The sequence below is a fragment of the Chromobacterium sp. S0633 genome (assembly GCF_024158805.1).
In the GTDB taxonomy this organism is placed as follows: domain Bacteria; phylum Pseudomonadota; class Gammaproteobacteria; order Burkholderiales; family Chromobacteriaceae; genus Chromobacterium.
Genome location: NZ_JAMZGH010000022.1, coordinates 1 through 55,081, shown reverse-complemented (window position 1 = coordinate 55,081; position 55,081 = coordinate 1). Strand labels below are relative to the sequence as shown.

Below are 55,081 nucleotides of genomic sequence, written 5' to 3'. Positions count from 1 at the left end.
ATTGCAGGCCGTCCGCTATCTCTTCCTGCGTGGCGCTGCGCACGCGCGCCACCACGCCCTTATAGCCGCTGGCGCGGGCCACGCGGGCCTCTTCATTGCTGGCGATGCCCACGCAGGGAATGCCCTGGGCGATGATGGACGGCATCACGTTGGCGATGCCGTGGCCGTAGGCGTCCGCCTTCAAAATGGCGCACACCTTGGTGTCGGCGCCCACCAGGCGCTTGAGCTCGGCCAGATTGTGATCCAGCGCCGCCTTGTCGATTTCCAGCCAGGCGTTGCCGCGCGCCGCTTCCGCGGTGGAGCCGCTGTTGGCCGCGGTCAACGGCGGCGCCGCCATGGTCAGCGCGGGCGCCAGGGCCAGGCCCAGCGACAAGGCCAGCAGTGTTTTCTTGAATTGCATAAATCGTCCCCCGAGTGTGAATGCCGCTTGCCGACAAGGCCGTTCCGGCATCCGGGAGATGATAGGAGGCAGATATATTCATGTCGATATGAATATTCACTGCTAGTCCTGGTTTTGCATAAGCGCTTGACTGCGCGCAAACCCGGCAACGGCGAGCGGCCCTTGCGCGGCGCGGCGCGGCTATCCATCATGAAGGGGCGGCGCGCAGCTTCCGCGCGCCATCTCGAGGTTATTCCGATGCGGCAATCCCTATTCCTTCGCCGGCTGGCCGGCTGCTGGCTGGCCGTCCTCATCGCCTTGGCCGGCGGCATGTCCCCGTCCGTTCAGGCGGCCGGAATGATCTACGTCGGCCACGCGCCGGAAACCCCCGCCGACGAGCGCTACGACTATCACTGGGCGATTCTGCGCGCGGCGCTGGACGCCACCCGCCCGCGTTGGGGAGATTACAGCCTGCGCTTCGCGCCGCGGATGAACGAAGCCCGCCAGCTGCAGGAACTGGGCCACCCGCGCGGCCGGCTCAATGTGGTGATCCGCGAAACCAACCGCGACTACGAACGCCGCTATCTGCCGGTGCGGATTCCGATAGACCGCGGCCTGCTCGGCTATCGCGTGCTGCTGATCCGCGACGCGCGGCAAGCGGATTTCGACGCGGTGACGGGTCTGGCCGACTTGCGCCGTTTCAGCGTCATCCAGGGGGATGGCTGGGGCGACAACGCCATCCTCAAGCAAGCCGGCCTGACCGTGGTGACCGACCCCAATTACGAAGGCCTGTTCCGCATGCTGGAACGCGGTCTGGGCGACGCGTTCTCGCGCGGCGTGGCGGAAGTGGAGGAGGAGATCCGCGTTTACCAGCCGCAATACAAGCATATCGCGCTGGAGCGGTCTTTATTGCTGTACTACCCGCTGCCCACCTATTTCTGGTTCGGCCGCGACGCGGAAGGGCAGAAGCTGGCGCAACGCGTGGAACAGGGCATGCGGCTGATGCTGCGCAACGGCGAATACCAGCGGCTGTTCCAGAAATACCACGCCGGGCTGATCCAGCGGCTGGACCTGAAGCACCGGCGGCTGATCCGCATCGACAACCCCTTCCTGCCGCCCAGCACGCCCTTCGCCGACCGCGGCCTGTGGTTCGATCCGACCACGGCTAAATAAACGCGCTCACTCCGCTTGCAAGGCCTGACGCACGCACAGCCGCTGGGCTATTTCGCGGTCGGCGCATTTGAGTTCGGCCTCGGCGCGGGCGCGGCAGCGCGCGGGGTTGGCCGAACGCGCGCAATCCGGCGGCGGCAGCCGCTCGTTGATGCAGACGCGGCGCGCCTTGCCTTCCAGCCCGTCGCAAGAGCTGTGCGCCGCCCGCAAGGCTTCGCAACGCTTGGCGTCGCGCTCGCGCAGGCAGCTCAAGGCCGGCGTGTAAAATTCCAGGCAGGCGTGCCGCCCGTTGACCGGCAAATCATTGCAGGCCATCGTGCCCTGACGGTGCAGCTCGCAGCGCTGCGGCGCGGTGGCGCGGCTGCAATCCCATTGCGCCGCCGCCGCGTCCGCCAGCCAGCACAAGACCAGCCCCCATCCCCAGGCGCGCCGCAACGCGCCGTATCCCCTATTGTTTTTCAAGGCATGCCCCTTGCGCATGACCGCTTATCTCCACGCCCGCCTAAGCACAGCTGTTGACGATCCGCTCAATGTCGAAATGCTGATGCGCCGCGTGTACTGTTCGCTTTCTCAGTCGCAACGCCTTATCGCTCGCGAGAGCGTGAACCGCTTTTATTGGGCGAAAACGACGCTGCGCACTAACGGCGCGGCGGACGGCCAGCCAGGCTCATGCCGGCGAAATCGTTTTGCTCCGCAAACCGTTCCGGCAATGAGAATTGGAATTGGAATGAAAAGGCTGGCGTACTCTATTCAAAGCTTATCAATAGAAATCCCGCTTCGCCAGCCGGGCTTGACGCGTCGGAGACTCACTCCGAGCCACGTTTGCGGCGGTCGCGCCAGAAATGAGGCTTGACGCGATCCGGCGGCGGCGGCGCGGCGCCGTCCGGGTTCATCCGCCAGTACGGCGGCGGCGCGCGATGCATCAGCTCCGGCGGCAAATCGCCGTCCTGCACCGCTTCACGCAGACGCAAATTGCGCAGGCGGCGCAATTCCTTGCAGTCCGGATCCGGCCGCGCCTGGCAACGGCGGCTAGGCGCCGGCTCCAGGTCCGGCGGCATGGGGCCGCGCTCCTTCCCTCGCGCCAAGGCCGGCGCGCTGGCGAGCGCTTGCAGCAAGGCAAAGATGAGAAGAATCGGCAACCGCGTCATGAAAGCTGTTTTATCCTGTCGAAGGGGCTGGTAAAGGCCTCCGGATCCCAAGATCCGAGCCGGCGAGGGCGGACAGCATACACCATGCGCCGCCGATGCCAAAGGCATCTCCCCGCGGCCAAACCGCCGGAACGCCTCATTAGGCAGCCTAGACTCGCGGCATGAGGCAGACATGAGCGACAATCGCTGATTTGTTAAGGTGTGTGATCGCGGGAACCGGCTTAACATATCTTCATCAGGCGCGCTGCCGCAGCCCGGGGCCAGCCGCTAAGCTGACACACCGCTCCGAGGAAAAATCGCATGGAACACAATAAGATACTGGTCGTCGACGACGACGCCAAGCTGCGCGAGCTGCTCACCCGCTATCTGAGCCAGCAAGGCTACGCGGTGGAGGCCCTGCCGGACTCCAAGGACCTGGACCGCAAGCTGGCGCGCAATCGTCCGGACCTGATGGTGCTGGACGTGATGATGCCGGGCGAGGACGGGCTGGCCGTAGTACGCCGGCTGCGCGCCCAGGGCGAAACCATTCCGGTGATCATGCTCACCGCGCGCGGCGAGGACATCGACCGCATCCTCGGCCTGGAAATGGGCGCCGACGACTACCTGCCCAAACCGTTCAATCCGCGCGAGCTCACCGCCCGCATCCAGTCGGTGCTGCGCCGTCATCACGCCACGCCGGCGCTGGGCGCGCGCCACGACGCCGACGAGGAAGTGAGCTTCGGCGAATTCGTGCTCAATCTGGGCCAGCGGGAACTGCGCAAGGCCGGCCAGCCGGTGACGCTGACCAGCGCGGAATTCGCGGTGCTGTCGGTGCTGGTCAGCCATCCGCGCCGGCCGCTGACCCGCGAGCAATTGATGGAAATGGCGCTGGGCAAGGGCAACGGCGAATCGCTGGACCGCAGCATAGACGTGCATATCTCCCGGTTGCGCAAGGCGCTGGAAAGCGGGGACAGCCAGCTGCGCTTCATCCAGACGGTATGGGGCTACGGCTATGTGTTCGTGCCGGACGGCACGCCGCGGGAGTAAGCGGTGCGCAAGCTGACCGGCTCGCTGTTTTTCCGGCTGGCGGTGCTGGTGGTGCTGGTGGTGCTGACCACCCAGTTCGTCACCCTGTGGATGGCCGCCGGCGAACGCCACAAACTGCTGGACAAGCAGCTGTATTCGCAGACGGTGGACACCCTGGCCTTCCTGGAAGGCACGATGGAGGCGATGACCAACACCGAGCGCGCCGAATTCCTGGCCGGCTACAACCGGCCCGGCCTGCCGCGCCTGCTGCCGATCAACGCCGATCAAGGCGTCAATTTCACCGACTACGTGCCGCGCCTGGGCGAGACCCTGGCGCAGCGGCTGTCGCACGGCCTCAACGAGCCGATAGAAGTGCGCCACGCCCAGATCGACGATCGCAGCGAGCTCTGGGTCAATGTGCACGTGCTGGACCAGGCCTACTGGCTGGTGCTGCCCTTCGGCCGCTACAGCGACCGCCCGATCAACACCATCATGCAGGCGGCGCTGCTGGCCTCCATCGTCGCCAGCCTGCTGGCCTTCGTCGTCGCCTGGCGGGTGACGCGGCCGATCAGCCGCGTGGTGCTGGCCAGCCGGGAACTGGCCGCCGGCACCATGCCGGCCGCGGTGCCGGAGGACGGCCCGCGCGAGGTGAAGGTGCTGGCGCATAATTTCAACCTGATGGCGCAAGCGCTGGACAGCGCCGCGCGCGAGCGCCGGCTGATGCTGGCCGGCCTGTCCCACGATCTGCGCACGCCGCTGACCCGGCTCAAGCTCTCGCTGGAACTGCAGCAGGACAGCCCGGATCAGCACGATATGCTGGCCGACATCGACGAGCTGTCGCAGATCGTCCGCCAGTTCATCGACTTCGCCCGCGCCGAGGAAACCACCCGGCTGGAGCCGGTGGCGCTGGCCGACCTCGCCGCCAGCGTGGTGTCGCGCTTCGCCCGCGAGGGCATGGACGTGCGCCTGAAGCGGCTGGCGGAGCCGGAGCTGCAAGGCGACGGGCTGGCGCTGGAGCGCTTATTGTCCAATCTGCTGGAAAACGCGCGCCGCTACGGCGCGCCGCCGGTGGAGGTCTGCGTCGAACAAGACAACGGCTTCGCTGTGCTCAGCGTGCTGGACCACGGCAAGGGCATTCCGGCCGAGCTGCGCGAAACCGCGCTGGCGCCGTTCGAACGGCTGGCCGAACACCGCGGCACCGACGGCGGCAGCGGCCTCGGCCTCGCCATCGTCAGCCGCGTGGTCAAGCAACACCGCGGACGGCTGGAGTTCTGCGATCAGGCGGACGGCTTCAAGCTGGCCGTCCATCTGCCGCTGAACGCCGCTTGAGGGCGTGGTCCGAGCGTCGCCCGTCTACCGGGCGGCGCTCAGCGGAAGCGCAGCATCATCCACAGCCCGCCCATGCTCAAGGCCATGCCGCCCAGCTTGCCCAGCGACGGCTGTTCGCGAAACAGCAGATAGCCCAGCGGCAGCAACACCAGCGCGGTCAGCACATTGGAACTGAGCGCCGCGTAGCCGACATGCCAGCCGGCGCGATAGGCCAGCAAAAAGCCCAGTTCGATGCCGACGATGCCCGCCGCCACGCCCAGGCTGCTCCAGTTCAGCGCGGCCAGCCCACGCTGGCCGCCGCCGGGCAGCCACCACATCCCCAGCACGCACACCAGCATGGCCACGCCGTAACTGACCGCCAATGAAAAGAAAGGATTCGCCGCCTCCGGCACCTGCTTGATCGACAGGTGATAGACGACGGAGCCGGCGACCGCCAGCAATAAAGCCGCGATGAACATGTTTGAACGCCTCATGAGAAATATCCGTCCCTAGGCTAAACTTTCCCGCCGCTTATAGGTAGACTGAAAAATCAGGGCATTGTTATAAGAAAAAATCATGACTGGAGATTTGGACACCGGCTTGCTGCGCGCGCTGATCACGGTGGCGCGCCACGGCAGCATCAACCGCGCGGCGGCGGACTTGGGGCGCACGCAGCCGGCCTTGAGCTTGCAGCTGCGCAAACTGGAACAGCACTGCGGCCAGACCCTGTTGCGACGCTCTCCGCGCGGCGTCAGCCTCACCGCGGCGGGGCTGCAATTGCTGCCCTACGCCGAACGCATCGTCAGCCTGACCGAACAGATGCAGCCGACGGTCGCGCCCGCCGCCGCGCGGCGTTGCCGGGTGGGCCTGATCGAGGATGTGATCAGCCGTCATCTGCCGCAGGTGCTGGCCGACTTCGCCGCCACCCAGCCGCAGTGGCAGCTCGAAGTGCGGGTGGCCCTGGAACGGGAACTCAGCCCGGCTTTTCGCCAGGGAGAACTGGATCTGCTGATCGCCAACCCGCGTCAGTGCGGGCTGGAGCGGACGCCGAGCTGGGTGCTGGAATACCCATTGCAATGGTTGGCGCGCGACGGCGTGAAACCGGAAGCGGAGGTCCTGCCCTTGGTGATGTTCTCCGCGCCCTGCAGCTGGCGCGACGCGATGCTGCGCGCCTTGCACCAGCTTGACCAGCCTTATCGCATCGTCTTCGAAAGCACCAGTCAGCTGGCGGTGCAAGCGGCCTTGGAAGCGGGCCTGGGCGTGGGCGCCCTGTTTCCCGACGCCGTCTCCGCGCAGCTGCGGCCCTTGCCGGAACACAGCCTGCCGCCGCTGCCGGCGGTGCCGCTGGCGCTCTACCGCCAGCGCGACGACGACGGGCTGGAATTGCTGTCCCGGCTGTTCTTCCGCGCGCTGGGCCAGTTCGCGGTCTAGGCCGGCTGCAAACCCGCCATCACCGCGCCTTCCCAGCCTATCAACTCCACCTTGCGTTCCGCGCCCCAGCGGTATTCGCCCAAAGCGCCCTCGGCGCGTATCACCCGGTGGCAGGGAATCAGCCAGGCCACCGGATTGGCGCCCACCGCGCTACCCACCGCCCGCGCGGCGCGCGGCCGCCCCACCGCGGCGGCGATCTGGCCGTAACTGGCGAAGCCGCCGTAGGGAATGGACAGCAGCGCGCGCCAGACCTGGATCTGGAAATTGCTGCCCTGCACCCGCAGCGCCAGCGGCGCCTGGCCTTCGGCGCGCAACGGCTCGAACATGGCCGCGGCCACCTCGGCGCCGCCGCCGGGAACATGACTCAACGCGGCCTTGGGCCAGCGCCGGCTCAGCCAGGCCACGGCCTCTTTCTCGTCCGCGACGAATTGCGCCGCGCACACGCCGCGCGCGGTCCGCGCCACCAGCACCGGGCCGAAACGGCTGGCTTCCACGCTCCATTCGATCGCCAATCCGGCGCCGCCGTTGCGGTATTCGCCCGGGGTCATCGCTTCCAGCGTCACGAACAGATCGTGCAAGCGCCCGCCGCCGGACAAACCCAGTTCATGCGATAGCGGCAACAAGGCCTGTCCGCCCAGCCTGGCCTTGGCGGCCTCGCAGGTCAGATGCTGCAAAAAGCGCTTGGGGCTGACGCCGGCCCAGCGGGTGAACAAGCGCTGCAAGCGCGATTCCGACAGGTGCAGCGCGCCGGCCAGCTCGGCCAGCTCCGGCTGGCGCTCGGCGTTGGCCACCAGATAGCGGATGGCGTCGCGAATGCGGCCGTAGTCGCGGTCTTCCTCGAGAATTTCGCCGTGCATGGTCTGCTCTCCATTCGATCACAGCCCCAGCATAAGCAGATCGGGCCGCCGCGGCGACCCGATTCTTGCCCACTTGCGCGCCGCGCCCCTCATATCGCGTGCAGCAAGGAATATTGAATTTCCGACAGGGCCTGCGGCACGCGGATGAAGGAAAGCGGCATGCCCAGCAGCCTGGCCATGTGGGAGGTGGAGAACAGGCCGCACAATTCATGATGGCCGCTGCCGGGGTTGAACTCCGCCACCAGCGCGTGCTGGCGTCCCATCTGCTTCATCGTCGCCACCATATGGCCCACGCTGGCGTGTTCGATATCGCCCAGGTTCAAGGCTTCCAGCTGCTTGCGCGGCGTCATCACATCGCCCACGCCGATGTCCGCATAGTGCTTGCCGTGTTCCTTCATGCACTGGATGGGCCGCTCGCCCAGCAGATCGGTGGCGGTGATCAGGCCGGCGAACTGTCCGTCGCCATCGTGGACGAACAGCAGCCGGATGCCGTGGCTGATCATTCGGTCGTGCGCTTCGCGCAAGCTGGCGTTCTGATGAATGCCCACCGGATTGATCAGCCGCAAATCGGTCATCACGTCCAGAGCCGGGCTGTTCAGGGTGATAGGCGGGTGCGGGCGCTGATCCAGGCGCACCAGGTCGGTGGTGGACGGCAGGCTCATCGTGGGCAACACGCTGTAGTTGGCTAACATGGTAGCTCCTTGTCTTCTTAGACAGCGGAGTCGATGCGGCGGCGCTTTGCACCCGTCATATTCGATCTGTCCGCTCGGAAGTTCTCCGACGGCGTGGACCGGCCTGGGGCATGACTGGATTTTGCACGTCCTTCCCGGGCCGGCGGCCTCGGGAGAACCGCGTCGGCGACGCGGCTCTTGTTTGAAGAGTAGAAGAAGGCGCGGCGCAGATCAGCCGGCGAATGATTAATTTTTTCGCAAACGCGGCCGCGGGTCCGTCATTCGTCCCGTTCGGCCCTCAGCTTGCGGCGAAACAGGGCGCTCATGCGCTGGCTGGCGCCGCGATGGGCGCCGCTGAAGGCCAGCGCCGACTCGCGCATCGCCTGACGGCGGCGCTCATCGCCCAGCAGTTCCACGACGGCGCCGATCAAGTCCGCCGCATTGGCCACCTGGCGCGCCGCGCCGGCGGCCAGCGCCAGCGCCGCCGCCTGCTTGAAATTGAAGATGGAGGGACCGAACAGCACCGGCACGCCCACGCTGGCCGGTTCGATCAGATTATGACAGCCCAAGGGCAGCAGGCTGCCGCCGACGAAGGCCAGGTCGCCGCAGGCGAAATAGGCGAAGGCTTCGCCCATGCTGTCGCCCAGCCAAACCTGGGTGGCGGCGTCCACCGGCGCGCCGTCGCTGCGGCGCTGCACTTTCATGCCGCGGCTCTCGGCCAGCGCGGCCGCTTCGCCGAACCGTTCCGGATGACGCGGCACCAACACCAGCAGCGCGTCGCCCAGCGCTTGGGCCGCGGCCCGCCAGGCATCCAGAATCAAAGCCTCTTCGCCGTCGCGGGTGCTGGCGCAGACCAGGACCCGGCGTCGGCCTATCCTGGACTTGAATGCTTCCGCCAGCGCCAGCTGCGCCGGAGGCGGCTGAATGTCGTACTTGGTGTTGCCGCAGATTTCGACGGCTTTCGCGCCCAATTGACGCAAACGTTCGCCATCTTCCGGCGTTTGCGCGGCAACGGCCCTCAAAGCCGCCACCGCCGGCGAAATCAGACCGCTGATTTTCAGATAGCCGTTCAGCGATTTTTCAGACAAGCGCGCATTGGCCAGGAACAAGGGCACCTGCTGCTCGGCCGCGGCGTGAATCAGATTGGGCCACAGCTCGGTTTCCATCAACACGCCCAGGCGCGGCCGGTAGGCGGCGAGAAAAGCTTGCGCGGCTTGCGGATAATCGTAAGGCAGATAACGCACTTCTGCGTCGGGATACAGCTGCAAGGCGGTGGCCCGCCCGGTGGGCGTCATCTGCGTCATCAGCAGCGGCGCGTCCGGCCAGGCTTCGCGCAGCGCCGCCACCAAGGGCTGAGCGGCGCGGGTTTCACCCACCGACACCGCGTGGATCCAGATCGCGCCCTCTGCGCGCGGCTGCAATTGACTGCCGAAACGCTCGTCCCAGTGTTCCAGATAAGCCGGCGCCTTGCGCGCCCGCTTCTTCAGATAGTGCCGCACCAGCGGCGTAGCCAGCAGCCAGGCCCAGGAATACAGTCTGCGTTGCCAGTTCATGTCCAGTCCTTGCGCGCGAACAAGGCTTGCAGCGCCTCGTCCACCGACGGGCACAGCCCTATGCCGCCCAAATTGGTGGCCCACGGCGTTTCCACCACGCCGGTGGCGGCCGGATCGGTATCGGTGTAAATCGCCGCCAAGGGCACGTTCAAGGCATTGGCCAGATGAGTCAGCCCAGTGTCCACGCCCACCACCGCGTTGGCGTGGCCCAGCAGGCCGGCGGCCTCGATCAGGCCCATCTTGGGCGCCACCACCGCGGCCGGCATCCGCGCGGCCAGCCTTTCGGCGCGCTCGCGTTCGCGTTCATTGCCCCAGGGCAGCACCATCACCAGATCATGCTGCATGGACAGGCGTTTGCCCAGTTCCACCCAATGGCCTTCCGGCCACTCCTTGGACGCCTTGCTGGTGGCGTGCAGCAATACCGCGTAGCGGCCGGACAGCACCCAGGCGGGCCGTTCGCCGGCCGGCACCCCGAAACGGGGCTCGCCCTGCGGCTGATAACCGAACACCCGCGCGAACAAGAGCCGGTTGCGTTCTATCGCCGACAAGCTCCAGTCCACCTTGTGGCGCTTATCGTAAAAACAGCTGGCCAGAGACTCGCGCGCGCTGCCCCAGTCGTAACCGGTCAGCGGCGCCTTGGCCCAGCGGGCCGGCAAGGCGCTTTTCAACAGGCCCTGGCTGTCCACCACCAATTCCCAGCGCGTGTCGCGCAGTTCTTTGCGCAAAGCCCGGATCTCGCGCCAGGTGGAGGGCAGCCACCAGCGTTTGCGCCAGCGCCGCCCATTCAAGGAGATCACCCTGTCCACCGCCGGATGCAAACGGGCAATGTCGGCGAAAGCCTCTTCGGCCAGCCAACTGATGCGGAAATTCGGGTAATGCGCTTTCAACTCGGAAATGGCGGGCCAGGTGTGGATAAGGTCGCCCATCGACGAGGTGCGCACAATCAGCACATTCATCATGGCGCGCATTGTACCCGAGCATGGCTGTGGTTAACCAAGTAAAATCCCTGCAGTTCAATTGTGGATAAAGCGCTGTGGACAACTGAGCGCGAATTTATCCACAATTTGCAATGCCGCAGCGCACCTAAACTATCCAAAGCCCATCAACAGGACAAGTAACTGAACCCTTTGAAGTTTTTGTCGCTTATCCACAGCAATGGCCGACTATATCAGTTTCATCAATATAAAATTGCGTTAAAGAGTTATCGGTGGCTGTAGCAGCTAGGCAGGCAAATTCACGCCATGCACAAGCAGGTGGGAACAAAGGGGATCGGAGCTGTGGACAAGCAGGGACTTCACGGTTCTCTCAGATTTATCCACAAGCCTTCCGTCTGCAAAACGCAGGGTGAACAACAAGATTCCAGCTTGTCCAACATGATGAAAACAATGGAAAAAACATGGTTATCCACAGAAACGGGACGCCTTCTACCAGTTTCTTCAAATTACATATGGGAAAACATATAACAAGATGCGTGCGCGAATTAGCGTGGTGCTAATCACCAAGAATGCGGAAACCTCGCTGGAAAAATGCCTGGACAGCGTGGGCTTCGCCGATGAAATCGTGCTTGTGGATTCAGGCAGCACCGACAGGACATTGGCGATAGCTTCCGCCTATAAGGCAAAAGTTATCCACCAAGACTGGCTGGGATTCGGTCCTCAGAAACAATTGGCGGTAAGGGCGGCCAGCCACGACTGGGTGCTGTGCCTGGATGCCGACGAGTGGTTGTCGGAAAATTTAGTCAATGAAATCAAAGAACTGCTGGATAATCCACAGGCCACGGCCTTCCAGTTCCCGCGTTGCAACCGTTTCATGGGTCGTTTTCTGAAACACGGAGAAGGCTATCCGGACTGGTCTTTGCGCTTGTTCCATCGCGCTCACGCGCGTTGGTCCGACGATCTGGTTCACGAGTATGTGATCGCCGACGGCCCTGTGCATAAGCTGCGTCACGAGCTGATGCACGAATCCGGCGAAGACATCGCGCTGTATCTGAGCAAGCAGAACCGCTATACCAGCTTGCAGGCGGAACAACTGTTGCAAAGGGGAAAACGTGTGGGTATCGCCAAACTTATCCTCAGCCCGCTGCTGCGCTTCGTGAAGTTCTATTTTTTTCGCCGCGGTTTTCTCGACGGCGTCCCCGGTTTGGTCCACATCAGCATCGGTTGCTTCAACAGCTACATCAAATACGCCAAATTGATCGAACTGCGACGGCTGAAGAACAAATAACCGGCTTGCCGGCTATCCCTCCTTATGCCGACAATGTCATTTCCTTGAGCAACTAGGCGAAGACAGATGGTGGAGATCAGGACAATGCGGGCAGCGGACGCCGCCGCCGCGGCGCGGCTATGCCTGGATCTGGGCTATGAAGCGACGGAAGCGGACATCAGCGAGCGTTTCGCCAGGTTGACGACACTGCCGGACAACCAGGTTTGGGTGGCCGAAAGAGACGGCGTCGTGCTTGCTTGGGCGCATTGCCGCGGCGTGCACCTGCTGCAAGCGCCGTCGGCGATAGAGATTGTCGGCATCGTGGTCAGCCCGGCTTGTCAGGGCCAGGGTTTGGGACGGCGTTTGCTCAGCGCTTGCGAAGCCTGGGCGCGGCAACTCGGTTATCGGCACATCCGGCTGCGCTCCAGCGTTCATCGCGTCGAAGCCCATGCCTTCTATCGTCATCTTGGTTATCGGCAACTGAAGACCAGCCACAGCTTTGCGCGGGATTTGAGCGAGGAAGCCGTCCTGCCTTGATGTTTATCCACAGGAGCAATCGCCGATGACGGCTTTTCCCGCGCCCTTGAAACCAGGCGACCGCATCGCCGTCACCGCTTTTTCCTCCGGCGTGCCTCCGGTCTTGCACGGACAACTGGATCGCGCGCTGCAATGTCTGCGCGATCAGGGCTGGCAAGTGGTGGAGGGGGCTTGCCTGCGCGGCGAATCCCAGGACGCCAGCGCGCCGGCCGCCCAACGTCTGGCGGAGCTCAACCATTTTCTTTTCGATCCGGAGATTCGCGCCATCCTGCCGCCCTGGGGCGGCGAAAGGGCGATGGAATTGCTGGCCGGCATCGATTTCGCCGCCTTGGCGCGTTTGCCGCCCAAATGGCTGGCCGGGTTTTCCGATATTTCCACCGTGCTGACGCCGCTGACCCTGTTGGCGGGGTGGGCGACCTTGCACGGGCCGAACCTCTTCGATCTGGGCAATCCGCAGCGGATGGAAGAGAATTCGGCGCTGCTGCACGCCTTGCGCCACGGTTTGCCGCCTCAGCAAGGCCATTACAAGGCGTTTTGGCGCTGGGACGCTCCGGGAGAGTCTTATCCGTCCACGCTGCGCGTGTTGGGCGCGCAAAGGGCCCGCATGGCCGGCCGGCTGATAGGCGGCTGCTTGGATACGCTGAGCCGGCTGCAGGGCAGCCCTTATTTCGATTTGCGCGCGTTCAAACGGGAACCCACGCTGCTTTACCTGGAAAACTGCGAGCTGAGGCCTTGCGAGTTGCTGCGCGCGCTGCTGGGCCTGCGCCTGTCCGGCGCGCTGGACGGCTTGAGCGGGCTGGTGTTGGGCCGCAGCAGCGGGCCGGACGCCGCGGACGCGAACGCCTTGAGCTACAGCCAGGCCGTGGAAACGGCTTTGGACGGACTGCCGTATCCGGTGGCGGTGGACGCCGATATCGGCCATGTGCCGCCGCAATGGACATTGATGAACGGCGCCTGGGCCGAACTGGAAGTGGACGCGGGCCAGGCTACGCTGCGTTTTGCGAAAGGATGCGCATGAGTTGGCAATATCGTTTGGCCGGGGCGGGGGATGTGGACGCGTTGCGGACGCTGATCACGGAGCACGGACCCAATCCGTGGAACTGGCTGCCGGCGGACGGGGTGGAGCGGAGTTTGCGCCAGGTGGCTGCCGGCGAAGCCTGGGCGGCCTTGTTCGAGCGAGACGGCCTGCTGGGGGCCGCCATCCTGTATCGGCTGCACGATGCTTTTCCCCAACACCGGCCGGCCGAGGTGGCGGCGGACGCCGCCGGCTACATCATGGAGGCGGTGGTGCGGCGCGATCAGGCCGGACAGGGCCTGGGCAGCTTGTTGTTGCGGCAGGCTTGCGAGGATCTGGCCGCGCGCGGCGCGCGCTGGGTGACGGCGGACCGCCACGAGGAAAACGCCGCGTCCGGCGGCATGATGCGCAAGGCGGGTTTCGTTGAACTGGCCAGCTTCGACGATTGGGAACGCCGCGCCGGCGGCAGCCGTCGCAGCACGGTGTGCGGGCGCTTGCTGGGCTGAACGCTTGGTCTGCGGCGCTGCGGCGGGACTTTAAGCAGGAGGCGTTGAAAACCGCTTAAGAATGCTCGCCTACCCCCTGTGCATTCCGCTGTCTCAGCGCTTTTCGTCTTGTCTCGCTCCGGCTCGCGAGATTGTAAACAGGTTCTAAATGCCGTCGTCGGCCGGCAGCGCCGCCGGCGGCGTCGGCAGTCGGGTGAGCAGAATCTTGTCTACCCGGGTCTTGTCCATGTCCACCACTTCGAAGCCGAAGCCGTTCCAGTCGAAACGGTCGGTGACGCTGGGCACCCGGCCCAGCTGGAACATCACCATGCCGCCCAGGGTGTGGATATTGCCGCCGGCTTCGCCCGGCAGCGCCTCGTCTATGTCGAAAAACTCCTTGAAGCGGTCCAGCGACAGCATGCCGTCTATCAGCCAGCTGCCGTCCTCGCGCTGGGCGATGTCGTCGTTTTCGGCGCTGATGGCGGGCATGTCGCCGACGATGGCTTCCAGCACGTCGTTCATCGTCACCAGGCCTTCCAGCTCGCCGTACTCGTCCACCACCAGCGCCATGTGATGGCGGGTCTGCTTGAACTGCTCCAGCAGCTGCATCAAGGTGATCTTGGCGGGCACGTAGAGCGGCTGGGACAGTTCGGCGGCGACGTCGGCTTGTTGGCCGGCCAGCATGCGGTCCAGCACGCGTTTGGCGTGCAGCACGCCGACGATCTGCTCGATGCTGCCGCGGCAGACCGGGAAATGGTTGAAATGGTGGTTTTGCAGCAGGCGGTGGTTCAGTTCGGGCGCGTCGTCCAGATCCAGCGCCACGATGTCCTTGCGCGGCGTCATCGCCGCGGCCACCTTGCGGTTGTCCAGCCGGAAGATATTGGTCACCAGCTCCTGTTCGGCGCGGTCGAACACCCCCTCGTCCGCGCCTTGTTCCATCAGCACCCGGATTTCCTCCTCGGTGATGGACGGATCGCTGCTCTTCTTGGCGCCCAAGAGCCGCAACAGGCCGTCGGTGCAGCGGCTCAGGGCCTGGACCAGCGGCGCGCTGAGCCGCGACAGCAGCAGCATAGGCCGCGCCAGCGCGGTGGCCACCGCCTCAGGGTTGAGCAGCGCCAGCCGCTTGGGCACCAGCTCGCCGAAGATCAGCGACAGCAAGGTGATGATGAACACCATCAGCGCCACCGACAGCGGCTTGCTGTAGGGCTCCAGCAAGGGATAGTCCTGCATCGCCCGGCGCAGTTGTTCTGACAGCGCGGCCTCGCCGTAAACGCCGGACAGGATGCTGATCGAGGTGATGCCTATCTGCACCGTGGACAGGAAGCGGCTGGGGTCGTTGGCCAGTTTCAGCGCGGCTTGCGCGCCGCGTTGGCCGTCGTCCGCGCGTTGCAGCAGGCGGACTTTGCGGGAAGAGACGATGGCGATTTCCGCCATGGCGAACAGGCCATTGAGCAGAATCAGGAACAGCAGAACGAGAATTTCCACGGCGAGGACTGGGGCTGAGGAGAGGGAGCCCTAGCTTAGGCCATGACGGCGCGCTGGAAAAGAGTCTAAGAGCCAGTTCAAAGTCTGGCGAGCAAGAGCGAGACAAGAAGGGCGGGCAGGGGAGGCCTGCCCGCCATCCTGCTCAGAACAGGCTGTTCTGCGGCGCCGGCGCGCCCCACTGGACGGCGCCGCGGCCGCGCGACAGCAGCCAGGCGTTGACTTGTGAAAAATGGCGGCAGCCGTGGAAGCCGCGGCTGGCGGACAGCGGCGAGGGATGGGCGGCGTCCAGCACCAGGTGGCGGCTGGCGTCGATGCGTTCGGCCTTGGTCTTGGCCCAATTGCCCCACAGCAGAAACACGCAGCCGGCGCTTTGCGCGTTGACGGCGTCGATCAGCGCGTCGCTGACCATTTGCCAGCCCAGCTTGGCGTGGCTGCCGGCCTTGTCCCGCTCCACGGTGAACACGCTGTTGAGCAGCAGCACGCCTTGTTGCGCCCAGTGGGTCAGGTCGCCGCTATTGGGCACGCCGCAGCCCAGATCCGCGGCCAGCTCCTTGTACAGATTGCGCAGGCTGGGCGGCACCCGCACGCCGGGCGGCACGGAAAACGACAAGCCCATCGCCTCGCCGTCGCCGTGGTAGGGGTCTTGCCCCAGGATCACCACGCGCACATCGGCCGGCGCGGTGAAGGTCAGCGCGTTGAAAGTCAGCGGCGCGGGGGGAAAGAGGATTTTGCCCTGCGCTTGCTGAGTTTGCAGTTCCCGGTCTATGCCGGCCAATTGCTGTTGAATGACCGGCGTTGACAGCACTTTCTCCCAGTCGGGATGAACGCGGGCCAGGGCGGGAGACAGGTAAGACAATGCTTGCATGGAAAATTACGGCTCTTGCTATCGTGTGGGGGATTGGAATCCGGCAGACCGGTTTCGTTCCATGAAAAAGCCGTTCCCACGGGAACGGCTGGCGACGACGGCGCGCGGCGGCTAAGTCAGTAGCGCGCCATTTGCGGGTCCACTTCCGCGGCCCAGGCTTCCACGCCGCCGGCCAGGCTCAGCACCTGTTCGAAGCCGGCGTCCAGCAGGAAACGCGCCACGTGCGCGCTGCGCACGCCGTGGTGGCAGATCACCACGATGGGCGCGTCCGGCAGCTCGCTCATGCGCAGCGGAATCAGATTCATCGGGATGTGCCGCGAGCCGGGAATCATGCACAGCTGCACTTCCCACGCTTCGCGCACGTCCAGCAGCACCGGCGGCTCCGCGGTGGTGTCGACCAGCGCCGCCGCCAGATCGCGGGCGCGGATTTCCTGAACCATCAAAACGCGAAGCGTTCCGGCTCTACCGCTTCCGCCTTGGCCAGGCGGGCGATACAGGTTTCGAACAGGCCGGTTTCGCTGAAGCTGGCTTCGGTTTCGCGCTTGATCAGCTTGCAGGTCATCACCGGCAGATCGCCCGCCACCATGATCAGACGGCCGCCCACGGCCAGCTGGTCTTTCAGTTCCTGCGGCACCACCGGCAGCGAGCCGCCGACCACGATCACGTCGAAGGGCGCTTGTTGCGGCAGGCCCAGCACGCCGTCGCCTTCCACCAGGGTCACGTTGGCGATGCCGGCCTGTTTCAGGTTGGCGGCCGCGGCTTCGCGCTGGGCGGGGTCGATTTCCACGCTGTAGACATGTTGGCCCTGCTTGGCCAGCAGCGCGGTCAGATAGCCGCTGCCGGTGCCGATTTCCAGGATCTTGTCCTTGGCTTGGATGGCGGCGTCCTGAACCAGGCGCGCTTCCATTTTGGGCTGCAGCATGAAGCTGCCGTTGGGCAGCGGCAGTTCGGTGTCGACAAAGGCCAGGCTGCGTTTGTCGGCGGCGACGAACTGCTCGCGTTTCACGTGAAACAGCAGGTCCAGCACGTTCGTGTCAAGTACGTCCCACGGACGAATCTGCTGCTCGACCATGTTGAAACGGGCATTCTCAAAATCCATCAGCTCACTCCGGAGGGGCTTGCCGCCGAGTGAAAAAAGCGGCGGCGTGTCATGACGATAACTTGCGATTATCCCACATTTGCCGTACCTTCACAGCATCGCTAGGGGTCCTGCGCGACGGTCGGCAAGATGATCCATATCCTTGAAAGGATAGGATAATCGTTAAAGATTGTTGCGCGGGTGAGAAACACCCTTGGAACCTGACCCGGATAATACCGGCGTAGGGAAGCGTCAGCTGCCTTCGGCCCGGCATTGTCTTGTCGGACCGGCCCGCAGCCCGCCAAAGCGGCGGTCCGCTCCTTGCGCCATTCATCGACAAGGAGAATCGCCCGATGAACGCGCCCGCAACACCCAATCAAGCCATGGTGGTGGACACCGCCGCCATCCAGCCCTTGCCCAATTCCCGCAAGATCCACGTCGCCGGCAGCCGGCCGGACATCCGCGTGCCCATGCGCGAGATCAGCCAAAGCGACACGCCCACCCAGTTCGGCGGCGAGGCCAACCCGCCCATCACCGTTTACGACACCAGCGGCCCGTATACCGATCCGGACGCCCGCATCGACATCCAGAGCGGCCTGCCGCCGCTGCGCGCCGGCTGGATCGCCGAGCGCGGCGACTGTGAGCAGCTGGCCGGCCTGTCCAGCGAATACGGCCGCGCCCGCGAGGCCGACCCCAAGCTGGCCGAGCTGCGTTTCAACCTGACGCGCCAGCCGCGGCGGGCGCTGCCGGGCCGCAATGTCAGCCAGATGCATTACGCGCGCCGCGGCGTCGTCACGCCGGAAATGGAGTTCGTCGCCATCCGCGAGAACCTGCGTCGCCGCGAATACCTGGACGCGCTGCGCGAAGCCGGCGGCAAGAACAGCCGGCTGGCGGAACTGATGACGCGCCAGCATCCCGGCCAGACTTACGGCGCGGCGCTGCCGGAGGAGATCACGCCGGAATTCGTGCGCGCCGAGATCGCCGCCGGCCGCGCCATCCTGCCGGCCAACATCAATCACCCCGAATCCGAGCCCATGATCATAGGCCGCAATTTCCTGGTAAAAATCAACGGCAATATCGGCAATAGCGCGGTAACGTCTTCGATCAGCGAAGAAGTCGACAAGATGACTTGGGGCATACGCTGGGGCGCGGACACCATCATGGACTTGTCCACCGGCAAGAACATCCATGAAACCCGCGAATGGATCATCCGCAATTCGCCGGTGCCCATCGGCACCGTGCCCATTTACCAGGCGCTGGAAAAAGTGGGCGGCAAGGCCGAGGACCTGAACTGGGAAATCTTCCGAGATACGCTGATTGAACAGGCCGAGCAGGGCGTCGATTACTTCACCATCCACGCCGGCGTATTGCTGCGCTATGTGCCGATGACCGCCGGCCGCATGACCGGCATCGTGTCGCGCGGCGGCTCCATCATGGCCAAATGGTGTCTGGCCCATCACCGCGAAAACTTCCTCTACACCCATTTCGAGGACATCTGCGAAATCATGAAGGCCTACGACGTGGCCTTCAGCCTGGGCGACGGCCTGCGGCCGGGCAGCGTCTGGGACGCCAACGACGAGGCGCAGCTGTCGGAATTGAAGACTCTGGGCGAGCTGACCGCCATCGCCTGGAAACACGATGTGCAGGTGATGATAGAGGGCCCCGGCCACGTGCCCATGCAGCTGATCAAGGAGAATATGGACAAGGAACTGGAGTGGTGTCACGAGGCGCCGTTCTACACCCTGGGGCCGCTGACCACCGACATCGCGCCCGGCTACGACCACATCACCTCGGCGATAGGCGCGGCGCAGATAGGCTGGTACGGCACCGCCATGCTGTGCTATGTCACCCAGAAGGAACACCTGGGCCTGCCGGACAAGAACGACGTCAAGGAAGGCATCATCACCTACAAGCTGGCCGCGCACGCGGCCGACCTGGCCAAGGGCCACCCCGGCGCGCAGATCCGCGACAACGCGCTGTCCAAGGCGCGTTTCGAGTTCCGCTGGGAAGACCAGTTCAACCTGGGCCTGGATCCGGACAAGGCGCGCGCCTTCCACGACGAGACCTTGCCCAAGGACAGCGCCAAGGTCGCGCATTTCTGCAGCATGTGCGGTCCGCATTTCTGCAGCATGAAGATCACCCAGGACGTGCGCGAATACGCGGCCAAGCAGGGCATCAGCGATCAGGACGCGCTGGCGCGGGGGATGGAGGTCAAGTCGGTGGAGTTTCTGAAGGGCGGCTCCAAGCTTTACGACAAGGTGTGAGCCCGGAGTCAGGAGAAAACGGCGGCCGCGGCCGCCGTTTTTCATGGCGCAAGGGCCGGCGGCGGCGGCGGCGATTCGGGTCTATCATCAGACATCCCCCCATAGGAGAAGCGTCATGGACACCAGCGAACATTCCCTGTCCGGGCTGTTCCGCCAGTTGGGCCTGGCGGACGAGCCCGCCGCCATCCGCGCCTTCATCGCCAGCCATCCCTTGCCGCGGAACGCGGTGCTGGCCGACGCGCCGTTCTGGACGCCGGCGCAGGCGGATTTTCTGCGTCAGGCCTTGGCCGAGGACGCGGACTGGAGCGAGGAGGTGGATGAGCTGGCGGTGTTGTTGCAGCTGGGCTAGGGTTTCAACGCGCGCAGCAGCCCCCGCACCGTATTGGCGGCATTGTCGGCGGCGATCTGCATGAAGGTGTCCATTTCATTGGCGTGTTCGCTGCCGCCGGCCAGATCGGACAGGCTGCGGAAGGCGATGAAGGGCACGCGGTTGGCGTGCGCCACCTGGGCCACCGCCGCGGTTTCCATATCCACCACCTGGGCCTGATAAGTCTTGGCCAGGTAATCGCGGTAGCCGGCGTTGTCCATGAAGATGGGGCCGGACAGGCCGTTGCCGCCGGCGACGATGCGCGGCGGCGCGGACAGGCAGCGCTGGGCGGCGTCGCAGCCGCGCAGGGTGTCCGCCGGCAAGTTCTTGGCCAGCCGCAGCAGTTCCGGGTCCACCTCGAACCAGAAGCGGGTTTCGCTGCCGCCGTCGGCGGTGGCCAGCTTGACGTCGCGCGGGTGGATCATGCCGTAGTGGGCGCGCGCGGCCGGGTCCGCGTACGGCGGCGGCGCGTAGCGGCCGGGCGCGGTTTCTCGCGCGTAGATGGCTTCGGCGTAATTGCCCCAGCGCCGCGGCACCGCCACGTCGCCGATGCGCAAGCGGTCGTCCACGCCGCCGGCGATGCCGCTGAACACGATGCGGCTCACATTGAAGCGGTCCAGCGCCAGCTGGGCGTTCATCGCCGCATTGCTCATGCTGACCCCGCTCATGAACAGCAGCACCGGCCGGCCTTCCAGTTGCGCGGTGGTGAAACGCACGCCGTTGACGCGGTATTCGCGTTTATCGACGGCCTGGTTCAGCAGCAGGGTTTCCTCCGGACCGAAAGCCGAAACCACGGCGGTGCGCGGCGCCGCGTCCAGAACGGGGGCGGCGTGGACGGCGGCGCTCAGCGCCAGCAGCGCGCCAACTAACTGAACCTTGAATGATTTCATGACGAAAATCCGGATGGAAATGGAATCGCGCCATGATAAACGGTTTTCGCGTCGAAACCGCGCATCAAGTCAGCAAGAATCGGAATGCCAAACGGGTTGATCGGCCTGAAACTGAAGCTGTCGCCGCGCCGAATACCGGCGCGGGTCTCATTCACTTTCAGGAGGAAACTCAATGGGCGCATTGATCAATAAAACCGCCATCGTCACCGGCGCCAGTTCCGGCATCGGCATGGCGGCGGCCAGGCTGTTCGCGAGCGAAGGCGCGCGCGTGGTGCTGGTGGCGCGGCGCGCGGCCAAGCTGGATCGGCTGGTGTCGGAAATCGTGGCAGGCGGCGGTCAGGCGGCGGCTCTGGCCGGCGATCTGACCTCGGAGGATTGCGCGCGGGAGGCGGTGGAGCTGGCGCTGGATAGATTCGGCGGCCTGGACGTCGCCTTCAACAACGCCGGCAGCCTGGGCGCGTTGGGCAGCCTGGACCAGGTGTCGCTGGACGGCTGGCGCGAGACGCTGGACAGCAATCTGAGCAGCGCCTTTCTGTGCGCCAAGCACCAACTGCCGGCCTTGTTGCGCAGCGGCGGCGGATCGATGATCTTCACCTCGTCCTTTGTCGGCCACGCCATCGGCTTTCCCGGCATGGCCGCTTACGCGGCCAGCAAGGCGGGGCTGGTGGGGCTGGCGCGCACGCTGGCGGCGGAATACGGCGCACGGGGCCTGCGCGTCAACGCCTTGTTGCCGGGCGGCACAGACACCGAGATGGGCCGCGCCGCGGCGGCGACGCCGGAGCAGCGCGAGGCGGTGGCCGGCCTGCACGCGCTCAAGCGCATGGCCGCGCCGGAGGAGATCGCGCGGGCGGCCTTGTTCCTGGCGTCGGACGCGTCCAGCTTCGTCACCGGGACCACCTTGTTCGTCGACGGCGGCGTGTCCATCGGCAAGCTGTGATCAGAAGCGGGCCACCATCTTGCGCTTCACCGTGTAATCCGGCCGCAGGCTGGCTTCGCTGTCCATGAAGTAACGGTTGCTGTCCAGCAGGAAGTGCGGGTCGTTCAGTTCTTCCGGATCGGCCCAGTCGCACAGCAGGTGATAGAGCGCCTGCGCGCTGTGGCAGCGTTCCAGCGCCTGACGGAACGGCCGTTCCGCGAACATGCGCGCGCAGCTGGCCAAAATATGCAGATGGGCCTCGCGGCTTTGCCGCGGCAGGAGCAGCACCAGCGCGGTATGCACCGCTTGTTGGTCCGGGGCGTCGAAGGCGATGGGGGTTTGCAGCCGCAGCAGCAGCGCGCGGGCTTCCGTCAGGCCCTCGATGCGGGCATGCGGCAGCGCGAGGCCGTGGCCGAGCGCGGTGCTGCCGGCCTGTTCGCGCTCATGCAGCGCGGCGGCCAGCGTTGGGCGGTGCAGGGCGTGGCGCTGGGCCAGCTGGGAGGCGGCGTGTTCCAGCAGCGCAGCCTTGTCGGCCAGGGTTTGATTGAGCAGGATGTCTTGCGGGCCGCAGAGGTCGGGCAGGGTCAGCATGGCGGATTTCTCCTTTGGCTAGGGGTGCGACCTCATCCTAGTCAGCAGGGGCTAAAGATCCGCTAAAGAAAACGCGCGGCGGCATAAAAATGCCGCCAACGCGGCCGGGCTTATTTTTGCTCGGATTGCGGCTGCTCGGCCTTTTTCTCCTGGGCCTGCAGCGCGCCCTTCACGGCGGAAGCCTGTTCTTTCAGCTTGTTCACCTGCTCTTTCAGTTCCGGGCTCAGCGCGGCGGCCGCGGCGCCTGCCTGTTTGGCGACGCCGATGGCGGCGCTGGCCTGTTCCTTGAGCTGGCCCAGCGGCGCGCTGCTGTCCTGCAGCGTGTTGTGCACCGTGCCGATGGCGCTGGAGGCGGATTCTTGCAATTGGTTGGTTTGCTTCTCGCTGCAAGCGGCCAGAGCCAGGGCGGAAGCGGCGGCGATCAAAAGCGTGGCGCGCATGTAAACGTCCTCGTTGGGGAAAATGCTGTATTGAGCGCCGGCGAAGGCCGAAGTTCCGGGGTGGCTCCTGGCTGCAAGGCCAAGTGGTTCTTATGACTCCGTCTTGCTTGGGCCACAATGCGCGCATTGGGCGCGTTTGCGCCGCCACTGGAGATCGGCATGAGCGATACGCTTTTCATCCGCCCGTTGCGGGCCGAAGACTACGAGGCCTGGTTGCCGCTATGGCGCGGCTATCAGCGTTTTTACCAAGTGACGATGGACGAGGCCACGGTCATGGGAACCTGGCGGCGCTATCTGCTGCCGGATCACGCGATGCGCGGCTGGCTGGCCTGGGACGGCGAGCGGGCGGTGGGGCTGGTGCACATCGTATTGCACCCCAGCAGCTGGACCTTGGGCGATTACTGCTATTTGCAGGATTTGTTCGTGGCCGAGGATTGCCGCGGCCTGGGCGCCGGGCGGCAACTGATCGAATGGGTGTACCGGTGGGCACGCGAGCGCGAGTGTTCGCGGGTGTATTGGCTGACCCATGAGACCAACGCCACCGCGCGGCGGCTTTACGATCAATTGGCGGAGAACCTGGGTTATATCCAGTACCGCAAGCAATTGACGCCTCTTTAAGGAGCGCCTCCGTTCAGGCGTTCAGGCGTTCAGGCGTTCAGGCGTTCAGAGCGGCCGCCAGCGTCCCCGGCGCGCGTTCCACATGCAGCCGCGGCGCGCCGTGCCAGTCGGCCAGCTTTTGCAGCGCGGTCTTGAGATCGGCGCTCAGCCGCGCGCTGTGGCGAACGCCGGGCTCCAGGTAGAGCGCCTTGACCTCGAACACGCCTTGGGCGCGATGGGCCTTGGCGTCCAGCCGGCCCACCAGCTTGCCGCGGTTGAGTATGGGCAGCACGAAATAGCCGTACTGGCGTTTGGGCGCCGGGGTATAGCATTCGATGCGGTAGTCGAAGTCGAACAGTTCCGACGCGCGCTTGCGGTCCCAGACCAGCGGGTCGAACGGGGACAGGATGGCGGTGGCGGTGGCCTTGAGCTCGCCGGAGACGGCTTGGGGCAGGCGTTCCGCCAGATCGGCGTCGACGAAGACGTCGTGCTGCCAGCCGTCGATGCGGGCCGGGATCAGTTCGCCGGCATCGGCCATCTGGTGCAGCATGGCGTCGTAGCGGCCGCGCTTGAGCCGGTAGTAATCGGCCACCCAGCCGGCCTTGACCACGCCCAGCGCGCGGCAGCTGTTGCGCAGCATCCGCCATTGCGCCTGTTCTTCGGTGGGCAGGTCGCGCGCGTCGTCCCAGCCGGGCTTCACCCGTTCCGCCAGATCGTAGACGCGCTGGAAATTGCGTCTTTCCCTGACCATCAGCCGGCCCAGCGTGAACAACACTTCCAGATGTCGTTTCTCCGGCTTCCAGTCCCACCAGCCGTTGCCCTTGCCGTCCTTGCGTTCGAAGTCCGCCGAACGCGCCGGGCCGTTGACGCGGATGCCGTCTATCAGCGCGTCGATGTCGGCGCGGTGCTGCTCCAGCCAGCGCAGCGAGAATTTCCAGCCCATCGCCTCGGGTTTGAGCATGCGATGGCGCAGCAGGCCGTAGTCCTCGGCGGGAACGAAACAGGCTTCGTGCGCCCAGTATTCGAACAGCCGGCCTTCGGCCAGCAATTGGTCCAGCCAGGCCGGATCGTAGGATCCCAGCCGGCTGTGCAGCACCAGATAGGGGCTGCGCGCCACCACGTGTATGGTGTCGATCTGCAATAAGGCCATGCGGCGGATGGCGGCCAGCACGTCGGCCTTGCCGGCTTTGCGGCGCGGCGGGCTCAGCAGGCCTTGGGCGGCCAGTTGCAGATGGCGGGCTTGCTGCGGCGACAGGTGCAAAATGGACATGGCATGGTCATCGGTAGGACAAGTAGATGACTATAGCAAAAACCGTTTTGCTCAGGGGGACGCTAAGTCCGGCCTAGGGTTTGGAGGGGGGGCGACCGGAGAAGAACTGCTTCACCAATTGTTGATAACTGCCGTCCTGGCGCATTTTCTCCAGCGCCTGGTTGAAGCGCTGCAACAGCGGCAGCTGCGGCGAGGTTTTGTTGATGGCCAGATAAGTGGCTTTGCTGGCCAGGATGGCCGGCGCCACCGCGAGATTGGCGTAGGCGCCGTTTTGCATTCTGGCGTCCATCGCTTCCTGTATCGCCAGCACCGCGTCCAGATTGCCGCGCTGCAGGAGTTGCAGGTTCTGGCGGTCGGAGTCGCCGTCGTAGGCGCTGAAACGCTTGTCGGCGCGGGCGCGGTCGAATTCGTCGCCGTAGCTCCAGCCCGCCATCACGCCGACGCGCTTATTGTCCAGATCCGCCAGGCTGCGAAAATCGATGGGGCGTTGGCGGAGGTAGACCACCACAATGCGTTCCTGATACAGCGGCAGGCTGAAGTCGTAACGCTGTTCGCGGTTGACGGTTTTGTAGATGCCGGCCGCCGCCATGGCGCTGCGGTCCAGTTCGAAGATCGCGCGGCGCCACGTCAGGGCCCGAAACGCATGGGGAATGCCGGCTTTATCGCAGACGGCGCTGACCAGGCGCGGGTAGAGGCCGCCGACCCGTTCGTTCTCCTCGTACATGAAGGGCGGCGCGTTGGCGTCCACCGCCACGGTCAGGATGTCCGCGTCTTGCCCGCGGCAGGGCGCGGTCAGGCAGGCGCCGAGCAGCAGCAGGGTCAGGCCGAGGCGGCGGATGCTAGCGATCATCGAGAGGAATCCGGAACGTGCTGATCAGCTAAGCATAGCCGCTGCCGCGGCCGACGACGGGCAAACGAAAACGGAACCCTAAGGTTCCGTTTGCTGTGACGCTCAGCCGGCGTTCAAGGGTAGACGATGCGCAGCAAATTGGTGGTGCCCGGCGTGCCGAAGGGCACCCCGGCGATGATCACCATGGGCTTGCCTTGTTCCGCCAGGCCCAGCTTGGTGGCGGCGAAGGTGGTTTTCACCACCATGTCTTCCAGGTTTTCCGCGTCCGGGCCGTTATAGGCCACCACGCCCCAGACCAGGGTCAGCCGGCGCGCGGTGTTCAGCCGCGGCGAGATGCCGAGTATGGGGGTGTGCGGGCGCTCGCGCGCCAGCCGCAGGCAGGTGGAGCCGCTGGTGGTGAAGGCGGCGGACACGGTGACCGGCAGCAGCGAACCCACTTTGCGCACACAGGCGGCGATGGCGTCGGCGCGGTCCGGCGCGTCGGCGGCGCTGTAATCCAGCGCCATCACCCGGCGGTAGTCCGGCGCGCTTTCCACGCGGCGGATCACCCGGTCCATGATGCGCACCGCTTCCAGCGGGAACTGGCCGGCGGCGGTTTCCGCCGACAGCATCACCGCGTCGGCGCCTTCGTAAACCGCGGTGGCCACGTCGTTGGCCTCGGCGCGGGTGGGCGTGGGCGCGGTGATCATCGATTCCAGCATCTGGGTGGCGACGATGACCGGGCGGCCCAGATGACGGCACTGATGGACGATGCGGCGTTGCACCACCGGCACGTCTTCCGGCGGCAGCTCCACGCCCAGATCGCCGCGCGCCACCATCACCGCGTCGGCCAGTTCGGTGATGGCGTCCAGCTCGTCCACCGCCGACGGTTTTTCGATCTTGACCATGATGCCCAGCTTCTGTCCCACCAGTTCGCGCAGCTCGCGCACGTCGTTGGCGGTTTGCACGAAGGACAGCGCCAGCCAGTCCGCGCCTTCCTTCAGCGCGAATTCGGCGTCCAGCCGGTCTTTGTCGGTGATGGCGGAGAGCGGCAATATGGTTTGCGGCAGATTGAAGCCTTTGCGGCTGGACAATTCGCCGCCCACCTCCACCCGAGTGGCGATGCGGCGTTCTTCCACTTGTTCCACGTGAAACGCCAGCTTGCCGTCGTTGACCAGGATGCGATGGCCGGGCTTGAGCGCGGCGAAGGCTTCCGGATGCGGCAGGCTGGCGCGTTGCGCGTCGCCGTCCACCTCGTCCAGCACGAAGTCGAAGGCGTCGCCGGTGTTCACCATCGTCGGCACGGCGAACTGGCCGATGCGCAGCTTGGGTCCTTGCAGGTCCACCAGCACGCCCAGCGGGCGGCCGAGCGCGGCTTCGGCGGCGCGGATGGACGCCAGGCGCGCGCGATGATCGTCATGGCTGCCGTGGCTCATATTGAGGCGGAACACGTTCACGCCGGAGCGCGCCAGTTCCAGGATGATTTCGGGCGTGCTGGAAGCCGGGCCCAGCGTGGCTAGGATTTTGGTATTGCGAAGCATGACAGTCCTTTATGCCCGGTCCGGCCGCGAGGCGTTGCGCGGCCTGGCGTGGGCGGTGTTGTTTTGCCAATCACATCCGTGCGTCTTTCCATCTAGGCTGCGCCGCGTTTGATGGAACTGTCTGTCATGCTGCCACAGTCGGACTGTAGCGGCTTGACTACGTAAGGCCGGCGGCGTTTAAGGCCGGAAAACGCGCGGCCTGTGTGCGAATCCCGCCACTGGATCAGGGTGAATGTTCGTTTTTTGCGCGTTTTACCCTTTTCAGCGGCAAGCGAGAGAAGCCGCCGAAAAGCTGGCCCTAGGGGGATCTTGGGACCAGAACAGGGTTATTTTATCTCCAGATAAAGACAAAAACTTTGTTGCAACACAGAGTCAGTGGAGAATCATGGCGGCCAATGCGCTGCAACATAGGGCTTTTACTCGATAACTTGCTGAAACGGCACCCTTTGTAGTGGAGCGCTACAGGGAGCAAACCCTTGCTGTTATTGCTTTGCAGCATGAATTGGAGCGGCGCGGAAAGTCGCGATATTAAGATTTTTTTACGAAGAACGATTGACAAGCTTTGGCCGGGGCCTAGAATGGCTCGAAAATAAAACGAACGTCATAAGTACAAAAAGAAACATTATCAATAACTTGAGCGATGGAGCACGGTCCGCAACCGGCATCCGCCGCCGCATGCAACGAACGAACAGACACCAGGCCGCCCACCGGCTGAACAGGAGAAACCCTATGCAGGATCAATTCGTGTTGGCCTTGGATCAAGGCACCACCAGTTCTCGCGCCATTTTGTTTAATCGCAGCGGCGACATCGTGTCGCTGGCGCAAAAGGAATTCCGTCAGATCTACCCGCAGCCGGGCTGGGTGGAGCACGATCCGCAGGAAATCTGGGGCGGCCAGGTGGGCGTGGCGGCCGAGGCCGTGGCCAAGGCCGGCATCGACGGCCGCAGCATCGCCGCCATCGGCATCACCAATCAGCGTGAAACCACGATTGTATGGGACCGCGAAACCGGCCACCCGGTGTACAACGCCATCGTATGGCAGGACCGCCGCACCGCGGAATTCTGCGATGAGCTGAAGGGGCGCGGCCTGGGCGAGTTGATCCGCTCCAAGACCGGCCTGCTGGTGGACGCCTATTTCTCCGGCAGCAAGATCAAGTGGATTCTGGACAATGTGCCGGGCGCGCGCGAACGCGCCCGCGACGGCAAGCTGGCCTTCGGCACCGTGGACAGCTGGCTGATCTGGAATTTCACCCACGGCAAGGTGCACGTCACCGATGTGTCCAACGCCTCGCGCACCATGCTGTACAACATCCATACCCTGGAATGGGACGCCGAGCTGCTGGACATCATGGGCATTCCGGCCAGCATGCTGCCGGAGGTGAAAAGCTCCAGCGAAGTCTACGGCCACACCCACGCCGCCCATCTTGGCGTGGCCATCCCCATCGCCGGCGTGGCCGGCGACCAGCAGGCGGCCTTGTTCGGCCAGCAATGCACCCGCCCCGGCATGGTGAAGAACACCTACGGCACCGGCTGCTTCATGATGCTGAACACCGGCGACGCGCCGATCGAATCCAAGAACAATCTGCTGACCACCATCGCCTGGAAGGTGGACGGCAAGGTGCAGTACGCGCTGGAAGGCTCCATCTTCATCGGCGGCGCGGTGGTCAAGTGGCTGCGCGACGGCCTGGGCATCATCCGCCATTCCGCCGACGTGGGCCCGCTGGCCCAGGAAGTGGCCGACAGCGACGGCGTCTACCTGGTGCCGGCCTTCGCCGGCCTGGGCGCGCCGCATTGGAATCCGAACGCGCGCGGCACCATCGTCGGCGCCACCCTGGGCACCAAGGCCGCCCACATCGCCCGCGCGGCGCTGGACAGCATCGCCTATCAGACCATGGACGTGCTCAAGGCGATGGAGGCCGACGCCGGCTTCGACATCGCCGAATTGCGCGTGGACGGCGGCGCCACCGTCAACGAACTGCTGATGCAGTTCCAGTCCGACATCCTGAGCGTGGACGTGGTGCGCCCCAAGATCACCGAAACCACCGCGCTGGGCGCCGCCTATCTGGCCGGCCTCGCCGTCGGCTACTGGAAGAACGTCGACGACGTCCAGGGCCAATGGCAGCTGGACCACCGCTTCAAGCCGCGGCTGGAAGCCGCGCACGTGGCCGGCAAGGTCAAGGGCTGGCGGCGCGCGGTGAACGCCGCCAAGGTCTGGGCCGACGACGAACAGGCTTGATGAACGCGGCCTGTCTCGGACGCGACGACTGATAGGTTCCGCCGCCCGGGCGCGGCGGACGCACTCCTTATCCGGAAGAAACAATCATGAATCCTTTAATGGGCGAATTCATCGGCACCGCCTTGCTGGTGTTGCTGGGCAACGGCGTGGTGGCCAATGTGCTGTTGAAAAACACCAAGGGCCACAATAGCGGCCTCATCGTCATCGCCTTCGGCTGGGCGATGGCGGTCTTCGTCGGCGTGTTCAGCGTGGCGGCGATCAGCGGCGCCCACCTGAACCCGGCGGTGTCCGTGGCGTTGGCGGTGGCCGGCAAGTTTGCCTGGGCCAAGGTGCCCGGCTACGTGCTGGCGCAGATGCTGGGCGGCATGAGCGGCGCCGGCCTGATGTGGCTGATCTACCGCAAGCATTTTGACAGCACCGATTGCGCCGACACCAAGCTGGCCACCTTCTGCACCGGCCCGGCCATCCGCAGCCTGCCGGGCAATCTGGTGTCCGAAATCGTCGCCACCTTCGTGCTGGTGTTCGCCATCCTCAGCATGGTGGCGCCCAAGATGTCGCTGGGCGCCATCGACGCGCTGCCGGTGGCGCTGCTGGTGTTGGGCATCGGGGTGTCGCTGGGCGGCACCACCGGCTATGCGATGAGCCCGGCCCGCGATCTGGCGCCGCGCATCATGCACGCCATCCTGCCGATTCCCGGCAAGCGCGACAGCGACTGGGGCTATGCCTGGGTGCCGGTGGTCGGCTCCCTGATCGGCGGCGCGCTGGCGGCCTTGGCCTATACCCTGTGATGCCTGGCCGGTTCCTTGGAACCGGCCGCAGTTTTCGCGCGGCGGCGTTTTAGCCGCCGCGCTTGTAATCCGGAGCCGGCGCAGATCGGACCGTAGTTGCCACACTAAAAAATGAGGTGTTCCCATGATCAGCATGTTCCGTCCGGCGGCGCATCAGCCGCTATTGCCCTCCTCTGAGCAAGACAGCTTGTACCGGAGACTGCGCTGGCAGATCTTCCTCGGCATCTTCATCGGCTACGCCGGTTATTACCTGGTGCGCAAGAATTTCTCGCTAGCCATGCCCTACCTGGTGGAGCAAGGCTATTCGCGCGGCGACCTGGGCTTCGCCATGTCCGGCGTCGCCATCGCCTACGGCATTTCCAAATTCCTGATGGGCGCGGTGTCCGACCGCTCCAACCCCCGCGTCTTCCTCAGCGTCGGCCTGATTTTGTCCGCCGCCATCTTCCTACTGATGGGCTTCGCCCCCTGGGCCACGTCCAGCGTGGGCATCATGTTCGTGCTGCTCTTCCTCAACGGCTGGTTCCAGGGCATGGGTTGGCCGGCCAGCGGCCGCACCATGGTGCACTGGTGGTCGCAGAAGGAGCGCGGCGGCATCGTGTCGATCTGGAACTGCGCGCATAACGTGGGCGGCGGCCTGATCGGCCCGCTGTTCATCTTGGGCATGGGCTGGTTCAACGACTGGCGCGCCGCCTTCTACGTGCCGGCCGCCGCCGCCATCGGCGTGGCCATCTTCGCCTATCTGACCATGCGCGACACCCCGCAGTCTTGCGGCCTGCCGCCGGTGGAAGCCTATAAGAACGACTACCCGGAAGACTACGACGCCAGCCACGAGCAAGAGCTGAGCGCGCGCGACATCTTCAAGAAATACATCCTGCCCAACAAATTGTTGTGGTACATCGCCTTCGCCAACGTGTTCATCTACCTGCTGCGCTACGGCGTGCTGGACTGGGCGCCCACCTATCTGAAAGAGGTCAAGCACTTCTCGGTGGACAAATCGTCGTGGGCCTACTTCTTGTACGAATGGGCCGGCATTCCCGGCACCCTGCTGTGCGGCTGGATGTCCGACAAGCTGTTCAAAGGCAACCGCGGCGCCACCGGCATGCTGTTCATGGCCCTGGTGACCGTGGCCACCGTGGTGTACTGGCTGAACCCGGCCGGCAATCCCACCGTGGACATGCTGGCGCTGATCGCCATCGGCTTCCTGATTTACGGCCCGGTGATGCTGGTGGGCCTGCACGCGCTGGAGTTGGCGCCGAAGAAAGCCGCCGGCACCGCCGCCGGCTTCACCGGTCTGTTCGGCTATCTGGGCGGCTCGGTGGCCGCCAACGCGGTGGTCGGCTACACCGTCGACCACTTTGGCTGGGACGGCGGCTTCATGCTGATGGTGGGCTCTTGCGTCGCCGCCATCGTGCTGTTGGCTTTGACCACCTGGCATGGGCGCGATCAGGACGCCGCCTTGAACCGGGTGTAGATCCCGCAGGGCCCGGCGCTGCCGGGCGCTTTACGAGGCGGCGACTCAGGTTGCCGCCTGTTTTTTTGCGTATTTCCGCGTTTAGCCGGTTAAAAAGACAAAACCGCGTGCTAACAACGTATAAACGAAAGCAAAATGTTGTATTTTTGTTCGTTTATAATTATTCTGGGTAGGATGGCATTGCTGGGGCGCTGACGCGCGCCGGCGAGGGAATAACGGCGCTAAGAAGCTGTTCAAAGTCTCGCGAGCAAGAGCGAGACAAGGCCTTGCGGCTGAGAAAGCGGAATGCACACGTGGTACAAGCTGTACTCGCCGTGTGACGCTCCACGACGCGCAGCAGACTTTGAACAGCCTCTAAGCAGGCCCCTGGAAAGAAAGAGGTAGGGAAGATGGCAGTGGAGATTTACGACCTGATGGTGATCGGCGGCGGCATCAATGGCGCCGGCATCGCGCGCGACGCGGCCGGACGCGGCTTGTCGGTGATGCTGTGCGAAAAGGACGATCTGGCCGCGCACACCTCCTCCGCCAGCACCAAGTTGATTCACGGCGGCCTGCGCTATCTCGAATACTATGAATTCGGCCTGGTGCGCAAAGCGCTGCAAGAGCGCGAAGTGCTGCTCAAGGCCGCGCCGCACATCATCTGGCCGCTGCGCTTCGTGATGCCGCACGACAAGAACCAGCGTCCGGAATGGATGATACGCTGCGGCCTGTTCCTCTACGATCACCTGGCGCGCCGCGAAGTGCTGCCCGGCTCCGAAACCGTCAGTTTCGCCAGCCACCCGGCCGGCCAGCCGATCAAGCCGGCGTTCAAGCGCGGCTTCGTCTACTCCGACGGCTGGGTGCAGGACGCGCGCCTGGTGGTGCTCAACGCCAAGGACGCCGCCGAGCGCGGCGCGCGCGTGCAGACCCGCACCGCCTGCGTCGGCGCCCGCCGCGACGGCGAACACTGGCTGTGCGAACTGCAGGCCGAAGACGGCAGCCGCAGCCAGGCGCGCGCTCGCGCGCTGGTCAACGCCGCCGGCCCGTGGGTGGAAAGCCTGATCAAGGACACGCTGGCCTTGCCGTCCGGCAAGTCCATCCGTCTGGTCAAGGGCAGCCACATCGTGGTCAAGAAGCTGTTCGACCACCCTTACGCCTACATCTTCCAGAACCCGGACAAGCGCATCATTTTCGCGATTCCCTACGAGCAGGATTTCACCCTGATCGGCACCACCGACGTGGAATACCGCGGCGATCCGGCCAAGGTGGCGATAGACGATCAGGAAGTGGCGTATCTGTGCCAGATGAGCAACCGCTACTTCCAGACCCAGATCAGCCCGGCCGACGTGCTGTCCACTTATTCCGGTGTGCGCCCGCTGTTGGACGACGAAGCCAGCAACGCCGCCAGCGTCACCCGCGATTACTCGCTGGAAATGGATCTGGACGGCGCGCCGCTGCTGTCGGTGTTCGGCGGCAAGATCACCACCTTCCGCAAACTGGCGGAAGAGGCGGTGGACAAGCTGGCGCCGTTGCTGGGCAACAACAAGACCACCTGGACCGCCGACGCGCCGCTGCCGGGCGGCGATATGCCGGGCGCGGATTTCGAGCGCTTCCTGCAAAGCCTGCGCCAGCAATATCCGTGGCTGCCGGAAGCGTTGGCACGACGCTGGGCGCGCGCCTACGGAACCCGCGTGGCTAGATTGATAGGCGAGGCCGCCGGCCTGGAGCAATTGGGCGCGGAACTGCTGCCCGGCTTGTACGAAGCCGAGTTGCGTTATCTGGTGAACGAGGAATGGGCGACGCGCAGCGAGGACATTCTGTGGCGCCGTTCCAAGCTCAAGCTGCACCTGCCGGCGCACGCCGCCCAGGTGATCGACGCCTGGTTATTGGGCCAGGCCGCCGCGCGCGAGCAGCGGCTGACTGCCTGATTCAAGGCGGTTTCAAGCCAGAACAGCCCGGCCTTGCGCCGGGCTTTTTCTTTGCCGGTTCTTTGGCGGGCGGCGCGATGCGGGCTTTAGCGGATTTATCCACAGGAAAGCCTGAAACCCGGATTCATCCACAGCGCAGGCAAGCGGCCGGTTTGATCGCTCGCCGCCCGCCCTCGGCGGGGCCGGGACGGCATGCGCGGGCCTTGGCGCGCCAAAGCTGCTACTCTTTGCTTTCCTAGCCTGAAGCCAGGCATGCAGTGGGAGCCTGATCAATTTGAGCGAGGCAAGGCGTTAGCGCTGAAGAATACGGTAGTGGGCGTTCTGAAGCGGCGTTCGCCGCGCAAAGCTTCGCGCAGCGCAGGCATTGAACAGGTTCTACGACCAATGGGAGGCTTTATGTCCGTAAAACGTCCATTTCGTCATGATGAGCATTCCGTCGCCCAGACGGAGTCCTTGCAGGAGCCCTCTTTCGCGGTGTGTCTGCCGGCGCGTTTGCGTTTGTATTGCCAGTTGGTGCCAGCCACGGCAAGCAATCAAGAGGCTTACCGGATGGGCCGCGCGTTTGCCGGCCATTACATGGCCTACGTGGCGGAGCACCCCTGCCATGCGGAAGATTCGCTGTTGGCGCGCATGGCGGAGCACGCCGATTTCACCGCGGAAGGGCTGGAAGGCGAATATTGGGCCGGCTTTTTTTCGCTGATAGAAGAGGCGGTGCTCAACGCGGTTGAACTCCTGGACGCGGATGGCAAGACGGGCGGCTCTATCCACTGAGCTCGCGCCAATGCGGTTTCTGCCCGGCCATGGCGCCGGGCTTGCTATTTGTGCCCGGCTTGCTTGGTTTGCAGCATGCTGCTTTAGAAGCTGACGCCGCTTAGCTGCGGGCTGTTCTTATCCACAGCGTCCAAGCCCGCATGTCTAGCGGTGGGCATCCATCACTCGGTTCATTCCACAATACCGAATACTTCATTCCATTTCTTCAATTCAGCTACGACTTCAGGGTTTGCTTTGTATTTTATTAGTAATCGTTTTTGTTGTTTCATTGCTCGATTACAGTATTTATTTAAATCACGGATAACTTCGCGTTGACGAGCATCATTATCGCCGGATATCTCACCTGACAAATGTTCACAGGTTTCAGCATTATCTATAAAGTTTTTTACATCCTTATTGCTGAGGTTGCCGGCATAGAGATTGCTGGAGAGCATTACCAAAATAGTGAGTAAATTTTTCATATTGTTAAATAAGATAGAAATTACATTGTGGCTAAAGATTTTTAATTACTCATAAACGGATATTTTTCTTGGTCTTCAATGTTTTGGGTCAAGCGTTTCATCAAACTCCCTAATCACTTTTATTACTTCTCCATCATTTTTATATTTTTCCAACAATTTTTTCCTTTGCCGCTTGGCTGTTCCACAATATTTATTAGCATTTTTGATATCAATAGCTTTTGCCTTATGCCCTCCACTGACCTCCCCGGATAAATGTTCACAAATCTGAGCATTTTCAAAAAATATTTTTATCTCATTCGATTCAAGATTGCTGGAATTCACTTTGCTTGATATTAATATAATGAATGATTGCAAAATCATTCTTGGAATATTACTGTTTAATATCGTTGTGTTTTTTGAATTGTGTTCGGAGAAAGTTGTTTTCTTCATTCTACAGTCCCGAATATTTCATTCCATTTCTTTAATTCAGCCATCACGTCAGGGTCTGCCTTATATTTTATTAGCAAGCGCTTTTGTTGTCGTTTAGCACGCTCACAATACTTATTCACCCCCTTGGTGACTTCGCGTTGTCTCGCGTCACCCATGCCTGTTATCTCTCTCTGCTAGATGTTCACAGGTTTCAGCATTATCTATGAAGATTTTTACGTCCTTATTGTTGAGGTTGCTAGCATAGAGACTGTTAGAAAGCATTATAAAAATAGCGAGAAATTTTTTCATGTCAATAAATGGAAATACAATTCCATGGTATGTAAAAAATTTATGTGGTTTTTATTTGGCTTCAGTATTTTGGAGCAAGCGTTTCATCAAATTCTCTGATGATTTTTATCACTTCTCTGTCTTTACTATATTTTTTAAGTAATCGCTTTCGCTGTTTTTTGGCTTGTTCACATGCTTTATTGGCATCATTAATCATCGTCATATCGCTAGTCTCAGAAACCTCGCCAACCAAGTGCTGACAAATCTCTGCGTTCTCAACAAAGCGCTTGACGTCTTTATTTGTTAAAGCACCGCCATATGTGTTACTAGACAGTATCATCACAAAGATTAGTATGTGCTTCATAATTTACCTTCCGTCTGAAGACCAATGCGGTCTATCTTTTATGCCCCATTTAAATTTAACAACACCGTAGGTGGCGCCGACTGCATGTAGCTCCTTATTCATGCCAGTACGTGGCTCAGTTTTAATAGTTACAACAGAACTATCTTTATTGGCTATTGTTAAATCACCTGTCCAAGTAGTGTTCATATCAATAGCTTGGCGGGTAGTATGCCTAGTGCGTAAAGCCGGATTAGTACCTAGATGAAGTGTCTTGAAATATTTTGACATTGCGGTGGCTGCTTCGATAGATTTCGTATCATCACTGTGATCCCACAAGATTGGTACGTCTATACGAAGAACGGCCTTATTGGGTTTAATTTGCTTTTTAGCAATTTGGTAACTCCAGTGCATCAGATAAGCCCGTTTCTCAGGCCTATAGGTCGATGCCACCCGCACAGTTGCACCTGCCGCTTTCAATGCCTCAATAAAAGCCCGCACATTGGCTTGGAAGGCTGGTTCCAGCTCCGAGAGGCTGTTGCTGCCTGGATAGCGCTCCACCCAGGCCATGCCGCTGAGTTCGGGTTCAGGAATCGTCACTACAACAGGCGTCGCTTCCGATCTCGCCATCAAAGGTCTGTGTATTGTCGTCATGGTAGGGGGCCGTCAAGGTTGAGTTCATGCACTGGGTGCTGACGATGAGTTGGGTCATGCCCAGCGAATCCGTCAGTCCGGTTCTGAAGGAGTTGTCTTGCAGGTCTATGCGGTAAGGCATGCCCACATGCGGTTTGCCTGTTGTCTCGCTGACCAGTTGGTACTGGATTTCGAAGCGGTAGGGTGAGACATAGTCCTGTGTTGCCGCATGTCCAGGCGGCGGAGGCGGAGGTTCGCCTTCATCGGTCGAATTGCTTTTCAGCTTTTGATTGGCGATCAGTTTGGGCGGCGGTTCGCACTGGCAGATGCACAGATCGCCCTCCAGCGCGGCTTGTTTGCCATGCCAGATTTCCGATGTCCGCGGCGGCACGCAGAGGATGCGGCCTAGGCGGTTGCAGGCCGGACAATGGATGGGGTCGCCTTCAACGGCCAGCTCCCTGCCCTCGATGCGTCCTTGCCCGCTGGCGGCTACGATGACGCCGCCGGCGGTGGTGCTTGCTCCAAGGCAGCAGTTATATCTCTTTGACAAGGTCCGGGCTCCAGTCAGGGTCCAAGAAGCCGGGGATGGGTTTCCCTTCGTATTCATCAAGGAAGCGCAAGCCATTGGGCGGGCCCGAACGGATCTTGTCGCCGTTGCTGAGCGGGCTGCCTATCAGCGCCAGCGACTTACCGGTTTCCCTGTTATAGAAAGCGTGGCCGCAGCCAGCGCTGACGATGGCGGTGCTGCCGTCCGGATATTCGACAATATCGCCGGTCTGACCCACTTTTATATTGTCGCAGGAGATTTTGCTGGTGGCTTTCAATACTCCGCCTTTTTGGCTCATACTCCCATCCAGTGCAACTTGATGCCAAGTTCCCATGATTGCACCCCTGATTATTTAAAAATAATGATGATTTATTTAATGGTAGGTGCCGGCAACTGGCTTAAAGACTAGTATTTCTATTTGCATTCCATGGCGTTTATATAAAAAAATAAATACATTAAAAATGATTGATGCTTTGCTTGTTTTTAATGATGGGTTATTTATTGGTAGTAATGGTTTTTATTGAATGGGCAGCCAGAAATCATAATGGATTCAGTTTCACTAATACCCCAGCAAAAAAACGCGTTTCCCCTTTGTCCGCGGCGGGCCTATGCTGAGGCGGATTCAACCGTGGAAAGTCCGAGATGCAGATTGCCCTGAGCCCCGCCTTATTGTCCCGCCTGCCGCAGATCCAGGTCAGCGGCCTGATCGCGCTGGAGATAGACGCCGCCGCCTTGCCCGCGCGCTTGCCGACGCTGCCGGAGCCGGAGCGCGATCTGGATGCGTTGCTGCAAGCCTGGAAGCAGTTGTACAAGGACTTGCCCGGCGACAAGAAGGCGCGCTGTTCGCTGGAATACCTGGTCAAGGCGGCGCAAAAGGACAAGCTGCGCAGCATTCTGCCGCTGGTGGACTTGTACAATCAGGCGTCCTTGTCGAGCCTGAGCCCGTTTGGCGGCGAGGACATCGCCAAGCTGGGCGGCGTATTGCAATTGGATCTGGCGGCGGGCGACGAGTCCTTCCTGCCGCTGGGACGGGATCAGGCGGAAACGCCGCAGCCGGGCGAGGCGGTGTGGCTGAACGGCGAGCGGCGGGTGGTGTGCCGCTGTCTGAACTGGCTGGAGTCGGACCTGTTCAAGCTGGACGCCGGCAGCCGCGACGTGGTCTTCGTCAGCGAGCGCCCGGATCAGGGATTTCCTTCCGGCGCGGCGGGCATGGACTGGCTGGCTGAGCAACTGCGGCCGCATGCCGGAAGGCTGCTGCGTTTCGAACTGGACGCGGCGCGGCCCCGCTTTGAACTGGTTGCTGTGGATAAAGCGGTGTGAAGACGCCGGCTTGTGGGTAAGTCGCGCAGGCCTGCTTTTAGCCGAGCATCGTCTCGCGGCGATGGCGGCTTGTGGATAAAACGGCAGGATAAGGTTTTCTGTGGATAAATGAAAAAGGACGCGATCGCGTCCTTTTTGCGTATGCGCTGCCGTTGTTCACACCGTCTCGGTCTGGGCCTGCGCTTGCGCCGCCAGCCTGGACAAGGCCTGGTCCCGAGCGTCGAACAGATGACAGTGCTCGGCGTCCAGCGCCAGGCGGCAGGCGCTGCCGGCCGGCGGGGCGGCGTCCTGGCCGCCCAGCTTGACCGCGATGGGCTCGGCCACGCCGTCGGCCTGGACGTAGACGATCTGCACATCTCCCAGGTGTTCGACCAGTTGCACCGTCGCCGGCACGCCGGCGTCGGCGAAGCGCAGGTGTTCGGCGCGCACGCCCAGGGTGGCGGCGTCGCCGGCGCGGCCCTGGAAGGGCAGGCTCAGCCGGTGGCCGCCGGGTAGTTCTAGCGCCAGGCCGGCCGGGCCGTCCGCGGCGATGGCCGCCGGCAGGAAGTTCATCTTGGGCGAGCCGATGAAGCCGGCGACGAAGCGGTTGGCCGGGCGCTGGTAGAGCTCCAGCGGCGTGCCCACCTGTTCAATGCGGCCGGCGTTGAACACGGCGATGCGGTCGCCCATGGTCATCGCTTCCACCTGGTCGTGGGTGACGTAAATCATGGTGCTGCCCAGTTCCTTGTGCAGACGCGCCAGTTCGATGCGCATCTGCACCCTGAGCGCGGCGTCCAGATTGGACAGCGGCTCGTCGAACAGGAACACCTCCGGCTTGCGCACGATGGCGCGGCCGATGGCCACGCGCTGGCGCTGGCCGCCGGACAGGGCCTTGGGTTTGCGGTCCAGCAGGTGTTCTATCTGAAGGGTCAGCGCCGCGCGGTGCACGGCGGCGGCGATTTCCTGCTTGCTCTTGCCGGCCAGCTTGAGGCCGAAAGCCATGTTTTCCCGCACCGTCATGTGCGGATAGAGCGCGTAGCTCTGGAACACCATGGCCACGCCGCGCTTGGACGGCTGGATGTCGTTGGCGAGCTGGCCGCCTATCCACAGTTCGCCGGCGCTGATGTCCTCCAGGCCGGCGATCATGCGCATCATCGTGGATTTGCCGCAGCCGGACGGGCCGACGAAGACCATGAATTCGCCGTCGCGGACGGCGAGGTCGACGCCGTGGATGACCGCGTTGCCGTCGTCGTAGACTTTTTTAATATTGCTGAGCTTGAGGTGGGCCATATCGAATCCTTTTAGTGCAGGCGCGCCGGCAGCGCGCCCGCGGCGTCTATCTCGCCGGCCAGCCATTGGGCGACGGCGTCCAGCGCCGCGTCGGCAAAACCGTAGCTGATCAGCGCCGGCGCGTCGAGATCGGCGGCGGCGTAGGGGTTCCACAAGGCCAGGTGCAGGTCCGGCCGCCATTCGGCGCGCTCGCGCGCGCCGTAGCGTTCGCGGGTGGTGGAGGCGACCACGGTGTAGCGGCCGTCCTGAGGCAGCCGGCGCCAGTCCAGTTCCTCGCGCCGCTGGTAGCGGATCACTTCCAGGCTGAAGCGGCGCGACAGCTGGGCGATCAGCCGAGCGATCAGCGCGTCGGCGGACAGGCCGGCCTCGGACACGCCGTCGGACGGCGCCTGGTCCTGCACCACCAGGCGCAGCGTGGCGCCGGCCGGCGGCCGTTGCGGCTGGCCGTGGGCGGTCAGCGCGCGGCGCCAGGCGTCGGCGAACAAGTCGGCGTCGGCGGCGCGCTGCGCCGCGTCGTAATCGCGCTGACGGCTGGGGTAGCGCCGGATCAGCGCGTCCACGCGCGCGGCCGCTTCTTGCAGCCGCGCCTCGCTCAGCCGGCCGGCGGCGACGGCGGCTATCAAGGCCTGCTTGCTCTCCTCCATTTCGTCCGGGAATTGCAGCACCAGGCTGAGGTCGGCGCCGGCGGCCAGCGCCTGCGCGCTGCCCTGGGCCTGGCCCCAGCGTTCGCGGATGGCCTTCATATTCATGCCGTCGGTGATCACCACGCCCTGGTAGCCCAGCTGCTCGCGCAGCAGTTGCTGCAAGATGGCCGGCGACAGCGTGGCCGGCCAGTCCGCGTCCAGCGTCGGAAAGCGGATGTGGGCGCTCATCATGCCGGGGGCGAGGTCGGCCAGCGCGGCGAACGGCGACAGTTCGTAATCGCGCAGTTCGGCCTTGGGCTTGTCCACCACCGGCAGGTCCAGGTGGGAATCGGTATGGGTGTCGCCGTGGCCGGGGAAGTGCTTGACGCAGCAGGCCACGCCTTCGGACAAATGGCCGTTGATCCAGGCGCGCGCCAGCCGCGTCGCCTTGAGCGGGTCCTCGCCGAAGGAGCGTTCCGAGATCACCGGATTGGCCGGGTTGTTGTTGAGGTCCAGCACCGGGGCGAAGTTCCAGTTCACACCCAGGCTGGCCAGGCCGCGCGCCACCGCGGCGCCCACTTTCTCGGCCAGCTCGGCGTCGTCCACCGCGCCCAGCGCCATCGCCGACGGCGCCGCCGGCAGGAACAGGGTGCGCATCACCGCGCCGCCTTCCTGATCCATGCCGATCAGGATGTCCTCGCCCAGCGCGCATTGCAGATCGGCGATCAGCCGGCGGATGCTGGCCTCGTCCGGCACATTGCGGCGGAACAGGCAGATGGCGCGCGCGCCCAATTCTTGCAGGAAGGCGGCTTCCTCATCGCCCAGGCGCGGGCCGGCCACGTCCACCATCAGCGCCTGGCCGGCCAGTTGTTGCAGGGTATCGCTCATTTGACGGCTCCATCGAATCCGCGCAGGAAGTAGCGCTGGGTGAACAGGAAGACCAGCAGGATGGGCAGCACGGTCAGCACCGCGCCGGCGGCCACCACTCGGGTCTTGAAGCTGAAGGCGCCGGACAGGTAGAGCACGCCCACCGACAGCGGGAATTTGTCCGGGCTGGACATCACGATGGACGGCCAGATGTATTGGTTCCACGCCGACACCATGGTGAGTATGGTCAGCGCCGCCAAGGCCGGGCGCGACAGCGGCAGCATGATTTTCCAGAAGATCTGCCAGTCGCCGGCGCCGTCGACGCAGGCGGCGTCGATCAGATCCTGCGGCACGGCTTCGAAGGCCTGCTTCATCAGGAAGATGCCCACCGCGCCGGCCAGCGTGGGCAGCACCACGCCGCTGTAGCTGTCGGTGAGCTGCAGCTTGGACACGGTGATGAAGTTGACCAGGAAATTGACTTCGCTGGGCAGGATCATGGTGGCGAGGATGGCGCCGAACACCAGCTTGCGGCCGGGAAAACGCATCCGCGCCAGCGGGTAGGCGGCCAGCGCGCTGACCAGCAGGGTGCCGGCCACGGTGGCCAGCGCGATGACGACGGAGTTCTTGTAGAAGGCCAGCAGATCGATGCTGGACACCGCTTCCTTGAAGTTGTCCAGACCGGGGGCGCTGGGCAGCAAGGGCGGGGGGAAGGCGAACACGTCGCCCTCAGTGGACAGCGCGGTGACCAGCGTCCACCAGAACGGATAGACGGTGACGACGGCGATCAGGCTCAGCACCAGATAGTGCAGGCCGCGGCCGGCCAGCTTGCTCAGCCGGGCGCTGTGGCGGCGGGCGGCGGGCGCGGCGAGGGTGGCGGTGTTGTGCATGGCGTTTCCTTAAGCGTCGCGTGGCTGCAGATAGCGGAAGTTCAGCCAGGCCAGCGCCACGCAGAACACCGACATCACCAGGCTGGCGGCCAGCGCGCGGCCGAAGTTCAGCGATTTGATGCCGAACTCGTAGGCGTAGAACAGCGCGGTGTAGGTGGATTGCATCGGTCCGCCCTTGGTCATGATCTGCACCTCTTCGAAGGCTTTGACCGCGGCCAGCACCGACATCACCGAGCACAGCAGGATGGTGGGCGCCAGCAGCGGCACGGTGATGCGCCAGAAGCGCTGCCAGGCATTGGCGCCGTCCAGCTGCGCGGCTTCGTAGATGTCGGCCGGCACCGCTTGCAGGCCGGCCAGGTAGAGCACCATATACCAGCCCAGGCCGCGCCAGACGGTGATGAACATCACCGCGAACAGCGCGATGCGGTCGTCGTTGAGCCAGCCCACCGGTTCGTTGATCACCCGCAGCCAGTGCAGCGCGGCGTTGAGCACGCCGTCCTCGGTGTACATGAAGTTCCAGATGATGCCGATCACCGATACCGAGGTGACCACGGGCAGGTAGTAGGCGGCGCGGAACCACTTGATCGCCGGCAGCTGGTTGTTGACCAGCACCGCCAGCAGCATGGCGACGATCTGGATCACCGGCACTACCAGCAGGTAGACGGCGGAATTTTTCAGCGAGGCCAGGAACAGTTCGTCGCCGAACAAATCGCGGAAATTGTCCAGGCCCACCCAGCGCGGACTGTCGATCAGATTGTACTGGGTGAAGGCGATGAAGCTGCCGAAGCCCACCGGCCAGAAGGAGAAAGCCAGCATCAGCAGCAGCGCCGGGGCCAGGAACAGATAGGCTTGCAGCGTGGTCTTGGTGCGCATGGGCAGAACCTTGTGACGTAGCGGCAGGCCGGCGCCGGGATGCGGCGTCGGCCTGCGGGTTGCGGGGCGGCGGGGTCTGGGACGCCGCCGCGTTCAAGCGCGTATCAGAACCTGTTTACGATCTGCTGCGCGTCGTGAGACGTCACACGGTGAGTACCGCTTCGAAATGCTGATGTAGCACTTGTACATTCCGCTTTCTCAGCCGCAACGCCTTGTCTCGTCTTCGCTCGCGAGATCGTAAACACGTTCTTAGAGCTTGCCGCTCCAGAACGCCGCCGCCTCGTCCAGCGCGGCCTTGGGGTCCTGGCGGCCGGTGACGGCTTTTTCCACCGCGGCGGCCAGGCGGGCGGACAGCACGTCCGGATCCTTGACGCCGGCCAGGTAGATGGTGCGGGTCTTGTCCAGGCTGGCGGCGGCCACGCCTACGGCTTTTTCCGCCGCGCCGGCGTCATTGGCCACTTTCTGGAAGTAGGGGTCCTGCGCCGCCTTGCGCGCGGTGGGCAGGGTGCCGGCCAGTTTGGCGAAGGCGAGCTGGTTGTCGGCGTTGGTCAGGTAGTTGCCGAACTTGCCTATTTCCGGCAGCAGCGCCTTGTTGACGTTGCGCGCCACGCCGAAGTTGAACATCCAGCCGCCGGCGGCGATGCCGGTGGGGCCGATGGGCGCCGGAGCCACCTGGGTGGACTGGTAGAGCTTGGGCGCTTCGTCGCGCACCCGGGTCAGCGAGGCCGGGGTGGTGACCAGCATGGCCATGCGGCCGCTGTTGTAGGCGGCGATGGAGACCTGGAAGTTGTCCTGGGCGAACAGATTGTCCTTCAGCAGCGCGCCGGACTTGTAGGCGTCGCCCAGTTTTTTCAGCATGGCCACGTGGGCCGGGCTGTTGAACACCGGCTTGCCGTCCTTGAGCAAGGGCAGGCCGTTCTGGATCAGAAAGCCTTCGATCTTGGTGGGGCCCAGCGCCGGCGCGAAGCCGGCGACGCCGGTCTTGGCCTTGATGGTTTTGGCGTAAGCCAGCTGCTCGTCCAGCGATTTGGGCGGCTTGGCCGGGTTGAGGCCGGCTTTCTTGAACAGTTCGGCGTTATAGGCGATGACGTTGGCGCCGTTGTAGTGGGGGAAGGCGTAGACCTTGCCGTCGAAGGTCACGTCCTTGATCGCGCCGTCCACGTACTGGCCCTTGTTGATCACGCCGTCCAGCGGCTGCAGCAGGCCGCTTTGCTTGTAGTCGTAAGCCCAGGGCACGTTCAGGTTGACCAGGGCCGGCGGTTTGCCGGCGCCGACGGCGGCGGTGAACTTGGACTGGATCACGTCCCAGGGGTAGTCGGTCCATTTGATTTCGACATTGGGGTTCTGGGCGTTGTATTTGCCGACCAGGTCCTTGAAGTAGCCGTCGAATTTGGGCGACAAGCTCATGGTCCACACTTCCAGCACCGGTTTGTCGGCGGCCAGCGCCGGCAGGGCGACGGCGCAGCCGGCGATGAGCAGGGCGGCGCGAGCGAAGGCGTTGAGTTTCATGATGGTTTCTCCTTGGAGGCCGGCGCTGGCGGGCGGCCAGTCTGACGGCGGGCTTGCTGTGTTGTTATGCCATTTGATTGGCGTTTTTCCGCATTGTGGCATTGAAGTGGTGTCAATGAAAGCGAGACCAGTTCAATGCCAGTGAGCCGACGGCCGGACGGGGGAGGAAGGGCCCCGGCCGGCCGCGCGGATCAGAAGGTCTTGCTGTAGGAAGCGATCACCTTGACGTCGTTGCGGTCGGATTTGCCGTAGAAGCCGTCGGTGCGCAGCCAGGCCGGGTAGACGCCGATGCTGGCGCCCTTGAACATGCCGCTTTGCACGCTGTAGCCGATGCTGAAGTCCACCTCGTGCGCCTTGGTGTCCGCCTTGCCCGGGTTTTTCATTCCGGTGGCGTAGTTGCCGGACAGGCCCACGGTCAGGCCGGGCACGCCCACCTTGGCCAGGTCGTAGTTGACGCCCAGCTTGTAGACGGTGGTGCCGTCCCAGACGAAGTCGTCCAGCTGGCCCCAGGTCTGGATGAAGTTGCGGTTGTCGCTATTGCCCCACGGCGTCATGCGGAAGTTCAGTTCGCCGGAGTCCGGGGCCTTGGTGTAGCCCAGGCCGCCCATCAGCGTCCAGCCGTTGGTGGCGTAGCTGACGCTGCCGCTGGCGTGGTATTCGTTCTTGGGGTTCTGGATGCCGGAGAGCTGGGTCTGGTACTTGCCGGTGAAGTAGTAGCCGGTGGCGGTCAGCTTGTCGTCGCCGTTGAGCTGCCAGGAGTAGGAGCCGGCGATCTGGGCGTTGCGGCGGTAGTCCTTGCCTTCGCCTACGCCGACGTCGACGAAGCCGTTCTTGGGCGCGTAGCGGAAGCCCAGGCTGTTGACGTAGTCGACGCGCTTGGCGGCGCTGCCGTTGCTGCGGCCCTGTTCCCAGGAGTTGCTCATGTCGCGGAAGCGGGTGTCCCATTCGTTGCGGAACTGGTCGGCCCAGCCGTAGCCCACTTCGAAGTCGCCGAACTTGTATTTCATTTCCACGCCGCGGTAGGCGTGGGATTGCAGGCCGCCGGAGGTGCCCAGGGTGCCGATGCCTATCGGGGTGTAGCCGGCGCGGGCGGAGAAGCCCTGGCCGTCCTCGTGCTGGCGGAATTTCAGCGCCGCCTGGCTCAAGACCGCGGCGCTCTTGTCCACGCCGCCGGGCTGGGAGCTGTCGTTGACGTCGTGATTCAGCACTTCCGACCAGCCTTTGCCGCTGTCCAGGCGGATGGCGGCGTGGGCGGCGGCGTCGAAGCCCAGCTTGTTCCAGGCGTAGCCGGAGCGGAAGTTCAGGCCCAGGTTGAGCGCGTTGACGGTGATGTCGTCGCGGTTCTTGCCGTTGGGCGGGGCCGGCCAGTCCGCCTGGCGGTTGCGGCCGTAATAGATGGCGCTGACGGTGGTTTCGGACTTGGTGATCAAGTCGTAGACGTCCACCGGTTCGAAGGTGGACGGCGCGCCCTGGGTGGGCGAGGTGTCGTTGGTCGGAATCGAGTCTTCCGCCGCCATGACGACACAGGGCAAGGCGGTCAACAGCAGTAGGGCAAGCTTGGTCGGCTTAGGCATTTCAGTCACTCCAATCACGTGGCGACACCTCTGGCGGATGTCCTGCGCTAAAACTATCTGGTCTTTTACTGGTTCTCAATTGGTATCTCATTGGTATTGCAAAATAATTCGTCATATTGTTGCAATGCTGCCATGCACATGGGTTTGCAGGAAGTAGCCGTTCTTTGACGTCAGATGGACGCTGAATGCGAATGAAAGGCATCTGCTTTTTGTTTTTACGAACGAAATTTGGAGCGCCAACGAATGATTGGCCGTGGCGGCTATGCGTTTTCAGTCTCGATAGCGTGTGTGGGCGCGGAGAATGTTCGCTTATCGACATTGCTGCTATGCAGCATGACCTTGAGGCCAAGTCCGGCTCCGGCTGACCCATAGGCCACCGGCCATTGCCAGACTAAAAAAAAGCCTGGCAAGCGCCAGGCCAAGTGCGGAGAGGAGGTAAGCGGCGCTTCAGCCGGCGGCCGCCAGCGAATGGCCGGTCTGCAGCGGCGTTTCGCCGCCCTGGCTTTGACCGGCCTGAGGCAGGGTGAAGTAGTTGATGCTGGATTGCAGCTCGTGCGACATCTGTTCCATCTGGCTGGCGGAGTCCGCGGTCTGGCTGGCGGCGGCGCTGGTTTCCTCGGACATCTGCGCCACTTTCTCCACATTGGCGGCGATGCCGGTGCCGGCGGCCTGCTGTTCGTGCAGGGACACCGAGATCGCGCTCAGCGATTGCTTGACCCTGGCCACCTTGTCGTTGATGCCGGTGATGGCGGCGCGCGCGTCGCTGGCCTGTTGCAGCCCCACTTCCATATGGTCCACGGTGTGGTGGATGTTCTGCACCACGTGGGCGCTGCTATCCAGCATTTCGCGGATGCTGGCGCCGATTTCGGAGGTGGATTGGGCGGTGCGCTCGGACAGTTTGCGCACTTCGTCGGCCACCACGGCGAAGCCGCGGCCCTGTTCGCCGGCGCGCGCGGCCTCGATGGCGGCGTTCAGCGCCAGCAGATTGGTCTGGTCCGCCACGTCGCGTATCACCTGGATCACGTTGGCGATCTGCTGCGAGCGGCTGCTCATCAGGTCGGCCTGGTCTTGCGAGGCGCGTGCCATGTCGGCCACCGATTCTATGGTGTGCAAGGTCTGGTCGATGATGGATTCGCCGCGGGTGGCCAGTTCGCCGGTGGAGACGGATTCGGTGGCCACGTCCGTGGTGTTGTCGTCCACCGAGCAGATGCTGACCGACAACTGTTCCACCGACGCCGACATCGACGAGGCGGCGCGAGTCTGTTCCTCCGCGCTGGCGGCCACCTGCTCCGCCGCCGCGGCCAGTTCCGTGGCGTTGGCGCTCAGCTGGCTGATGATCTGCTGCATGGCGCGCACCATGCGGATCAGCCCGCTCTGCATCCGCGCCATGGAGGCGATCACGCTGTGCTGATCGCCCGCCTTGACCTGCAGTCTTTGGCTGAGGTCGCCGTTGGCGATGCGTTCGGTCAGCGCCACCACGTCGCGCGGCTCGCCGCCCAGCTCGGCCATCAGCGAGCGGATGATGATCAGCGACAGCACGGCGCCCAGCGCCACGCCGCAGATCAAGAGCGCGATGGCGACGGCGCGGCTGGCGGCGGCGCGTTCCTGCGCCTTGGCGAACTCTTCCGCCGCCACCCGCAGCTGCAAGTCGATCAGCGCGGCGATGCGGTTGGCGATGGGATCGATGGCCGGGTACATTTCCTTGTCCAGGAAGAGCTGCATCGCGGCGCGGTCCCCGGACTGGGCCAGGCTTTTGAGCCGCGCCACGCTGGCGTCGGCCTGACGCATCGCCGCCTCGGCCTGGTCGGCCAGGGTTTTTTCCTCGGCGGTCAGATAGGTGGCGCGGTAATCGCCCCATTGTTTTTTCAGCGCCGCCTGCGCGGCGTCGATGCCGCCTAGAAAACCGGCGGCGTCGATGGCGCCGGCATGGAGCTTGTGCGCGCCGTCGACTATGCCCACCGCGTAGCTGTCGGCCACGGTTTTCAGTTGCTTCAGGCAGACCACCCGGTCGTTGTAGGTGGTGGCGAAGTCGTCGAGTATGCCTTTTTGCGCATGTTGGCCAAACAGGCTGATCAGGATGGTGATGGCCAGCAGGGCCGCGACGAGCGCGCTTAGGCGCTGGGCGATGGTCAGGCGGTTGAACATGACGCTCTCCGAATTGGTTTTTACATGCATAAAACCGATTTTGACTATTTGGAGGTGTAGTCGCGGCATGTGACGGCGGCATGGCAAGGCCGTGAACCTGGGGGTTTAACTTAAAAGCCGCTGCTGCAAAATTCTACCTATAACTCCATGATTCCGTTATAATTCCGCCCCTTTGCGGCCGCCATCGCCCGACGCGGCCACCTATACTAAATGTCAGGAAACGCCATGAGCCTGTTGTCGCACCAGATCGAGTTGCTATCGCCCGCCAAGACCGCCGAAATCGGCCGCGAGGCCATCTTGCACGGCGCCGACGCGGTGTACATCGGCGGGCCCAGCTTCGGCGCGCGCCACAACGCCTGTAATAGCGTGGAGGACATCGCCGGCCTGACCGCGTTCGCCCACCGCTACCACGCGCGCATCTTCGCCACGCTCAACACCATCTTGCACGACGCCGAGCTGGAGCCGGCGCGCAAGCTGATCTGGCAGTTGTACGACGCCGGCGTGGACGCGCTGATCATCCAGGATATGGGCATCCTGGAACTGGATCTGCCCCCTATCCAGCTGCACGCGTCCACCCAATGCGACATCCGCACGCCGGAAAAAGCGCGTTTCCTGTCCGACGCCGGCTTCTCCCAGGTGGTGCTGGCCCGCGAGCTGACCATTCCGCAAATCCGCAAGGCGGCGGACGCGGTGGGCGACGACGCCACCATCGAATACTTCATCCACGGCGCGCTGTGCGTGGCCTTCTCCGGCCAGTGCTATATCAGCCACGCCGACAACGGCCGCAGCGCCAACCGCGGCGACTGTTCGCAAGCCTGTAGACTGCCGTACACGCTGACCGACAAGGACGGCGGCGTGGTGGCTTTCGACAAGCATTTGCTGTCGATGAAGGACAACAACCAGAGCGCCAACTTGGAGGCCTTGCTGGACGCCGGCGTGCGTTCCTTGAAGATCGAGGGCCGCTACAAGGACGTGTCCTATGTGAAGAACATCACCGCCCATTACCGGCTGCTGCTGGACGAGATCATCGAGCGGCGGCCGGAGCTGGCGCGCGCCTCCAGCGGCGACAGCGAGATCTTCTTCGCGCCGGACCCGGACAAGACCTTCCACCGCGGCGGCACCGACTACTTCGCCACCGGCCGCAAGATCGACATCGGCGCTTTCGATTCGCCCAAATTCGTCGGCGTCGGTCTGGGCGTGGTCAGCAAGGTGGGCCCGGACTGGCTGGAGATCGCCACCGGCGAAACCATGAGCAACGGCGACGGCATCAACTTCATGAAGAAGCGCGAAGTGGTGGGCGTGCAGGCCAACACCGTGCAGCAAGTGGGCAAGACCGCGGACGGCGAGCTGTTGTGGCGGGTGTTTCCCAACGACGTTTCGGTGCTGGCCGGCCTCAAGCCGGGCGTGGACATCAGCCGCAACCGCGACCACGCCTGGGAACTGGCGCTGCTGAAGAAGTCCGCCGAACGCAAGGTGGGCGTGTGGATGACGCTGAGCGAAAACGCCGAAGGCCTGGAACTGAGCGTTACCGACGAGGACGGCGTCAGCGCTTCCGCCTGTAGCCCGCTGGCGCTGGAGCCGGCCAAGGACGCCGACAAGGCGCTGGCCGGCCTGCGCGACAATCTGGGCAAGCTGGGCAACACCATGTTCGTCGCCCACGAGGTGACGCTGCAGCTGTCCCAGCCGTGGTTCGCGCCGGCCTCGGCGATCAAGGCGCTGCGCCGCGACGCCATCGCCCGGCTGGAGGCCGCGCGCTTGCAGGCCTGGCCGCGCCAGCCGCGCAAGGCGGCGCTGGAGCCGCCGGCGCCGTATCCGGAAAAGACGCTGAGCTATCTGGCCAATGTCTACAACAACCTGGCCTGGCAGTTCTACCGCAAGCACGGGGTGGAGCTCATCGACGCCGCCTACGAAGCGCACGAGGAAGAGGGCGAGGTCAGCCTGATGATCACCAAGCACTGCCTGCGCTTCTCCTTCAATCTGTGTCCGAAGCAGGCCAAGGGCGTGAAGGGCGTGATGGGTCAGGTGCGCGCCGATCCGATGACGCTGAAGTCCGGCAACGAGACCTATACGCTGAAGTTCGAATGCCGGCCCTGCGAGATGCATGTGATGGGCAAGATGAAAAAGCACATCCTGAAGGCGGCGCCGCCGAGCGAGGTGCCCTACACCGCGCCCCTGACCTTCTTCAAGCAGCGTCCGCAGTCTTGAGCGCTGGATTGCCGGCCTGAAACGGCCGGCGCGCCGATTGCGGCGGCGGGGAGGCGCGTAAAATGCGCCTCTTTCCTTTTTTCCTATTTGGAACAATCCTTTAATAAACGATCGCCGGCCACGCCGGCAGCACGGGGAATCAAACGTGGCCGACATCGAGCGCCTGGACACCTGGGTCAAATACAAGAACGGTTTATGCGAGGACTGCATGGGCAGCTGCTGTTCCATGCCGGTGGAAGTGCGGCTGCCGGATCTGGTGCGCATGGGCGTGGTGGACGAGTTCGAGTTGGAAGAGCCGATCAAGAACATCGCCAAGCGCCTGGAAAAGCAGCGGCTGATCCAGCATTTCAATTTCAAGCGCGAGCTGTTCACGCTGGCGCGGCGCGCCAACGGCGATTGCATGCACCTGGATCAGAAGACCCGTTTGTGCACTATCTACGAGCGGCGGCCCAATACCTGCCGCAACCATCCCAAGGTGGGCCCCAAGCCGGGCTTTTGCGCGTATACCCGCAATCCGCAGAAGATCGCTTTCCATCGCAACACCGCGGCGTGAACGCTGTTTCACGTGAAACCCTCCGTTGATTCGACTGGATTGTCATGAACCCCATTTATCCTTTATTCGCTTTCCTCATCGGCGTCGTGGTGCCGCTGCAGGCCGCCATCAACAACCAGCTCAAGGGCGTGCTGGGCAATAGCACGCTGCTGGCGGCGCTGGTGTCGTTCTCCGTGGGCAGCCTGTGTCTGGCCGGCCTGGCCGTCGCCACCGGTCAGAAATGGCAGGATCTGGCGCAATTGGGCCGGGTAGAGTGGTGGATGTTGTTGGGCGGCGCGATGGGGGCGATGTTCGTGTTCGGCACCACCTTGCTGGCGCCGCGGCTGGGCGTGGCGGCCATGCTGTCCCTGGTGATCGCCGGCCAAGTGTGCGTATCCCTGATGTTCGACCGTTTCGGCTGGTTGGCGATGCCGCTGCGCGAGGTGAACGCGCCTCGGCTGCTGGGCGCGGCGCTGGTGGTGGGCGGGGTGTTGTTGGTCAACTTCGGCGACAAGTGGTTTGGACGCGCTTGAATGATGGGCGCGGAGCCAACACGCTAAAAACGGCAGCCTGAGGCTGCCGTTTTTCTTGGCCGGCGCGCGGCGCTTACTTGGGTTGCGGCTTGGCCATCGGACTCATGCGGCGGCCCATCTGGCCGTGCCATTGGTCCATCACCTTCTGTTGCTCCGGCGTCAGTTGGGCGTAGAAGGTTTTCAGCGCGTCCAGGCGCTTCTGCATCGCGTCCTGATGTTGTTTCATCATGTCCAGCATGCGCTCCATGCGCTGCGGCGCGGTGTCGCCGGCCTGGGGCTTGGGCGGCATCGTCCGTTCGCCCGGCTTCATCGAGGCGGCGAAGGTTTTCCAGGCGGCTTCCTGGTTCGCCTGCAGCTTCAGTTGATCGTGCAGCCCTTGCAGATGGCGCGCGGCCATGGCTTCGCGCTGGGCCGGGTCCATGTGGCGGCCTTTTTCCATCATCGGCATCGGGCTTTGCGTCGGGGCCTCGCCGGCGGCCAGCGCGGAACCGGCAACGCCGGCGGCCAGCAGCGTGGCGATCAGCATGGGCTTGAACAGCTTGGTCATGATTGAAGACTCCTACCGAGGTTGATCATGCAGCCAGTATTGACCACGGATGTCTGGCAAGTGTTGCGGCTAGGGCGGGGCTTGTTATCGAGTGTTAACCGGGCCGGCCGGCTTAGCAGTTTGCAACAATGCGCGGAGGGATGTCGTCGGGGGCCGGCTGCTTAAGGTTCTGTCCTGCCGGCGAGGCGATTAAGCGATGCTTAGAGTCTGTTCAAAGTCTGCTGCGCTTGGTGAGACGCGACCGGCCCATCTGCCGTGGGCGCTTTCCGCTTTCTCAGCCGCAAGGTCTTGCCCCGATCTTGCTCGCGAGGCTTTGAACCGCTTCTTAGTTGTGGGACTCATTGCCTTGGCCGGCCTGCAGTTTGCGCATCGGCCCCTGGCCTCGGCCGCCCATCAGCGGTGGGCTGTCCTGGTCCATGATTTTTTGCTGCTCGGGCGTGAGCTGGCCGTAGAAGGATTTGAGCGCTTCCAGCCGCTTTTGCAGGTTCAGCAGGTGGCGCTGCGCCATCAGCACGCGCTGCTCCATGCGCTCGGGCGCGGTGGACGCGTTTTCGCAAGGCGGCGGCGGGCCGGGGCGGGTGGCGCTGGCGAAGGCCAGCCAGGCGGCTTCCTGCGCCGGCTGTATCTTGAGCTTGTCGTGCAGCGCTTTCTGGTGCTGGGCGATGAAGGCGTCGCGCTTGGCCGGGTCTATCTTCCACGACCGGCCGGCGAAGTTGCCCATCGGCGGGCATGCGGGCTCCGGCGGCGCGGCCAGAGCGGCGCCGGCGACGAGGCTGGCGAGTATAAAGGGTATCTGCGGTTTCATAGGCGGGCCATTCCATTGATGGCTGCGACGCGGGCGGACGGCATCGGCAGGATCACTCCATTATTCTGGATGGCGACTGTCAATTAAGTATGAGTTGGCCGGGGTCAATTGTTACCAAATGTAAAGCCCGTCCGCAAGCGTTTTGCCTACGGGCTTTTTCCCGACCGGCGCGGGGATTTGAACTAGAGTGAATTGCGGCATTCCCTTATCGTCGCCGGAGCGTTTTCGCATGAGCCTGCCTGACTCTTCATTTCCTTGGTTCTCCGCGCTGGGCGCGGGCGGTTTGAACGGCGCCTTGGTGGAATATTGGATCGATGCCTGGCAGCGTTCCGTGCTGTATTGCGATATTTTGCGCCAGCGCGGCGACACCTATCTGGAGCACGCCGCCTCCGGCCACCCGCCGGTGCTGGTGTTCGACTATGACATCATCGTCGACGGCCGCGAACTGGAACAACCGGTCAATTACGCCTTGTCGGCCATCCGTCCGCCGGACGGCTGCCCGAAACCGGACCCGGCCAAACGGCCCTTCGTGGTGATAGACCCGCGCGCCGGCCACGGGCCCGGCATAGGCGGTTTCAAGATGGATAGTGAGATCGGCATCGCGTTGCGCCAAGGCCATCCTTGTTATTTCGTGATGTTCTTCCCGGTGCCGGAGCCCAAGCAGACGATTGAATGCGTGTGGCGGGCCGAGAAGATCTTTCTGCAAAAGGTCAATCAACTGCATCCGCACAGTTCCGGCAAGCCCTTCGTCATCGGCAATTGCCAGGGCGGCTGGGCCTTGGCGATGCTGGCGGCCACCGCGCCGGAACTGGTGGGCCCCATTCTGCTGGCCGGTTCGCCCTTGTCCTACTGGGCCGGCGTGGCCGGCAAGAATCCGATGCGTTATTCCGGCGGCCTATACGGCGGCACCTGGATGGCCTCCCTGGCCGGAGACCTGGGCCACGGCCAGTTCGACGGCGCCCATCTGGTCAGCAATTTCGAGCAGCTGGACCCGGCTAACACCTACTGGAAAAAGCCTTACACCCTGTACGCCAAGGTGGACAGCGAGCGCGAACGCTTTCTGGAGTTTGAACGCTGGTGGGGCGGCCACTATCTGCTGAACAAGGCGGAAATGGAGTGGATTGTGCAGAACCTGTTCGTCGGCAACCGGCTGAGCCACGGCGAGGTGACGCTGGAGCAGGGGCGGCAGGCGGTGGATTTGCGCAATATCCGTTCGCCCATCGTGGTGTTCGCCTCCTGGGGCGACAACATCACGCCGCCGCAGCAGGCCTTGTTCTGGATCGCGGATCTGTACCACAGCGTGGAGGACATCCGCGTCAATGAGCAGACCATCGTCTATTGCCTGCACGAACAGGTGGGCCATCTGGGCATTTTCGTGTCCGCCGGCGTGGCCAACAAGGAGCACAGCGAACTGGCCAGCGCGCTGGACCTGATCGACGTGCTGCCGCCCGGCCTGTACGAGGCCATCATCACCGATACCCACCCGGAAATGGCCGGGCTGGAATATCTGCAAGGGCGCTATGTGATCCGCTTCGAGCCGCGCGACATCGACGACATCCTGGCCCTGGGCGACGGCCGCCAGGGCGAGGCCGCTTTCGAAGTGGTGCGTCGGGTGGGCGAGGTCAACCAGCAGTTGTACGACACCTTCGTCTCGCCCTGGCTGCGTTTGTACGGTAATGAGCACACCGCGCGCTGGTGGCGCGAAATGCACCCGTCGCGCCTGGAGCGGCGCTGGTTCTCCAGCCGCAACCCCTGGCTGGCCGGGCTGAGGCAATGGGCGGAGCAAGTGCGCGACGAGCGGCGGCCGGCGGCGGAGGACAATCCCTTCTGGCAATGGCAGCAAAGCTACGCGCGCTTGATGGAGACCGCGCTGGACGGCTGGCGCGACGGCCGCGACGCCTGGCAGGAACTGAGTTTCCGTAGCCTGTTCGAATCGCCGTGGAGCGCAGCGCTGACCGGCTTGAAGCCGCAGCGCGAATACGGAGTGCGCAAGGCGGATGGCAGCTGGGAGCGCAGCGAGATGCTGCGGCTCAAGCGCCAGGAGCTGGAAGCCCATTACGCCGAGGGCGGGCCGGTGGACGGCTTTTTGCGGCTGCTGATCTATGTCGCCATCGGCAACGGCGTGGTGGACGTGAGGCCGTTCAACGCCATCCGCCGGGTGATGCAGGAAACCGCCCTGGGCGAGGATTTGACGCTGGAGCAGTTCAAGCAGGCGGTGCGGCGGCAAACCTGGCTGGTGCGCAACGACGAGAAACGCGCGCTGGCGACGCTGGAGCATTTGCTGCCCACCGAGGAGCAGCGCCAGTTCTCGCTGGAATTGGCCATCCTGTTGCTGCAGGCGGCCGGGCCCATCAGCGGCGAAAAACAACAGCGGCTGGGCCGGCTGGCGCTGGCGATGGGCTTGGCGCAGCGGCACGCCGCTCCCGCCGCGGCCCCGGCGCCCGTCAAGCCCGCGCCCCAGCGCGCGCCGCGGCAACGCAAGCCCAAGCCGGCCGCGTGAGGGTGGCTTTGCGGCGCGGGGGGGGGGGGGGGGGGGGGGGGCGCCCCCCCCCCCCCCCCCCCCCCCCCCCACCACGATGCCGGCGGAGGCCGCGGCGGCCAGATACGTCAGCTGCTTGCCCAGCATATTGCCGGCCTCAAGATCCGGCA

General features: G+C 63.7%; 55 protein-coding genes and 1 riboswitch (1 of these 56 cut by a window edge). Of the genes, 22 read left to right on the top strand and 33 right to left on the bottom strand.

Translation table 11 applies throughout. From position 1 onward, the window contains the following. Positions 1-400: the 5' end (the start) of an alanine racemase gene (alr, locus tag NK214_RS13845; RefSeq protein ID WP_107801368.1), read on the bottom strand. It extends 830 nt beyond the left edge of the window; only the first 400 of its 1,230 coding nucleotides appear in the window; the start codon lies at positions 398-400; its stop codon lies off the left edge, out of view. A 237-nt stretch (positions 401-637) separates the two neighbouring features. Here alr and NK214_RS13840 point away from each other — a divergent pair, with 237 nt between their 5' ends. Beyond that, positions 638-1,552 carry an amino acid ABC transporter substrate-binding protein gene (locus tag NK214_RS13840; RefSeq protein ID WP_146176768.1) on the top strand — a complete coding sequence of 305 codons (915 nt, stop codon included), beginning with the start codon at positions 638-640 and terminating at the stop codon, positions 1,550-1,552. Between the two features lie 6 nt (positions 1,553-1,558). Here NK214_RS13840 and NK214_RS13835 read toward each other — a convergent pair whose 3' ends face one another. After that, positions 1,559-2,029 carry a hypothetical protein gene (locus NK214_RS13835; RefSeq protein ID WP_146176767.1) on the bottom strand — a complete coding sequence of 157 codons (471 nt, stop codon included), beginning with the start codon at positions 2,027-2,029 and terminating at the stop codon, positions 1,559-1,561. Positions 2,030-2,355: 326 nt separating this feature from the next. Then, positions 2,356-2,697: a hypothetical protein gene (locus NK214_RS13830; protein WP_227105936.1), complete on the bottom strand. Its 342-nt coding sequence runs from the start codon at positions 2,695-2,697 to the stop codon at positions 2,356-2,358. Between the two features lie 300 nt (positions 2,698-2,997). Here NK214_RS13830 and ompR point away from each other — a divergent pair, with 300 nt between their 5' ends. Together ompR and NK214_RS13820 are read left to right on the top strand one after the other, a co-directional pair. Then, positions 2,998-3,723, top strand: coding sequence for a two-component system response regulator OmpR (ompR, locus tag NK214_RS13825; RefSeq protein WP_043636475.1), 726 nt, complete (start codon positions 2,998-3,000; stop codon positions 3,721-3,723). Positions 3,724-3,726: 3 nt separating this feature from the next. Further along, on the top strand, positions 3,727-5,031 hold the full coding sequence (locus tag NK214_RS13820) for an ATP-binding protein (RefSeq protein ID WP_107801364.1): 1,305 nt from the start codon (positions 3,727-3,729) through the stop codon (positions 5,029-5,031). Positions 5,032-5,069: 38 nt separating this feature from the next. Here NK214_RS13820 and NK214_RS13815 read toward each other — a convergent pair whose 3' ends face one another. Beyond that, complete coding sequence (locus tag NK214_RS13815) at positions 5,070-5,504, bottom strand: hypothetical protein (protein ID WP_227105935.1); 435 nt, start codon at positions 5,502-5,504, stop codon at positions 5,070-5,072. An 82-nt stretch (positions 5,505-5,586) separates the two neighbouring features. Here NK214_RS13815 and NK214_RS13810 point away from each other — a divergent pair, with 82 nt between their 5' ends. Further along, entirely contained in the window at positions 5,587-6,441 is an 855-nt protein-coding gene (locus NK214_RS13810) for a LysR family transcriptional regulator (RefSeq protein WP_253314773.1), read from the top strand. Here NK214_RS13810 and NK214_RS25110 read toward each other — a convergent pair. The 4 genes from NK214_RS25110 to waaC form a co-directional block, all read right to left on the bottom strand. Beyond that, a complete protein-coding gene (locus NK214_RS25110) occupies positions 6,438-7,298 on the bottom strand; it encodes a methylated-DNA--[protein]-cysteine S-methyltransferase (RefSeq protein ID WP_305883556.1) in 861 nt (286 codons plus the stop codon). The genes NK214_RS13810 and NK214_RS25110 overlap by 4 nt on opposite strands. Before the next feature lie 89 nt (positions 7,299-7,387). Continuing rightward, complete coding sequence (locus NK214_RS13795) at positions 7,388-7,990, bottom strand: CBS domain-containing protein (RefSeq protein ID WP_107801360.1); 603 nt, start codon at positions 7,988-7,990, stop codon at positions 7,388-7,390. Between the two features lie 257 nt (positions 7,991-8,247). Then, positions 8,248-9,522, bottom strand: coding sequence for a lipid IV(A) 3-deoxy-D-manno-octulosonic acid transferase (waaA, locus tag NK214_RS13790; RefSeq protein ID WP_253314772.1), 1,275 nt, complete (start codon positions 9,520-9,522; stop codon positions 8,248-8,250). Continuing rightward, on the bottom strand, positions 9,519-10,478 hold the full coding sequence (gene waaC, locus NK214_RS13785; RefSeq protein WP_253314771.1) for a lipopolysaccharide heptosyltransferase I: 960 nt from the start codon (positions 10,476-10,478) through the stop codon (positions 9,519-9,521). The genes waaA and waaC overlap by 4 nt, the downstream gene beginning before the upstream one ends. Before the next feature lie 529 nt (positions 10,479-11,007). Between waaC and NK214_RS13780 the strand changes: the two genes are divergently transcribed. The 4 genes from NK214_RS13780 (at position 11,008) to NK214_RS13765 (ending at position 13,782) form a co-directional block, all read left to right on the top strand. Next, complete coding sequence (locus NK214_RS13780) at positions 11,008-11,745, top strand: glycosyltransferase (RefSeq protein WP_253314770.1); 738 nt, start codon at positions 11,008-11,010, stop codon at positions 11,743-11,745. An 84-nt stretch (positions 11,746-11,829) separates the two neighbouring features. Continuing rightward, positions 11,830-12,261: a GNAT family N-acetyltransferase gene (locus NK214_RS13775; RefSeq protein WP_253314769.1), complete on the top strand. Its 432-nt coding sequence runs from the start codon at positions 11,830-11,832 to the stop codon at positions 12,259-12,261. A gap of 25 nt (positions 12,262-12,286) precedes the next feature. After that, positions 12,287-13,279 carry a S66 peptidase family protein gene (locus NK214_RS13770; protein ID WP_253314768.1) on the top strand — a complete coding sequence of 331 codons (993 nt, stop codon included), beginning with the start codon at positions 12,287-12,289 and terminating at the stop codon, positions 13,277-13,279. Further along, positions 13,276-13,782: a GNAT family N-acetyltransferase gene (locus NK214_RS13765; protein WP_107802081.1), complete on the top strand. Its 507-nt coding sequence runs from the start codon at positions 13,276-13,278 to the stop codon at positions 13,780-13,782. The genes NK214_RS13770 and NK214_RS13765 overlap by 4 nt, the downstream gene beginning before the upstream one ends. 144 nt (positions 13,783-13,926) lie before the next feature. Here NK214_RS13765 and NK214_RS13760 read toward each other — a convergent pair whose 3' ends face one another. From NK214_RS13760 to NK214_RS13745, 4 genes are all read right to left on the bottom strand, one after another. Continuing rightward, positions 13,927-15,246: a hemolysin family protein gene (locus tag NK214_RS13760; protein WP_107801355.1), complete on the bottom strand. Its 1,320-nt coding sequence runs from the start codon at positions 15,244-15,246 to the stop codon at positions 13,927-13,929. A 142-nt stretch (positions 15,247-15,388) separates the two neighbouring features. After that, complete coding sequence (locus NK214_RS13755; RefSeq protein WP_227105924.1) at positions 15,389-16,111, bottom strand: uracil-DNA glycosylase; 723 nt, start codon at positions 16,109-16,111, stop codon at positions 15,389-15,391. Between the two features lie 116 nt (positions 16,112-16,227). Continuing rightward, the gene (locus NK214_RS13750; RefSeq protein WP_253314767.1) at positions 16,228-16,551 is read right to left on the bottom strand and encodes a rhodanese-like domain-containing protein; all 324 of its coding nucleotides are present in this window, start codon (positions 16,549-16,551) and stop codon (positions 16,228-16,230) included. After that, positions 16,551-17,210, bottom strand: coding sequence for a protein-L-isoaspartate O-methyltransferase (locus NK214_RS13745; protein ID WP_107801352.1), 660 nt, complete (start codon positions 17,208-17,210; stop codon positions 16,551-16,553). Before NK214_RS13745 ends, NK214_RS13750 begins: the two co-directional genes overlap by 1 nt. Positions 17,211-17,303: 93 nt before the next feature. Next, a riboswitch (TPP riboswitch) is annotated at positions 17,304-17,454 on the top strand. 118 nt (positions 17,455-17,572) lie between these two features. Between NK214_RS13745 and thiC the strand changes: the two genes are divergently transcribed. Both thiC and NK214_RS13735 read left to right on the top strand, forming a co-directional pair. After that, positions 17,573-19,453 carry a phosphomethylpyrimidine synthase ThiC gene (gene thiC / locus NK214_RS13740; protein WP_253314802.1) on the top strand — a complete coding sequence of 627 codons (1,881 nt, stop codon included), beginning with the start codon at positions 17,573-17,575 and terminating at the stop codon, positions 19,451-19,453. A gap of 115 nt (positions 19,454-19,568) precedes the next feature. Next, positions 19,569-19,802, top strand: a complete 234-nt coding sequence (locus NK214_RS13735; RefSeq protein WP_107801350.1) for a DUF2789 domain-containing protein — start codon at positions 19,569-19,571, stop codon at positions 19,800-19,802. On the opposite strand, the gene NK214_RS13730 is transcribed toward NK214_RS13735, so the two are convergent. Beyond that, positions 19,799-20,710, bottom strand: a complete 912-nt coding sequence (locus tag NK214_RS13730) for a 5'-methylthioadenosine/S-adenosylhomocysteine nucleosidase (RefSeq protein WP_253314766.1) — start codon at positions 20,708-20,710, stop codon at positions 19,799-19,801. The two genes, NK214_RS13735 and NK214_RS13730, sit on opposite strands and share 4 nt — an antisense overlap. A 172-nt stretch (positions 20,711-20,882) precedes the next feature. Between NK214_RS13730 and NK214_RS13725 the strand changes: the two genes are divergently transcribed. Next, positions 20,883-21,647 (top strand): SDR family oxidoreductase, encoded by a 765-nt coding sequence (locus NK214_RS13725; protein ID WP_253314765.1) that lies wholly within the window; start codon positions 20,883-20,885, stop codon positions 21,645-21,647. On the opposite strand, the gene NK214_RS13720 is transcribed toward NK214_RS13725, so the two are convergent. Both NK214_RS13720 and NK214_RS13715 read right to left on the bottom strand, forming a co-directional pair. Beyond that, on the bottom strand, positions 21,648-22,217 hold the full coding sequence (locus tag NK214_RS13720) for a PTS sugar transporter subunit IIA (RefSeq protein WP_107801347.1): 570 nt from the start codon (positions 22,215-22,217) through the stop codon (positions 21,648-21,650). A 110-nt stretch (positions 22,218-22,327) separates the two neighbouring features. Next, on the bottom strand, positions 22,328-22,657 hold the full coding sequence (locus NK214_RS13715; RefSeq protein WP_227105915.1) for a hypothetical protein: 330 nt from the start codon (positions 22,655-22,657) through the stop codon (positions 22,328-22,330). Between the two features lie 159 nt (positions 22,658-22,816). Here NK214_RS13715 and NK214_RS13710 point away from each other — a divergent pair, with 159 nt between their 5' ends. Continuing rightward, on the top strand, positions 22,817-23,275 hold the full coding sequence (locus NK214_RS13710) for a GNAT family N-acetyltransferase (RefSeq protein WP_253314764.1): 459 nt from the start codon (positions 22,817-22,819) through the stop codon (positions 23,273-23,275). Between the two features lie 37 nt (positions 23,276-23,312). On the opposite strand, the gene NK214_RS13705 is transcribed toward NK214_RS13710, so the two are convergent. The 3 genes from NK214_RS13705 to pyk all read right to left on the bottom strand — a co-directional run bounded on the left by NK214_RS13705 (position 23,313) and on the right by pyk (position 26,894). After that, positions 23,313-24,524, bottom strand: coding sequence for a winged helix-turn-helix domain-containing protein (locus tag NK214_RS13705; protein WP_227105911.1), 1,212 nt, complete (start codon positions 24,522-24,524; stop codon positions 23,313-23,315). A 73-nt stretch (positions 24,525-24,597) separates the two neighbouring features. Beyond that, positions 24,598-25,374, bottom strand: coding sequence for an ABC transporter substrate-binding protein (locus tag NK214_RS13700; RefSeq protein ID WP_107801342.1), 777 nt, complete (start codon positions 25,372-25,374; stop codon positions 24,598-24,600). A gap of 113 nt (positions 25,375-25,487) precedes the next feature. Beyond that, positions 25,488-26,894: a pyruvate kinase gene (gene pyk, locus NK214_RS13695; RefSeq protein WP_253314763.1), complete on the bottom strand. Its 1,407-nt coding sequence runs from the start codon at positions 26,892-26,894 to the stop codon at positions 25,488-25,490. Between the two features lie 729 nt (positions 26,895-27,623). On the opposite strand from pyk, the gene glpK reads away from it, so the two are divergent. The 5 genes from glpK to NK214_RS13670 all read left to right on the top strand — a co-directional run bounded on the left by glpK (position 27,624) and on the right by NK214_RS13670 (position 34,066). Next, the gene (gene glpK, locus NK214_RS13690; protein ID WP_107801340.1) at positions 27,624-29,129 is read left to right on the top strand and encodes a glycerol kinase GlpK; all 1,506 of its coding nucleotides are present in this window, start codon (positions 27,624-27,626) and stop codon (positions 29,127-29,129) included. A gap of 86 nt (positions 29,130-29,215) precedes the next feature. After that, positions 29,216-29,917: an MIP/aquaporin family protein gene (locus NK214_RS13685; RefSeq protein ID WP_107801339.1), complete on the top strand. Its 702-nt coding sequence runs from the start codon at positions 29,216-29,218 to the stop codon at positions 29,915-29,917. Positions 29,918-30,041: 124 nt separating this feature from the next. Next, complete coding sequence (glpT, locus tag NK214_RS13680; protein ID WP_227105909.1) at positions 30,042-31,388, top strand: glycerol-3-phosphate transporter; 1,347 nt, start codon at positions 30,042-30,044, stop codon at positions 31,386-31,388. Between the two features lie 389 nt (positions 31,389-31,777). Beyond that, positions 31,778-33,295 carry a glycerol-3-phosphate dehydrogenase gene (glpD, locus tag NK214_RS13675; protein WP_235085554.1) on the top strand — a complete coding sequence of 506 codons (1,518 nt, stop codon included), beginning with the start codon at positions 31,778-31,780 and terminating at the stop codon, positions 33,293-33,295. A gap of 252 nt (positions 33,296-33,547) precedes the next feature. Next, complete coding sequence (locus NK214_RS13670; RefSeq protein WP_253314762.1) at positions 33,548-34,066, top strand: hypothetical protein; 519 nt, start codon at positions 33,548-33,550, stop codon at positions 34,064-34,066. Between the two features lie 170 nt (positions 34,067-34,236). Here the strand turns inward: NK214_RS13670 and NK214_RS13665 are convergent, their stop codons facing one another. From NK214_RS13665 to NK214_RS13640, 6 genes are all read right to left on the bottom strand, one after another. Beyond that, positions 34,237-34,527 carry a hypothetical protein gene (locus NK214_RS13665; RefSeq protein WP_253314761.1) on the bottom strand — a complete coding sequence of 97 codons (291 nt, stop codon included), beginning with the start codon at positions 34,525-34,527 and terminating at the stop codon, positions 34,237-34,239. Between the two features lie 75 nt (positions 34,528-34,602). Further along, complete coding sequence (locus NK214_RS13660; RefSeq protein ID WP_253314760.1) at positions 34,603-34,956, bottom strand: hypothetical protein; 354 nt, start codon at positions 34,954-34,956, stop codon at positions 34,603-34,605. A 349-nt stretch (positions 34,957-35,305) separates the two neighbouring features. After that, on the bottom strand, positions 35,306-35,587 hold the full coding sequence (locus tag NK214_RS13655) for a hypothetical protein (RefSeq protein ID WP_146176761.1): 282 nt from the start codon (positions 35,585-35,587) through the stop codon (positions 35,306-35,308). A 3-nt stretch (positions 35,588-35,590) separates the two neighbouring features. Further along, positions 35,591-36,193, bottom strand: a complete 603-nt coding sequence (locus NK214_RS13650) for a hypothetical protein (RefSeq protein WP_253314759.1) — start codon at positions 36,191-36,193, stop codon at positions 35,591-35,593. Beyond that, entirely contained in the window at positions 36,150-36,746 is a 597-nt protein-coding gene (locus NK214_RS13645) for a PAAR domain-containing protein (RefSeq protein WP_253314758.1), read from the bottom strand. Before NK214_RS13645 ends, NK214_RS13650 begins: the two co-directional genes overlap by 44 nt. Then, on the bottom strand, positions 36,730-37,041 hold the full coding sequence (locus tag NK214_RS13640) for a hypothetical protein (protein ID WP_253314757.1): 312 nt from the start codon (positions 37,039-37,041) through the stop codon (positions 36,730-36,732). The genes NK214_RS13645 and NK214_RS13640 overlap by 17 nt, the downstream gene beginning before the upstream one ends. Before the next feature lie 344 nt (positions 37,042-37,385). On the opposite strand from NK214_RS13640, the gene NK214_RS13635 reads away from it, so the two are divergent. Beyond that, positions 37,386-38,063 (top strand): B3/4 domain-containing protein, encoded by a 678-nt coding sequence (locus NK214_RS13635; RefSeq protein WP_253314756.1) that lies wholly within the window; start codon positions 37,386-37,388, stop codon positions 38,061-38,063. A 156-nt stretch (positions 38,064-38,219) separates the two neighbouring features. On the opposite strand, the gene NK214_RS13630 is transcribed toward NK214_RS13635, so the two are convergent. The 7 genes from NK214_RS13630 to NK214_RS13600 all read right to left on the bottom strand — a co-directional run bounded on the left by NK214_RS13630 (position 38,220) and on the right by NK214_RS13600 (position 47,810). Further along, positions 38,220-39,332 (bottom strand): ABC transporter ATP-binding protein, encoded by a 1,113-nt coding sequence (locus NK214_RS13630; RefSeq protein WP_253314755.1) that lies wholly within the window; start codon positions 39,330-39,332, stop codon positions 38,220-38,222. An 11-nt stretch (positions 39,333-39,343) separates the two neighbouring features. Beyond that, positions 39,344-40,843 carry a beta-N-acetylhexosaminidase gene (gene nagZ, locus NK214_RS13625; RefSeq protein ID WP_253314754.1) on the bottom strand — a complete coding sequence of 500 codons (1,500 nt, stop codon included), beginning with the start codon at positions 40,841-40,843 and terminating at the stop codon, positions 39,344-39,346. Next, positions 40,840-41,709, bottom strand: coding sequence for a carbohydrate ABC transporter permease (locus tag NK214_RS13620; RefSeq protein ID WP_253314753.1), 870 nt, complete (start codon positions 41,707-41,709; stop codon positions 40,840-40,842). The genes nagZ and NK214_RS13620 overlap by 4 nt, the downstream gene beginning before the upstream one ends. A gap of 9 nt (positions 41,710-41,718) precedes the next feature. Further along, the gene (locus NK214_RS13615; RefSeq protein ID WP_107801328.1) at positions 41,719-42,582 is read right to left on the bottom strand and encodes a carbohydrate ABC transporter permease; all 864 of its coding nucleotides are present in this window, start codon (positions 42,580-42,582) and stop codon (positions 41,719-41,721) included. A gap of 249 nt (positions 42,583-42,831) precedes the next feature. Continuing rightward, on the bottom strand, positions 42,832-44,091 hold the full coding sequence (locus tag NK214_RS13610) for an ABC transporter substrate-binding protein (protein WP_227105885.1): 1,260 nt from the start codon (positions 44,089-44,091) through the stop codon (positions 42,832-42,834). A 191-nt stretch (positions 44,092-44,282) separates the two neighbouring features. Continuing rightward, entirely contained in the window at positions 44,283-45,665 is a 1,383-nt protein-coding gene (locus NK214_RS13605; protein WP_107801326.1) for an OprD family outer membrane porin, read from the bottom strand. Positions 45,666-46,112: 447 nt separating this feature from the next. Continuing rightward, positions 46,113-47,810, bottom strand: coding sequence for a methyl-accepting chemotaxis protein (locus tag NK214_RS13600; RefSeq protein ID WP_107801325.1), 1,698 nt, complete (start codon positions 47,808-47,810; stop codon positions 46,113-46,115). 225 nt (positions 47,811-48,035) lie between these two features. On the opposite strand from NK214_RS13600, the gene NK214_RS13595 reads away from it, so the two are divergent. The 3 genes from NK214_RS13595 to NK214_RS13585 all read left to right on the top strand — a co-directional run bounded on the left by NK214_RS13595 (position 48,036) and on the right by NK214_RS13585 (position 51,080). After that, positions 48,036-50,015, top strand: coding sequence for a U32 family peptidase (locus tag NK214_RS13595; protein ID WP_253314752.1), 1,980 nt, complete (start codon positions 48,036-48,038; stop codon positions 50,013-50,015). A gap of 208 nt (positions 50,016-50,223) precedes the next feature. After that, a complete protein-coding gene (locus tag NK214_RS13590; protein ID WP_256477448.1) occupies positions 50,224-50,568 on the top strand; it encodes a YkgJ family cysteine cluster protein in 345 nt (114 codons plus the stop codon). 44 nt (positions 50,569-50,612) lie between these two features. Beyond that, the gene (locus tag NK214_RS13585) at positions 50,613-51,080 is read left to right on the top strand and encodes a DMT family transporter (RefSeq protein ID WP_107801322.1); all 468 of its coding nucleotides are present in this window, start codon (positions 50,613-50,615) and stop codon (positions 51,078-51,080) included. Positions 51,081-51,153: 73 nt separating this feature from the next. Here the strand turns inward: NK214_RS13585 and NK214_RS13580 are convergent, their stop codons facing one another. Continuing rightward, on the bottom strand, positions 51,154-51,627 hold the full coding sequence (locus tag NK214_RS13580) for a Spy/CpxP family protein refolding chaperone (RefSeq protein ID WP_227105879.1): 474 nt from the start codon (positions 51,625-51,627) through the stop codon (positions 51,154-51,156). A 325-nt stretch (positions 51,628-51,952) separates the two neighbouring features. After that, positions 51,953-52,432, bottom strand: a complete 480-nt coding sequence (locus tag NK214_RS13575) for a Spy/CpxP family protein refolding chaperone (protein ID WP_253314751.1) — start codon at positions 52,430-52,432, stop codon at positions 51,953-51,955. Between the two features lie 229 nt (positions 52,433-52,661). On the opposite strand from NK214_RS13575, the gene NK214_RS13570 reads away from it, so the two are divergent. Next, positions 52,662-54,932, top strand: coding sequence for a TerB family tellurite resistance protein (locus tag NK214_RS13570; RefSeq protein WP_227105877.1), 2,271 nt, complete (start codon positions 52,662-52,664; stop codon positions 54,930-54,932). The last annotated feature ends 149 nt before the right edge of the window (positions 54,933-55,081 follow it).

Bases quoted from the DNA above. Each gene is read 5' to 3' on its own strand.
- NK214_RS13665 (WP_253314761.1), bottom strand. From the start codon at position 34,527: ATGAAAAATTTACTCACTATTTTGGTAATGCTCTCCAGCAATCTCTAT.
- NK214_RS13600 (WP_107801325.1), bottom strand. From the start codon at position 47,810: ATGTTCAACCGCCTGACCATCGCCCAGCGCCTAAGCGCGCTCGTCGCG.
- waaC (WP_253314771.1), bottom strand. From the start codon at position 10,478: ATGAATGTGCTGATTGTGCGCACCTCGTCGATGGGCGACCTTATCCAC.
- NK214_RS13700 (WP_107801342.1), bottom strand. From the start codon at position 25,374: ATGATCGCTAGCATCCGCCGCCTCGGCCTGACCCTGCTGCTGCTCGGC.
- glpD (WP_235085554.1), top strand. From the start codon at position 31,778: ATGGCAGTGGAGATTTACGACCTGATGGTGATCGGCGGCGGCATCAAT.
- NK214_RS13810 (WP_253314773.1), top strand. From the start codon at position 5,587: ATGACTGGAGATTTGGACACCGGCTTGCTGCGCGCGCTGATCACGGTG.
- NK214_RS13795 (WP_107801360.1), bottom strand. From the start codon at position 7,990: ATGTTAGCCAACTACAGCGTGTTGCCCACGATGAGCCTGCCGTCCACC.
- NK214_RS13775 (WP_253314769.1), top strand. From the start codon at position 11,830: ATGCGGGCAGCGGACGCCGCCGCCGCGGCGCGGCTATGCCTGGATCTG.
- NK214_RS13710 (WP_253314764.1), top strand. From the start codon at position 22,817: ATGAGCGATACGCTTTTCATCCGCCCGTTGCGGGCCGAAGACTACGAG.
- NK214_RS13605 (WP_107801326.1), bottom strand. From the start codon at position 45,665: ATGCCTAAGCCGACCAAGCTTGCCCTACTGCTGTTGACCGCCTTGCCC.
- NK214_RS13730 (WP_253314766.1), bottom strand. From the start codon at position 20,710: ATGAAATCATTCAAGGTTCAGTTAGTTGGCGCGCTGCTGGCGCTGAGC.
- NK214_RS13585 (WP_107801322.1), top strand. From the start codon at position 50,613: ATGAACCCCATTTATCCTTTATTCGCTTTCCTCATCGGCGTCGTGGTG.
- NK214_RS13570 (WP_227105877.1), top strand. From the start codon at position 52,662: ATGAGCCTGCCTGACTCTTCATTTCCTTGGTTCTCCGCGCTGGGCGCG.
- glpT (WP_227105909.1), top strand. From the start codon at position 30,042: ATGATCAGCATGTTCCGTCCGGCGGCGCATCAGCCGCTATTGCCCTCC.
- NK214_RS13765 (WP_107802081.1), top strand. From the start codon at position 13,276: ATGAGTTGGCAATATCGTTTGGCCGGGGCGGGGGATGTGGACGCGTTG.
- NK214_RS13705 (WP_227105911.1), bottom strand. From the start codon at position 24,524: ATGTCCATTTTGCACCTGTCGCCGCAGCAAGCCCGCCATCTGCAACTG.
- NK214_RS13640 (WP_253314757.1), bottom strand. From the start codon at position 37,041: ATGAGCCAAAAAGGCGGAGTATTGAAAGCCACCAGCAAAATCTCCTGC.
- NK214_RS13815 (WP_227105935.1), bottom strand. From the start codon at position 5,504: ATGAGGCGTTCAAACATGTTCATCGCGGCTTTATTGCTGGCGGTCGCC.
- NK214_RS13595 (WP_253314752.1), top strand. From the start codon at position 48,036: ATGAGCCTGTTGTCGCACCAGATCGAGTTGCTATCGCCCGCCAAGACC.
- NK214_RS13660 (WP_253314760.1), bottom strand. From the start codon at position 34,956: ATGAAGAAAACAACTTTCTCCGAACACAATTCAAAAAACACAACGATA.
- NK214_RS13575 (WP_253314751.1), bottom strand. From the start codon at position 52,432: ATGAAACCGCAGATACCCTTTATACTCGCCAGCCTCGTCGCCGGCGCC.
- NK214_RS13620 (WP_253314753.1), bottom strand. From the start codon at position 41,709: ATGCACAACACCGCCACCCTCGCCGCGCCCGCCGCCCGCCGCCACAGC.
- NK214_RS13715 (WP_227105915.1), bottom strand. From the start codon at position 22,657: ATGCGCGCCACGCTTTTGATCGCCGCCGCTTCCGCCCTGGCTCTGGCC.
- NK214_RS13615 (WP_107801328.1), bottom strand. From the start codon at position 42,582: ATGCGCACCAAGACCACGCTGCAAGCCTATCTGTTCCTGGCCCCGGCG.
- NK214_RS13655 (WP_146176761.1), bottom strand. From the start codon at position 35,587: ATGAAGCACATACTAATCTTTGTGATGATACTGTCTAGTAACACATAT.
- NK214_RS25110 (WP_305883556.1), bottom strand. From the start codon at position 7,298: ATGCACGGCGAAATTCTCGAGGAAGACCGCGACTACGGCCGCATTCGC.
- NK214_RS13755 (WP_227105924.1), bottom strand. From the start codon at position 16,111: ATGCAAGCATTGTCTTACCTGTCTCCCGCCCTGGCCCGCGTTCATCCC.
- waaA (WP_253314772.1), bottom strand. From the start codon at position 9,522: ATGAACTGGCAACGCAGACTGTATTCCTGGGCCTGGCTGCTGGCTACG.
- NK214_RS13580 (WP_227105879.1), bottom strand. From the start codon at position 51,627: ATGACCAAGCTGTTCAAGCCCATGCTGATCGCCACGCTGCTGGCCGCC.
- NK214_RS13770 (WP_253314768.1), top strand. From the start codon at position 12,287: ATGACGGCTTTTCCCGCGCCCTTGAAACCAGGCGACCGCATCGCCGTC.
- NK214_RS13750 (WP_253314767.1), bottom strand. From the start codon at position 16,551: ATGGTTCAGGAAATCCGCGCCCGCGATCTGGCGGCGGCGCTGGTCGAC.
- NK214_RS13685 (WP_107801339.1), top strand. From the start codon at position 29,216: ATGAATCCTTTAATGGGCGAATTCATCGGCACCGCCTTGCTGGTGTTG.
- ompR (WP_043636475.1), top strand. From the start codon at position 2,998: ATGGAACACAATAAGATACTGGTCGTCGACGACGACGCCAAGCTGCGC.
- NK214_RS13650 (WP_253314759.1), bottom strand. From the start codon at position 36,193: ATGGCGAGATCGGAAGCGACGCCTGTTGTAGTGACGATTCCTGAACCC.
- nagZ (WP_253314754.1), bottom strand. From the start codon at position 40,843: ATGAGCGATACCCTGCAACAACTGGCCGGCCAGGCGCTGATGGTGGAC.
- glpK (WP_107801340.1), top strand. From the start codon at position 27,624: ATGCAGGATCAATTCGTGTTGGCCTTGGATCAAGGCACCACCAGTTCT.
- NK214_RS13830 (WP_227105936.1), bottom strand. From the start codon at position 2,697: ATGACGCGGTTGCCGATTCTTCTCATCTTTGCCTTGCTGCAAGCGCTC.
- NK214_RS13725 (WP_253314765.1), top strand. From the start codon at position 20,883: ATGGGCGCATTGATCAATAAAACCGCCATCGTCACCGGCGCCAGTTCC.
- NK214_RS13720 (WP_107801347.1), bottom strand. From the start codon at position 22,217: ATGCTGACCCTGCCCGACCTCTGCGGCCCGCAAGACATCCTGCTCAAT.
- NK214_RS13670 (WP_253314762.1), top strand. From the start codon at position 33,548: ATGCAGTGGGAGCCTGATCAATTTGAGCGAGGCAAGGCGTTAGCGCTG.
- NK214_RS13835 (WP_146176767.1), bottom strand. From the start codon at position 2,029: ATGCGCAAGGGGCATGCCTTGAAAAACAATAGGGGATACGGCGCGTTG.
- NK214_RS13590 (WP_256477448.1), top strand. From the start codon at position 50,224: ATGGGCAGCTGCTGTTCCATGCCGGTGGAAGTGCGGCTGCCGGATCTG.
- NK214_RS13610 (WP_227105885.1), bottom strand. From the start codon at position 44,091: ATGAAACTCAACGCCTTCGCTCGCGCCGCCCTGCTCATCGCCGGCTGC.
- pyk (WP_253314763.1), bottom strand. From the start codon at position 26,894: ATGCTTCGCAATACCAAAATCCTAGCCACGCTGGGCCCGGCTTCCAGC.
- thiC (WP_253314802.1), top strand. From the start codon at position 17,573: ATGGTGGTGGACACCGCCGCCATCCAGCCCTTGCCCAATTCCCGCAAG.
- NK214_RS13745 (WP_107801352.1), bottom strand. From the start codon at position 17,210: ATGGATTTTGAGAATGCCCGTTTCAACATGGTCGAGCAGCAGATTCGT.
- NK214_RS13840 (WP_146176768.1), top strand. From the start codon at position 638: ATGCGGCAATCCCTATTCCTTCGCCGGCTGGCCGGCTGCTGGCTGGCC.
- NK214_RS13630 (WP_253314755.1), bottom strand. From the start codon at position 39,332: ATGGCCCACCTCAAGCTCAGCAATATTAAAAAAGTCTACGACGACGGC.
- NK214_RS13635 (WP_253314756.1), top strand. From the start codon at position 37,386: ATGCAGATTGCCCTGAGCCCCGCCTTATTGTCCCGCCTGCCGCAGATC.
- NK214_RS13735 (WP_107801350.1), top strand. From the start codon at position 19,569: ATGGACACCAGCGAACATTCCCTGTCCGGGCTGTTCCGCCAGTTGGGC.